Annotated in this window: 80 protein-coding genes (1 of these 80 running past the window's edge); 76 read left to right on the top strand and 4 right to left on the bottom strand. The window is 67.0% G+C overall.

Features of this window, described 5'->3' with window-relative positions; genetic code table 11:
* From ACSLTV_RS30715 to ACSLTV_RS30440, 56 genes are all read left to right on the top strand, one after another.
* On the top strand, positions 1-195 hold the end of the coding sequence (locus ACSLTV_RS30715; RefSeq protein WP_432158653.1) for a terminase. Its footprint begins 1,452 nt before the window's first position; the window shows 195 of its 1,647 coding nt (coding positions 1,453-1,647); the start codon falls outside the window, past its left edge; the stop codon is at positions 193-195.
* A gap of 13 nt (positions 196-208) precedes the next feature.
* On the top strand, positions 209-1,735 hold the full coding sequence (locus tag ACSLTV_RS30710) for a phage portal protein (protein WP_435613297.1): 1,527 nt from the start codon (positions 209-211) through the stop codon (positions 1,733-1,735).
* Positions 1,716-2,525: a hypothetical protein gene (locus ACSLTV_RS30705; protein WP_435613296.1), complete on the top strand. Its 810-nt coding sequence runs from the start codon at positions 1,716-1,718 to the stop codon at positions 2,523-2,525. The genes ACSLTV_RS30710 and ACSLTV_RS30705 overlap by 20 nt, the downstream gene beginning before the upstream one ends.
* Positions 2,526-2,567: 42 nt before the next feature.
* Positions 2,568-3,221 carry a hypothetical protein gene (locus tag ACSLTV_RS30700; protein WP_435613295.1) on the top strand — a complete coding sequence of 218 codons (654 nt, stop codon included), beginning with the start codon at positions 2,568-2,570 and terminating at the stop codon, positions 3,219-3,221.
* A 24-nt stretch (positions 3,222-3,245) separates the two neighbouring features.
* Complete coding sequence (locus ACSLTV_RS30695; protein ID WP_432158649.1) at positions 3,246-3,641, top strand: head decoration protein; 396 nt, start codon at positions 3,246-3,248, stop codon at positions 3,639-3,641.
* A gap of 13 nt (positions 3,642-3,654) precedes the next feature.
* Positions 3,655-4,677 carry a major capsid protein gene (locus tag ACSLTV_RS30690; RefSeq protein ID WP_432158648.1) on the top strand — a complete coding sequence of 341 codons (1,023 nt, stop codon included), beginning with the start codon at positions 3,655-3,657 and terminating at the stop codon, positions 4,675-4,677.
* A 237-nt stretch (positions 4,678-4,914) separates the two neighbouring features.
* The gene (locus ACSLTV_RS30685; RefSeq protein ID WP_432158647.1) at positions 4,915-5,295 is read left to right on the top strand and encodes a hypothetical protein; all 381 of its coding nucleotides are present in this window, start codon (positions 4,915-4,917) and stop codon (positions 5,293-5,295) included.
* Entirely contained in the window at positions 5,292-5,645 is a 354-nt protein-coding gene (locus tag ACSLTV_RS30680) for a hypothetical protein (protein ID WP_432158646.1), read from the top strand. The genes ACSLTV_RS30685 and ACSLTV_RS30680 overlap by 4 nt, the downstream gene beginning before the upstream one ends.
* Entirely contained in the window at positions 5,642-6,004 is a 363-nt protein-coding gene (locus tag ACSLTV_RS30675) for a hypothetical protein (RefSeq protein ID WP_435613294.1), read from the top strand. The genes ACSLTV_RS30680 and ACSLTV_RS30675 overlap by 4 nt, the downstream gene beginning before the upstream one ends.
* Positions 5,997-6,362: a hypothetical protein gene (locus tag ACSLTV_RS30670; protein ID WP_435613293.1), complete on the top strand. Its 366-nt coding sequence runs from the start codon at positions 5,997-5,999 to the stop codon at positions 6,360-6,362. The genes ACSLTV_RS30675 and ACSLTV_RS30670 overlap by 8 nt, the downstream gene beginning before the upstream one ends.
* A gap of 64 nt (positions 6,363-6,426) precedes the next feature.
* On the top strand, positions 6,427-7,020 hold the full coding sequence (locus tag ACSLTV_RS30665) for a phage tail protein (RefSeq protein WP_435613292.1): 594 nt from the start codon (positions 6,427-6,429) through the stop codon (positions 7,018-7,020).
* A gap of 102 nt (positions 7,021-7,122) precedes the next feature.
* Positions 7,123-7,446, top strand: coding sequence for a hypothetical protein (locus tag ACSLTV_RS30660; RefSeq protein ID WP_435613291.1), 324 nt, complete (start codon positions 7,123-7,125; stop codon positions 7,444-7,446).
* Positions 7,447-7,571: 125 nt separating this feature from the next.
* A complete protein-coding gene (locus ACSLTV_RS30655; protein WP_432158641.1) occupies positions 7,572-7,862 on the top strand; it encodes a hypothetical protein in 291 nt (96 codons plus the stop codon).
* Between the two features lie 4 nt (positions 7,863-7,866).
* Positions 7,867-12,534 (top strand): peptidoglycan DD-metalloendopeptidase family protein, encoded by a 4,668-nt coding sequence (locus tag ACSLTV_RS30650; protein ID WP_435613290.1) that lies wholly within the window; start codon positions 7,867-7,869, stop codon positions 12,532-12,534.
* Positions 12,534-12,665: a hypothetical protein gene (locus tag ACSLTV_RS30645; protein ID WP_432157764.1), complete on the top strand. Its 132-nt coding sequence runs from the start codon at positions 12,534-12,536 to the stop codon at positions 12,663-12,665. Before ACSLTV_RS30650 ends, ACSLTV_RS30645 begins: the two co-directional genes overlap by 1 nt.
* Positions 12,662-14,875, top strand: a complete 2,214-nt coding sequence (locus ACSLTV_RS30640) for a hypothetical protein (RefSeq protein WP_435613289.1) — start codon at positions 12,662-12,664, stop codon at positions 14,873-14,875. Before ACSLTV_RS30645 ends, ACSLTV_RS30640 begins: the two co-directional genes overlap by 4 nt.
* A 70-nt stretch (positions 14,876-14,945) precedes the next feature.
* Positions 14,946-15,992, top strand: a complete 1,047-nt coding sequence (locus tag ACSLTV_RS30635; protein ID WP_432157766.1) for a DUF5047 domain-containing protein — start codon at positions 14,946-14,948, stop codon at positions 15,990-15,992.
* On the top strand, positions 15,989-16,243 hold the full coding sequence (locus ACSLTV_RS30630) for a hypothetical protein (protein ID WP_435613288.1): 255 nt from the start codon (positions 15,989-15,991) through the stop codon (positions 16,241-16,243). The genes ACSLTV_RS30635 and ACSLTV_RS30630 overlap by 4 nt, the downstream gene beginning before the upstream one ends.
* Before the next feature lie 35 nt (positions 16,244-16,278).
* Complete coding sequence (locus ACSLTV_RS30625; protein ID WP_432157768.1) at positions 16,279-16,884, top strand: hypothetical protein; 606 nt, start codon at positions 16,279-16,281, stop codon at positions 16,882-16,884.
* 72 nt (positions 16,885-16,956) lie between these two features.
* Positions 16,957-18,150: a peptidoglycan-binding protein gene (locus tag ACSLTV_RS30620; protein WP_435613287.1), complete on the top strand. Its 1,194-nt coding sequence runs from the start codon at positions 16,957-16,959 to the stop codon at positions 18,148-18,150.
* Positions 18,147-18,461, top strand: a complete 315-nt coding sequence (locus tag ACSLTV_RS30615) for a hypothetical protein (RefSeq protein WP_432157770.1) — start codon at positions 18,147-18,149, stop codon at positions 18,459-18,461. Before ACSLTV_RS30620 ends, ACSLTV_RS30615 begins: the two co-directional genes overlap by 4 nt.
* Positions 18,461-19,723, top strand: a complete 1,263-nt coding sequence (locus tag ACSLTV_RS30610) for a hypothetical protein (protein WP_435613286.1) — start codon at positions 18,461-18,463, stop codon at positions 19,721-19,723. The genes ACSLTV_RS30615 and ACSLTV_RS30610 overlap by 1 nt, the downstream gene beginning before the upstream one ends.
* Positions 19,724-19,802: 79 nt before the next feature.
* Positions 19,803-20,390, top strand: coding sequence for a hypothetical protein (locus ACSLTV_RS30605; protein ID WP_435613285.1), 588 nt, complete (start codon positions 19,803-19,805; stop codon positions 20,388-20,390).
* Positions 20,391-20,402: 12 nt separating this feature from the next.
* Positions 20,403-20,648 (top strand): hypothetical protein, encoded by a 246-nt coding sequence (locus ACSLTV_RS30600; RefSeq protein ID WP_435613284.1) that lies wholly within the window; start codon positions 20,403-20,405, stop codon positions 20,646-20,648.
* A gap of 292 nt (positions 20,649-20,940) precedes the next feature.
* Positions 20,941-21,417, top strand: a complete 477-nt coding sequence (locus tag ACSLTV_RS30595; RefSeq protein ID WP_432157774.1) for a hypothetical protein — start codon at positions 20,941-20,943, stop codon at positions 21,415-21,417.
* 94 nt (positions 21,418-21,511) lie between these two features.
* Positions 21,512-22,276: a hypothetical protein gene (locus ACSLTV_RS30590; protein WP_435613283.1), complete on the top strand. Its 765-nt coding sequence runs from the start codon at positions 21,512-21,514 to the stop codon at positions 22,274-22,276.
* Between the two features lie 237 nt (positions 22,277-22,513).
* A complete protein-coding gene (locus tag ACSLTV_RS30585) occupies positions 22,514-23,317 on the top strand; it encodes a hypothetical protein (protein ID WP_435613282.1) in 804 nt (267 codons plus the stop codon).
* 11 nt (positions 23,318-23,328) lie between these two features.
* Complete coding sequence (locus ACSLTV_RS30580) at positions 23,329-23,853, top strand: hypothetical protein (RefSeq protein ID WP_432157777.1); 525 nt, start codon at positions 23,329-23,331, stop codon at positions 23,851-23,853.
* Complete coding sequence (locus ACSLTV_RS30575) at positions 23,850-24,167, top strand: hypothetical protein (protein WP_432157778.1); 318 nt, start codon at positions 23,850-23,852, stop codon at positions 24,165-24,167. Before ACSLTV_RS30580 ends, ACSLTV_RS30575 begins: the two co-directional genes overlap by 4 nt.
* Entirely contained in the window at positions 24,164-24,379 is a 216-nt protein-coding gene (locus ACSLTV_RS30570; protein WP_432157779.1) for a hypothetical protein, read from the top strand. The genes ACSLTV_RS30575 and ACSLTV_RS30570 overlap by 4 nt, the downstream gene beginning before the upstream one ends.
* A 64-nt stretch (positions 24,380-24,443) precedes the next feature.
* Positions 24,444-25,079, top strand: a complete 636-nt coding sequence (locus tag ACSLTV_RS30565) for an RNA ligase family protein (protein WP_435613281.1) — start codon at positions 24,444-24,446, stop codon at positions 25,077-25,079.
* Positions 25,080-25,360: 281 nt separating this feature from the next.
* Positions 25,361-25,957, top strand: a complete 597-nt coding sequence (locus tag ACSLTV_RS30560; RefSeq protein ID WP_435613280.1) for a hypothetical protein — start codon at positions 25,361-25,363, stop codon at positions 25,955-25,957.
* Positions 25,954-26,136, top strand: coding sequence for a hypothetical protein (locus tag ACSLTV_RS30555; RefSeq protein ID WP_435613279.1), 183 nt, complete (start codon positions 25,954-25,956; stop codon positions 26,134-26,136). The genes ACSLTV_RS30560 and ACSLTV_RS30555 overlap by 4 nt, the downstream gene beginning before the upstream one ends.
* Positions 26,133-26,315 (top strand): hypothetical protein, encoded by a 183-nt coding sequence (locus tag ACSLTV_RS30550; RefSeq protein ID WP_435613278.1) that lies wholly within the window; start codon positions 26,133-26,135, stop codon positions 26,313-26,315. Before ACSLTV_RS30555 ends, ACSLTV_RS30550 begins: the two co-directional genes overlap by 4 nt.
* Positions 26,309-26,614, top strand: a complete 306-nt coding sequence (locus tag ACSLTV_RS30545; RefSeq protein ID WP_435613277.1) for a hypothetical protein — start codon at positions 26,309-26,311, stop codon at positions 26,612-26,614. Before ACSLTV_RS30550 ends, ACSLTV_RS30545 begins: the two co-directional genes overlap by 7 nt.
* Positions 26,611-27,021 (top strand): hypothetical protein, encoded by a 411-nt coding sequence (locus ACSLTV_RS30540; RefSeq protein WP_435613276.1) that lies wholly within the window; start codon positions 26,611-26,613, stop codon positions 27,019-27,021. The genes ACSLTV_RS30545 and ACSLTV_RS30540 overlap by 4 nt, the downstream gene beginning before the upstream one ends.
* Positions 27,021-27,449, top strand: coding sequence for a hypothetical protein (locus ACSLTV_RS30535; RefSeq protein ID WP_435613275.1), 429 nt, complete (start codon positions 27,021-27,023; stop codon positions 27,447-27,449). The genes ACSLTV_RS30540 and ACSLTV_RS30535 overlap by 1 nt, the downstream gene beginning before the upstream one ends.
* A complete protein-coding gene (locus ACSLTV_RS30530) occupies positions 27,446-27,718 on the top strand; it encodes a hypothetical protein (protein WP_435613274.1) in 273 nt (90 codons plus the stop codon). The genes ACSLTV_RS30535 and ACSLTV_RS30530 overlap by 4 nt, the downstream gene beginning before the upstream one ends.
* Complete coding sequence (locus tag ACSLTV_RS30525) at positions 27,715-27,936, top strand: hypothetical protein (protein ID WP_435613273.1); 222 nt, start codon at positions 27,715-27,717, stop codon at positions 27,934-27,936. The genes ACSLTV_RS30530 and ACSLTV_RS30525 overlap by 4 nt, the downstream gene beginning before the upstream one ends.
* On the top strand, positions 27,933-28,478 hold the full coding sequence (locus tag ACSLTV_RS30520; RefSeq protein WP_435613272.1) for a hypothetical protein: 546 nt from the start codon (positions 27,933-27,935) through the stop codon (positions 28,476-28,478). Before ACSLTV_RS30525 ends, ACSLTV_RS30520 begins: the two co-directional genes overlap by 4 nt.
* Positions 28,471-28,893 (top strand): hypothetical protein, encoded by a 423-nt coding sequence (locus tag ACSLTV_RS30515; protein WP_435613271.1) that lies wholly within the window; start codon positions 28,471-28,473, stop codon positions 28,891-28,893. The genes ACSLTV_RS30520 and ACSLTV_RS30515 overlap by 8 nt, the downstream gene beginning before the upstream one ends.
* Before the next feature lie 112 nt (positions 28,894-29,005).
* Complete coding sequence (locus ACSLTV_RS30510; protein ID WP_435613270.1) at positions 29,006-29,782, top strand: hypothetical protein; 777 nt, start codon at positions 29,006-29,008, stop codon at positions 29,780-29,782.
* A gap of 89 nt (positions 29,783-29,871) precedes the next feature.
* The gene (locus tag ACSLTV_RS30505; protein ID WP_432157791.1) at positions 29,872-30,123 is read left to right on the top strand and encodes a hypothetical protein; all 252 of its coding nucleotides are present in this window, start codon (positions 29,872-29,874) and stop codon (positions 30,121-30,123) included.
* A 4-nt stretch (positions 30,124-30,127) separates the two neighbouring features.
* Entirely contained in the window at positions 30,128-30,637 is a 510-nt protein-coding gene (locus ACSLTV_RS30500) for a DNA cytosine methyltransferase (protein ID WP_435613269.1), read from the top strand.
* Positions 30,609-31,196: a DNA (cytosine-5-)-methyltransferase gene (locus ACSLTV_RS30495; RefSeq protein WP_435613268.1), complete on the top strand. Its 588-nt coding sequence runs from the start codon at positions 30,609-30,611 to the stop codon at positions 31,194-31,196. Before ACSLTV_RS30500 ends, ACSLTV_RS30495 begins: the two co-directional genes overlap by 29 nt.
* Position 31,197: 1 nt before the next feature.
* Positions 31,198-31,476 carry a hypothetical protein gene (locus ACSLTV_RS30490; protein WP_435613267.1) on the top strand — a complete coding sequence of 93 codons (279 nt, stop codon included), beginning with the start codon at positions 31,198-31,200 and terminating at the stop codon, positions 31,474-31,476.
* Entirely contained in the window at positions 31,473-32,237 is a 765-nt protein-coding gene (locus tag ACSLTV_RS30485; protein ID WP_435613266.1) for a phiSA1p31-related protein, read from the top strand. The genes ACSLTV_RS30490 and ACSLTV_RS30485 overlap by 4 nt, the downstream gene beginning before the upstream one ends.
* A 73-nt stretch (positions 32,238-32,310) precedes the next feature.
* Complete coding sequence (locus ACSLTV_RS30480; protein ID WP_435613265.1) at positions 32,311-33,051, top strand: phiSA1p31-related protein; 741 nt, start codon at positions 32,311-32,313, stop codon at positions 33,049-33,051.
* Positions 33,052-33,125: 74 nt separating this feature from the next.
* Positions 33,126-33,284 carry a hypothetical protein gene (locus ACSLTV_RS30475; protein ID WP_432157797.1) on the top strand — a complete coding sequence of 53 codons (159 nt, stop codon included), beginning with the start codon at positions 33,126-33,128 and terminating at the stop codon, positions 33,282-33,284.
* Positions 33,281-33,475 (top strand): hypothetical protein, encoded by a 195-nt coding sequence (locus ACSLTV_RS30470; RefSeq protein WP_432157798.1) that lies wholly within the window; start codon positions 33,281-33,283, stop codon positions 33,473-33,475. The genes ACSLTV_RS30475 and ACSLTV_RS30470 overlap by 4 nt, the downstream gene beginning before the upstream one ends.
* A complete protein-coding gene (locus ACSLTV_RS30465) occupies positions 33,475-33,735 on the top strand; it encodes a hypothetical protein (RefSeq protein ID WP_432157799.1) in 261 nt (86 codons plus the stop codon). The genes ACSLTV_RS30470 and ACSLTV_RS30465 overlap by 1 nt, the downstream gene beginning before the upstream one ends.
* Positions 33,735-33,953, top strand: a complete 219-nt coding sequence (locus ACSLTV_RS30460) for a hypothetical protein (RefSeq protein WP_432157800.1) — start codon at positions 33,735-33,737, stop codon at positions 33,951-33,953. The genes ACSLTV_RS30465 and ACSLTV_RS30460 overlap by 1 nt, the downstream gene beginning before the upstream one ends.
* A complete protein-coding gene (locus ACSLTV_RS30455) occupies positions 33,953-34,165 on the top strand; it encodes a hypothetical protein (protein ID WP_432157801.1) in 213 nt (70 codons plus the stop codon). The genes ACSLTV_RS30460 and ACSLTV_RS30455 overlap by 1 nt, the downstream gene beginning before the upstream one ends.
* Positions 34,162-34,299 carry a hypothetical protein gene (locus tag ACSLTV_RS30450; protein ID WP_432157802.1) on the top strand — a complete coding sequence of 46 codons (138 nt, stop codon included), beginning with the start codon at positions 34,162-34,164 and terminating at the stop codon, positions 34,297-34,299. The genes ACSLTV_RS30455 and ACSLTV_RS30450 overlap by 4 nt, the downstream gene beginning before the upstream one ends.
* Positions 34,296-34,475 (top strand): hypothetical protein, encoded by a 180-nt coding sequence (locus tag ACSLTV_RS30445; RefSeq protein WP_432157803.1) that lies wholly within the window; start codon positions 34,296-34,298, stop codon positions 34,473-34,475. Before ACSLTV_RS30450 ends, ACSLTV_RS30445 begins: the two co-directional genes overlap by 4 nt.
* A complete protein-coding gene (locus ACSLTV_RS30440; RefSeq protein WP_432157804.1) occupies positions 34,472-34,675 on the top strand; it encodes a hypothetical protein in 204 nt (67 codons plus the stop codon). Before ACSLTV_RS30445 ends, ACSLTV_RS30440 begins: the two co-directional genes overlap by 4 nt.
* 90 nt (positions 34,676-34,765) lie before the next feature.
* Here ACSLTV_RS30440 and ACSLTV_RS30435 read toward each other — a convergent pair whose 3' ends face one another.
* Complete coding sequence (locus ACSLTV_RS30435; RefSeq protein ID WP_432157805.1) at positions 34,766-34,948, bottom strand: hypothetical protein; 183 nt, start codon at positions 34,946-34,948, stop codon at positions 34,766-34,768.
* A gap of 207 nt (positions 34,949-35,155) precedes the next feature.
* On the opposite strand from ACSLTV_RS30435, the gene ACSLTV_RS30430 reads away from it, so the two are divergent.
* From ACSLTV_RS30430 to ACSLTV_RS30355, 16 genes are all read left to right on the top strand, one after another.
* Positions 35,156-35,485 carry a hypothetical protein gene (locus tag ACSLTV_RS30430; protein WP_432157806.1) on the top strand — a complete coding sequence of 110 codons (330 nt, stop codon included), beginning with the start codon at positions 35,156-35,158 and terminating at the stop codon, positions 35,483-35,485.
* A 163-nt stretch (positions 35,486-35,648) separates the two neighbouring features.
* Positions 35,649-35,813: a hypothetical protein gene (locus tag ACSLTV_RS30425; RefSeq protein ID WP_432157807.1), complete on the top strand. Its 165-nt coding sequence runs from the start codon at positions 35,649-35,651 to the stop codon at positions 35,811-35,813.
* Positions 35,788-36,204, top strand: a complete 417-nt coding sequence (locus tag ACSLTV_RS30420) for a hypothetical protein (RefSeq protein WP_435613264.1) — start codon at positions 35,788-35,790, stop codon at positions 36,202-36,204. Before ACSLTV_RS30425 ends, ACSLTV_RS30420 begins: the two co-directional genes overlap by 26 nt.
* Positions 36,205-36,356: 152 nt before the next feature.
* On the top strand, positions 36,357-38,834 hold the full coding sequence (locus ACSLTV_RS30415) for a phage/plasmid primase, P4 family (protein WP_435613263.1): 2,478 nt from the start codon (positions 36,357-36,359) through the stop codon (positions 38,832-38,834).
* The gene (locus ACSLTV_RS30410; protein ID WP_435613262.1) at positions 38,831-39,247 is read left to right on the top strand and encodes a hypothetical protein; all 417 of its coding nucleotides are present in this window, start codon (positions 38,831-38,833) and stop codon (positions 39,245-39,247) included. Before ACSLTV_RS30415 ends, ACSLTV_RS30410 begins: the two co-directional genes overlap by 4 nt.
* Positions 39,244-41,163: a DNA polymerase gene (locus tag ACSLTV_RS30405; protein ID WP_435613261.1), complete on the top strand. Its 1,920-nt coding sequence runs from the start codon at positions 39,244-39,246 to the stop codon at positions 41,161-41,163. The genes ACSLTV_RS30410 and ACSLTV_RS30405 overlap by 4 nt, the downstream gene beginning before the upstream one ends.
* 101 nt (positions 41,164-41,264) lie before the next feature.
* Positions 41,265-41,603, top strand: coding sequence for an HNH endonuclease (locus tag ACSLTV_RS30400; RefSeq protein ID WP_435613260.1), 339 nt, complete (start codon positions 41,265-41,267; stop codon positions 41,601-41,603).
* Positions 41,604-41,779: 176 nt separating this feature from the next.
* The gene (locus ACSLTV_RS30395; protein ID WP_435613303.1) at positions 41,780-42,169 is read left to right on the top strand and encodes a DUF7169 domain-containing protein; all 390 of its coding nucleotides are present in this window, start codon (positions 41,780-41,782) and stop codon (positions 42,167-42,169) included.
* The gene (locus tag ACSLTV_RS30390) at positions 42,166-42,387 is read left to right on the top strand and encodes a hypothetical protein (RefSeq protein WP_435613305.1); all 222 of its coding nucleotides are present in this window, start codon (positions 42,166-42,168) and stop codon (positions 42,385-42,387) included. The genes ACSLTV_RS30395 and ACSLTV_RS30390 overlap by 4 nt, the downstream gene beginning before the upstream one ends.
* 177 nt (positions 42,388-42,564) lie before the next feature.
* Positions 42,565-43,341 carry a hypothetical protein gene (locus ACSLTV_RS30385; RefSeq protein WP_435613259.1) on the top strand — a complete coding sequence of 259 codons (777 nt, stop codon included), beginning with the start codon at positions 42,565-42,567 and terminating at the stop codon, positions 43,339-43,341.
* A 34-nt stretch (positions 43,342-43,375) separates the two neighbouring features.
* Complete coding sequence (locus ACSLTV_RS30380; protein ID WP_432157815.1) at positions 43,376-43,522, top strand: hypothetical protein; 147 nt, start codon at positions 43,376-43,378, stop codon at positions 43,520-43,522.
* A 54-nt stretch (positions 43,523-43,576) separates the two neighbouring features.
* Complete coding sequence (locus ACSLTV_RS30375) at positions 43,577-44,056, top strand: hypothetical protein (protein ID WP_435613258.1); 480 nt, start codon at positions 43,577-43,579, stop codon at positions 44,054-44,056.
* A 127-nt stretch (positions 44,057-44,183) separates the two neighbouring features.
* Positions 44,184-44,486, top strand: coding sequence for a hypothetical protein (locus ACSLTV_RS30370; RefSeq protein ID WP_435613257.1), 303 nt, complete (start codon positions 44,184-44,186; stop codon positions 44,484-44,486).
* Between the two features lie 40 nt (positions 44,487-44,526).
* Positions 44,527-44,901, top strand: a complete 375-nt coding sequence (locus tag ACSLTV_RS30365; protein WP_435613256.1) for a hypothetical protein — start codon at positions 44,527-44,529, stop codon at positions 44,899-44,901.
* Between the two features lie 41 nt (positions 44,902-44,942).
* The gene (locus tag ACSLTV_RS30360) at positions 44,943-45,122 is read left to right on the top strand and encodes a hypothetical protein (protein ID WP_435613255.1); all 180 of its coding nucleotides are present in this window, start codon (positions 44,943-44,945) and stop codon (positions 45,120-45,122) included.
* Between the two features lie 113 nt (positions 45,123-45,235).
* Positions 45,236-46,084, top strand: coding sequence for a hypothetical protein (locus ACSLTV_RS30355; protein WP_432157820.1), 849 nt, complete (start codon positions 45,236-45,238; stop codon positions 46,082-46,084).
* A gap of 14 nt (positions 46,085-46,098) precedes the next feature.
* Here ACSLTV_RS30355 and ACSLTV_RS30350 read toward each other — a convergent pair whose 3' ends face one another.
* Positions 46,099-46,326 (bottom strand): hypothetical protein, encoded by a 228-nt coding sequence (locus ACSLTV_RS30350; RefSeq protein ID WP_432157821.1) that lies wholly within the window; start codon positions 46,324-46,326, stop codon positions 46,099-46,101.
* A gap of 619 nt (positions 46,327-46,945) precedes the next feature.
* On the opposite strand from ACSLTV_RS30350, the gene ACSLTV_RS30345 reads away from it, so the two are divergent.
* The 4 genes from ACSLTV_RS30345 (at position 46,946) to ACSLTV_RS30330 (ending at position 49,212) form a co-directional block, all read left to right on the top strand.
* On the top strand, positions 46,946-47,494 hold the full coding sequence (locus ACSLTV_RS30345) for a hypothetical protein (protein ID WP_435613254.1): 549 nt from the start codon (positions 46,946-46,948) through the stop codon (positions 47,492-47,494).
* Positions 47,495-47,566: 72 nt separating this feature from the next.
* Complete coding sequence (locus ACSLTV_RS30340) at positions 47,567-47,779, top strand: hypothetical protein (RefSeq protein ID WP_435613253.1); 213 nt, start codon at positions 47,567-47,569, stop codon at positions 47,777-47,779.
* Positions 47,780-48,233: 454 nt separating this feature from the next.
* Positions 48,234-48,476 (top strand): hypothetical protein, encoded by a 243-nt coding sequence (locus ACSLTV_RS30335; protein WP_435613252.1) that lies wholly within the window; start codon positions 48,234-48,236, stop codon positions 48,474-48,476.
* 88 nt (positions 48,477-48,564) lie between these two features.
* Positions 48,565-49,212: a DUF2637 domain-containing protein gene (locus ACSLTV_RS30330; protein WP_435613251.1), complete on the top strand. Its 648-nt coding sequence runs from the start codon at positions 48,565-48,567 to the stop codon at positions 49,210-49,212.
* Between the two features lie 64 nt (positions 49,213-49,276).
* Here ACSLTV_RS30330 and ACSLTV_RS30325 read toward each other — a convergent pair whose 3' ends face one another.
* Both ACSLTV_RS30325 and ACSLTV_RS30320 read right to left on the bottom strand, forming a co-directional pair.
* On the bottom strand, positions 49,277-49,492 hold the full coding sequence (locus ACSLTV_RS30325; protein ID WP_435613250.1) for a DUF397 domain-containing protein: 216 nt from the start codon (positions 49,490-49,492) through the stop codon (positions 49,277-49,279).
* Complete coding sequence (locus tag ACSLTV_RS30320) at positions 49,492-50,343, bottom strand: helix-turn-helix domain-containing protein (protein WP_435613249.1); 852 nt, start codon at positions 50,341-50,343, stop codon at positions 49,492-49,494. The genes ACSLTV_RS30325 and ACSLTV_RS30320 overlap by 1 nt, the downstream gene beginning before the upstream one ends.
* Between the last annotated feature and the right edge of the window lie 917 nt (positions 50,344-51,260).

The raw sequence follows: 51,260 nt of genomic DNA, 5'->3' as shown, positions 1-51,260 counted from the left end.
ACGCGCCACGTCCTCAACGCTCGTCGGCGCGAGATGGGCCGCAATCACATGGGTATTGCGAAGGAGCACGCGAAGTCGCCGAAGAAGATCGACGCCGCCATGAGTGCCGTACTCGCCTACGAGTGTCGCGCGGATGCCGTCGCCGCAGGAATCACGAAGCGTAAGAAGCGCTCCAACCGACTAGTTGCCTTCTGAGGGAGGTCCGCAAGTGCCTATCGACGCATCGAGGGTGGAGTCTCCCGGATGGTGGCTCCAGCGTCTCGGGAAGAAGCTCCTCGACGAGCGGGACGACCGTACGGACGAGGACGGCGAGACGGAGCCGGGACTCGACACCCTGAAGCGGTACGCCGAGAACCGAGCGCCCCTCCCTCGTGTCCCGGGCGTGGATCCGCGGGAGGCTGCGGAGTGGATGCGCGACGCTCGAACCAACTGGGCGTCGCTGGTCATCGACTCGCCCGCGGAGCGGCTGCACGTCGACGGCTTCCGCTTCGGCGAGCCGGACGATGACAGCGAAGACGCACGTAAGGCGGACACCGACGCAAACCGCATCTGGCAGGAGAACAGCCTCGACGCTGACGCGGACCTCGTCCACTATGGCGCGCTCTCGCAGCGACGGGCGTTCGTCCTCGTTGAGAAGGGCGACGACGGGCGACCGGTCCTGACGCACGAGACGCCACGGCAGGTGGCCGTGGAGTACGCGCAGGGGAGCCGACGCAAACTGGCGGCCGGCCTGAAGATGTGGCGCGACGACTGGAACAACACCACCAGGGCGACGCTGTGGCTGCCGAACCGGATCTACGACTTCACGACCAAGTCAGATCGCCCCGTCTTCACCGGTAGGGCTGCTGAACTCCGCGGCTGGGACGCCATGGCGCTCCCCAACGCACGCGACGGCGAGCGACCGAACGAGCTGCTGACCGTCCCATTCGGCGTCTTCACGAACCGACGGAACCGACGCTTCGACGGCTTCGCTGAGCACGAGGACGTTCTGAGCATTCAGAACCGGATCAACCTCTCACTGATCAACCTCATAGCGGCGATGAAGTACGGCGCCTTCCGTCAGCGGTGGGCATCTGGCCTGGAAGTCGATGAAGACCCACTGACGGGCGAGAAGCTCCAGCCGTACAAGCTGGACATCAAGAGCCTGTGGACGTCGGGCGATCCCGAGACGAAGTTCGGCGAGTTCGCGGCGACGGACCTGAAGCCGTACGTCTCAGCCGTTCAGGCTGCCGTCCAGGATCTCGCTGCCATCAGCCGCACGCCTCCGCACTACCTGATCGGCGCCGTGGTCAACGTCAGTGGCGACGCCCTGAAGGCCGCGGAGACCGGCCTCGTCAGTAAGGTCCGCGACCGGCAGCGCAACTACGGCGAGTCGTGGGAACAGACCATGCGCCTGGCTTTCCGCGTGCTGGGCGACGAGCGCCGTGCGACGGCGTGGTCCGCCGAGACCGTCTGGCGTGACCCGGAGTCTCGCAGCATCGCGGAACTTGCTGACGCTGCTGCGAAGAAGGCAACGGCCGGCGTCCCGTGGCGTCAGCGCATGGAAGACATGGGCTACACGCCGACGGAGATATCTCGTATGGAGGTCGACCGGGCCACCGATGCGATGAACGCGCAGACGGCGACCGACCCGACCGCTCCGCCTCCGGCCTCCCTCAACGACGCACGCACACGGCGCGACCAGCGGACCGTGATCGGGCGAGGGGCGGAGAACGATGACGCTAACGCGGCTTGACCGACGCTACGGTGCGTCGGTCCGGAGCGTGTGGGCGAGCGTGCTGGGCAGGGTGAACCGCTCATGGGCCGGACTCGGATCCTGGCGTGACGCCGACGCCGCGCGCTTCCGTCGCACGACGCTCCCGATCATCCTCGCTGGGGAGCGGCAGATAGCCAGTCTGACGACGTCGTATCTCGAACAGCTCTACCGGGACATGGGGGAGCGCGGACCACGCGTGAGTCTCGACCTGGACACGGTCACCGGCCAAGCCCTCCGCGGCGTGGACCCGGTCGACGTCTACGAGCGTCCGTTCGTCGAGGTCTATACGGCGCTGAGCAACGGTGAGCCCCTCGACGTCGCAACCGATCGGGGCGCTCGCCGCCTGGAGACGATCACGAAGACAGATCTTCAGCTAGCGCGGACCCACACCTTCAAGGCGGTCACCGCGCAGCAGGACGGCGTGGAGTACTACATCCGTGAACTGCGCGGTGAGTACGACTGCGCGCTCTGCTTGATCGCGTCGACGCAGCGCTACCACAAGAAAGATCTGATGCCGATCCACCCGGGCTGTGACTGCGAGCCGAAGACGGTGACTGCCGACTACGACCCCGGTCAGATCATCGACGAGGACCGCCTGAACCAGATTCACGACGCCGTTGAGGCGGCCCTCGGAACCTTCGACCGCGGAGGCCGCGCGGTCGACTACCGAAAGATCATCATCGCTCGGGATCACGGGGAGATTGGCCCCGTACTCGGCTTCCGGGGCCAGCGGTTCACCGGCCCTGACGACATCCCACTTCCGACCTGACGCCCGGCATGGGCCGACGACACCCGACAGGGGTTCTTCAGCATGTCTCGACGCACTCTCGCACGCCGTAACTCGCTCCTCACGTTCTCCGCGCAGCCCTGGAACCTCTTCGAGGACGACCCCAGCGCCGGCGGTGGTGGAGGCGGTGGTGGCGCTCCTGTCGTCAACGAGCACGGCTACCCAGACAGCACCCCCGTGGCCGACATGTCCGCAGAACACCAGGTCGCCTACTGGAAGCACCACGCACGCAAGCACGAACAGCGCGCCAACGCTGCTCCCGACGCCGCAGAGCTGGAACGACTGCGTCAAGCGGACGAGGAGCTGAAGAAGCGCCAGGCGGCCGACCTGAGCGAGACGGAGCGGCTCCAGAAGGAGCGCGACGATGCCGCTGCGGAGGCAGCTACCGCGAAGGCAGCCGCGGAGCAGGCGAGTCGCAAGGCGCTCGTCCTCGAAGTCGCCGCGGACAAGGGCCTCACGCCGGCGCAGGCTGCGCGCCTTCAGGGCTCTACGAAGGAGGAGCTGGAGGCCGACGCGGACGCGCTGAAGGCGCTGTTCGTATCCGGCTCCGGCGATGACGGCCAGGGCGGATCCGGCACTACCCGCTCCGGCGGCCCCCGCGGAGGCGACGTCGGCGCCACGAAGTCCGTGTCTGCGGGCGCGGAGCGCTACCGCCAGAAGCACGGCAAGCAGCAGTAACCACCCGACAACGGAGGGATCCGTATGGACCTCAGCCTGAAGACTGAGAGCTTCACGCAGGACCGTCGAGACTGGCTGGGGTCCCAGCACGGTACCGACGCGCCCGTGAGCGTGACTCTCGACGTCTCGACGTTCACCGCCGGCACCCACTACCCGGACGGCTACATCAAGAGCGGTATCCCGATCGGCAAGATCACCGCGTCCGGCCAGTACGGGCCGTACGACGACACGGCTGTTGACGGCCGTGAGACCTGCGTGGGCTTCCTCTTCACCGCACAGGACGTCGACGCCCGGCGCGTCGCTTCGACGAAGGTCGTCGGGTCGATGCTCCTGCACTGCTTCATCCGTGAGGCCAAGCTCCCCGTCCCCATCGACGCTGCCGGTAAGACCGATCTCGGCGCTCGCGTCATCTTCGTCTGAGAGGGCCTGATACATGCAGCTCTTCACTGAGTACGCGACCCCCGCGGAGCTGACGGGCTATGCCCGTGAAGCCCTGCGGGAGCGCGAGGAGAATCAGTTCAGTCTGAACCGGTGGCTCCCGAACGACACGGTCAACGATCTCGTCTACCGCTTCAACAAGGGCGGCGGAGGCCTCGTGGAGGCGGCCGTCTACCGGGCGTTCGACGCTGAGTCGGACATCGGCTCCCGGTCGGGTGCCGCGCGGGTGACCGGCGAACTGCCGCCCATCTCGCGGAAGATGCCCGTCGGCGAGTACGAGCAGATCCGTATGCGGAACGTCGACACGCAGGCGTCCGAACTGCGCGACGCGATGGAGGCCGACTCCATCAAGCTGGTCAGCGCCATCGCGGCCCGCGTCGAGCTGGCCCGTGGTGACGCAATCTTCAACGGGTCCGTGACCATCGCGGAGAACGGCGTGTCAGCCGGCGTCGACTTCGGCCGGTCCGCGGCGCACTCCGTCACGGCCGCGACCCTGTGGTCCAGCACGGAGACCGCCACGGCGTACGACGACCTTCAGGCGTGGCTCGACGTCTACAACGACACGAACGGCGACCTCCCCGCCTTCACGCTGATGTCCCGCAAGATCTACAACTTCCTGCGGCGCAACAAGCAGATCCGGGAACTCGCCTACCGTGGCGCGTCGACGGCCCCGACCGTTCTGACGCGCGACGACCTGAACAACATCCTCGGCGACTTCGACATCCCGCCTGTGCAGATCTACGACGCGAAGGTGTCCGTCGACGGCACCGCAACCCGCGTGACGCCGGAGGACAAGATCTGCTTCCTCCCCGCGCAGGGCGAGGCACTGGGCAAGACTCTGTGGGGCGTCCCCGTCGAGGCGAACGACCCCCGGTACGGCCTCCAGGGCGACGCGGCCGGCGTGGCGGTGGGCGGCTACAAGAGCGAGGACCCACAGACGCTGTGGACCCGTGCGACGTCCATCGTCCTCCCGGTCGCGGCTGCCCCTGACCTGACGTTCGTCGCTGACGTCCTCTGATCCGAAACGCGAGGCACTCACGCATGGCAACCCTGGCAGCGAACGTCCACGTGACGGACGAGAGCGGGACGAGCCACGTGTTCGGCCCCGCGGACAAGGTCCCCGACTGGGCGCAGGCTCTTATCACGAACCCGAGGGCGTGGGCCGACCCGCCTAGCGCGAGTCGACTCACGGACCCTGCACCATCGGCGAAGGCTCCGGCGAAGCGCGCGGCGCCACGACGGAAGGCGGCTGGCAGTGGCGCTGTTCGACGCGACTGAGCTGCGCACTCTGCTTAAGCGGCCTCTGTCCGACGCTGAGTGCGCCCTAGCCCACGACCTCACCGCGGACGCCTTCTACGGTGAGGTGGGTGACCGCCTGACCGACCCGCCTCAGCGGGGCGTCAAGAGCGTCGCCCTGGCCGTCGCTGCCCGCATCCTGACCAACCCCTCCGGGATCCGGTCGGAGCAAGCGGGCGGCATGCTGGTGAGCTACGCCGACTCAGAGACGGGCGTCATGCTCTCCGAGGACGAGCGGAAGCGGCTCCGACGGGCCGTCGGCATGGCGGCCAGCGCCTCATCCCTTGACATTGCACCAGAGGAGATCTGTCCTCCGGTGCGGGTCTGGAGGGCGACGTGAGCCTGATCGCAGACCTGATGTCCGAGACGCTCGTCGTCGAGCGTCCGGGTCCGGTGGTCCGCGACTCCACGGGATCTGAGATCCCCGGCCCGCCAGTACAGATCACCGTCGAGAACTGCGCGATCATGAGCCCTTACGGCGTCACGGTCGGCAGCTCGACGGAGACGCACGACGCATCGACAGTTGTTGAATCACGGCGCGTCTTCGTCGCTCCACTCGGAACTGACGTCCGCCCTGCGGACCGAATCCTCCGCGGCGGAGAAATCTGGCAGGCGGAGGGGGAGCCACTGATCTTTCCCCTGACGTCCCTTGCCCGTGTCGAGATTTTCGTGAAGCGGGTGACCGGATGACGAGCCACTCGAAGTACACGGGCAACTACCGGGGTATCGGAAAGCTCTTCACGCGCCCCGGGATCCAGCGCGCATGCCGCAACGCGGCCGTCGACATGAAGCACCTCGCGGAGAGCCTGGCCCCCCACGGCGATCCCGCGGACGGTGACCGTCACTCGGGCCTCTACGCGTCCTCCTTCGACGTCGTGCCCGTCTGGCGCAACATCAAGTGGAAGGGCCAGAGCAGGTGGCGCGCGTCTGTGCGGCTGATCAACACCGCCCCACATGCCTGGCGCGTAGAGCACGGCGACGGGCGGGTCCCACGCTACGCGGTCCTTCAGCGGACCATCGACGCGGCGAAGGCGGCTCACCGTGCCTGACATCGAAGCCGTCCTGAACCCGTGGGCGGAGGCGACGATGGGTGTCCTAGCTGGCGCTGAGACACCCGCAGACCTGGAAACAGCGCTCCCTCGGATCCGTATTGAGCGGATCGGAGGCGGAGCCGAGAGATTCTCCGATCATCCGCGCGTGGCCGTGGACGTTTTCGCCTCAACGGCCGACGAAGCACGGACCCTGGCCAACAGCCTCAGAGACGCGCTCCTCTTCCTGCGCGGTCCCGTGAACGGCGCGATCATCCGCGACGTCCGCTGTGATTCCGGACCCTCCCGGCAGCCGTGGGCGAACGAGGCGATCCACCGACGTGGCGCGTCGTACACCGTCAGCTTCCACCCCGCCTAACCACTGATCACTGACCCGCCCGTCGGCCACGGCGCGCGGGCATCTCGCATGCCTAGGAGGCAGAGTGGCCGACACTCGTAACGCCGATCTCACGTATGGCGCAACTGACTACCTCGTCTATCAGGCGCCCCTGAACACCGCGTCCCCGACCGACTTCGCCGACCCGGCGTCGCCCTGGCAGATGCTCGGCTGGGTGACCACCGACGGTGGCCTCTTCAAGATCGAGGAGGAGACGAAGGACATCACGGCGGCCGGCTCGCTGGAGCCGATCCGGACCCTGATGACCCGGTCCACGAAGTCGCTTCAGGTCACCTTCCTGGAGGGGCTGAACCCGCTCGTCCGCGCCCTGTACGACAACGTCCCGCTCACCAGCCTGAAGCCGGACGCGGTGTCTGGCCTGGCGGAGTACGACTTCCCGGAGAAGCCGTCCGACCTGCGGTACGCCTACGTCTTCGACTCGATGGACGGCACCAAGCGGATGCGCCTTTACATGCCGAACGGCAAGGTCATCGAGCGGGGCGACGAGCAGCCGCAGACCGAGGACGTCATGCCGGTCCAGATGACCTTCCGCTTCTACAAGGGCGCCACGTCCGCGGCCGTGACCCGCACCGTCGACTACGGCGACGTAGACGTCAGCACGTTCTTCCCAGTCATCTGACGTCACTGACTAGCGGTGCCCGTATCTGCGCGGGTCCGGGCACCGCTGCACTTCTTCAACTGACCCGCGCTGTTCTTCACCTCTGACTTAGGAGACCCGCGCATGTCCGAAACCACCGCCGCTGAGGCGCAGGAGGCCGAAGCGATGACGGACGAGTACAACTCTCACGACCTGACCGGCGTCCCGCTCCGGGTGAAGCCCGTCAGCCGGTGGCGACCGTCCTACCTGCGGGCGCTCCGTCAGGGCGACTTCGACGGGTGGGCGGCCGGTGCACTGCACCCCGACGACGCTGAGAAGTTCGTCGAGCTGGACGCGACCTTCGAGGAGATCGGCGCCTTCACCACGGCGATCATGGAGGCCAGCGGCGAGGCCCCGGGAAAGTCTTCGGCACGCTCGCGATCCTCACGGACCACGCGGAAGCGGTAGAGGCCGACGTCTGCCGCTACTACCCCGGGCTTGACCTCCTCGACGTCTACCGGGGCCGGCTCTCCATGCGGCGGCTGCGAGTGCTGATTCAGCACCTTCCGCCAGAGAGCGCGACAAAGACGGCGATGCGTAACGCGCTGCCGACAGAGGACATCGACCGGGCGAGCACCGACTACCGCCCGGACCGTGCGGCATGGAGTGGGACGGAGATGCTCCTCGCGGCGTTGAAGGACGAGGTCCGACTCCTCCGCATGGTCACCACAGCCGCGCACGGAGGAAAGCCGGGCGAATTCGAGCCAACCCCACGTCCCGGCATTCCGCCGAAGAGCGCACGCGCGGGACGTAATCCGCTCACAGACGAGCAGCGCCGCGCACTCGACCCGCGGCTGAGAGACCAGCCACAGCCGAAGGAGTAGACACATGGCCGGTGACCTGGACATTGTCGGCACTGCGGCTGTCGACGTCGTCCCAATCGCTCCCAACTTCCACACCAAGTTGCAGGCGATTGTCCTCCCCGCCGCAACCCGTGTCGGGGAGGAAGCCGGCCGACGTCTAGGCGACGCTATGTCGCACCACATCGTGGTGGCCATACCCGACGCCGTGACCAATGGTGGCAAGGCCGCGCAGGCTGCCGCCACCCGGCAGGGCGACAACACAGGCGGCTCTTTCGCCCGTTCCCTGCGCGCCAAGCTGGAGCGCGCTTTCAAGGCCATGCCGAAGCTTGACGTGCGGCTCGGGGACACGGGTGTGGACGCGGAGCTTGCGCGCATCCGGGCCAAACTGGAGCAGCTCTCGAACAAGCGCGTCGGCATCGACATCGACGCTGCCACGGCGCGCGCGCAGGTGGAGCGGCTGGAGGCGGAACTCCTCCGTCTCGGAGCCGCGCACCCCAACGTCGCCGTCCGGGTCGACACGGCCGCCGCTCGCGCCGCCCTGGTGGAGATAAAGGAAGAGATCGACGCCGCGACTGCGGGTCCGCATCGCATCCGCATCGAGACGGACGGCTCCCTAGGGGCCCGCCTGCGTGCTGCGGTGCGTGAGGCGGAGGCGTCGCTCCCCAACGTCAATATCGACGCCGACACCACGCCTGCGCAGGTGGAGGTCGCACGTCTGCGTGCGCAGCTCACCGCCATGCGGGACGTACGCATCGGCATCGACATGGACGCCGCCACGGCGCTGGCCCGTGTCGAGCAGATCAGCGCGCGTCTTCAGGCACTTCAGACGCGAAACACCGACGTGGACGTCCGCGTCGACAGCGCTGCGGCGCTGGCTCAGCTCGCAGCGGTTCGTGCGGCCGTGGACGCGGTCGACGACCGGCACGTAGACCTGGATACGAGCAGCGCGACGTCGGGCGCACTGGGGCTGGCCGTGGCGCTAGGAGGTGTCATTGCGCTGCCGGCGATACCTCCGATCGTCGCAGGGATCGGGGCGCTCGCTGCCGCCCTGACGGCTGCCTCTGCTGCCGCAGGCGCTTTCGCTCTCGCCGCAATCCCGGCAATCAAGGGCGTGGCGACTGTCATTCAAGCGAAGAGCGCCGCGGAGAAGGAGGCTGCTGCCTCGTCCGCCGGTGCTGCTGCGGCCGACAACAAGGCTGCGTCGTCAGCGCTCCAGATGGCCTCAGCGCAACAGGCACTAACGGCCGCCCGCCGCAACGCTGCCCGCTCCATCGCGCAGGCCAACCGCCGCATCGAGGACGCGGAGCGCGCTCTTGGTCAGGCTGCCGCACGGGCGATGGACGAGCGGCGCCAGGCCGCGGAAGCAGTCGAGCGCGCGGAGCGCTCCCTAGCCGACGCGAAGAAGCAGTCTCGCGACGCTGAGCAGTCTCTGACTCAGGCCCGGCGTGACGCCGCACAGCAGCTCGCCGACCTGAACGACAAGCTGACTCAGAGCAAGCTCGACGAGCGCGACGCCGCCCTCCGCGTGCAGGAAGCCGAGCAGGATCTCAACAAGACGCGCGCCGACTACAACGCCGGCCGTGCCACGGAGCTTCAGCTCCAGCGTGCGCAGCTCGCCTACGATCAGGCGGTTGAGGCTGCGAAGCAGCAGAAGAAGGACTTCGCACAGCTCCAGAAGGACGCGGAGGCCGCGAAGAAGGCCGGCGTCGACGGTAACGAGGACGTCAAGCGCGCAGCCGATCAGCTCGCCGACGCTCAGCAGAACGTCCGCGATCAGGTCGCGGCCGTAGCAGAAGCTCATCGGAGCGCAGCCCGCGCGGAGGTCCAGGCCGCTCAATCGGTCGCGGATGCTCAGCGCGCTGTCTCCGACGCCGTGGAGAACGCTGCCAACACCCAGGTCCAGGCCGCGGAGTCCATTGCGTCCGCGGAGCGGGGCGTTGAGTCGGCCCGCCTGTCGGCAGCAAGGGCGACGGCCACCGGAACGACAAAAGCCGACGAGTACCGACAGGCACTCGCGAAACTGACACCGGAACAGCGAGCGCTGTACGACGCACTCGCGGGACCTACGGGGCTGACGGCCGCCTTCAAGGCATGGTCTAAGGAGCTACAGCCTGACGTCCTCCCTCTCTTCACGAGGGGCGTAAACGGCGCGAAGTCCAGCCTGCCGACTCTGACGCCGCTCGTCCTGGCAGCCGCCGACGCGATCGGCACGCTCATGGACCGCGCGAGCGCTGACCTGAAGCGTCCGTTCTGGCAGGGCTTCAAGGCGGACATCCGGGAGAACGCGGAGCCCGCAATCGTCGGACTCGGCGTGGCTTTCGGAAATGTCTTGAAGGGCATGGCGGGCATTGTCGACGCCTTCCTCCCGCACATGGATGGCATATCCAGCCGGATGCAGACCATAACCGGGCGGTTCGCTAATTGGGGCGCAAACCTCAAAGGCTCGCCTGAGTTTGAAAGCTTCCTGGCGTACGTCAAGGAGACGGCGCCTGGAGTCGCAGAGTTCCTCGGGGACCTGTTCGGGTCGATATTCGACCTGGCGAAGGCGCTGGAGCCTATGAGCCAGGTATCCATGGCGGTCCTCTCACCGCTCCTCGACGGCCTGTCGTGGATCTCGGAAAACGTGCCTGAGGTAGTCCAGATCCTGTGGGGGCTGTATGCCGTAAACAAGGCGATCGAGATCGGTATGAAAGCCTTCGGCATCGCCATGGGGATCTACAATACGGTTGTGGCGCTGGCCACCATCGAGACATGGAGTTGGGCCGCAGCGATCCAGGCGACGGGAATTGTCCCGCTCATTGAGCTGATCGTCGTCGCCGTTGCGGCCCTGGCACTCGGCGTCATCTGGGCATACAAGAACGTCGGCTGGTTCCGCACTGCCGTCGATGCCTCATGGAAGGCGATCCGCGTAGCAACAGACTGGCTGTGGACGCGAGCGCTGAAGCCGTTCTTCGGCTGGTTCAGCGACATTGTCGTCTGGCTCTGGGAGAAGGTCATCAAGCCGTACGTCGGCTTTATGATTGATTACTGGAAGCTCGTCGGCGACGTCATTCTGTGGCTGTGGCGAGTGATCATCAAGCCCACCATTGACGTAGTGGTCGGCTACTTCAAGTTCCTGGCTGACGTGGTCGTCTGGCTCTGGAAGGGCATTTTCAGCCCCATCTTCGGCTTCATCGGCGCTCTTATTGCGTGGTGGTACAAGAACATCGTCCTACGGTATTTCACTTCGGTCATCGAAGGGGCACGCGACGTCGGTGACGGCTTCGTGTGGCTGCACCGAAAGGCGGTCAAGCCGGCGATAGAGGCCGTCGTCGCTGTGGCGAAGTGGGCGTGGGAGAAGGGCATCAAGCCAGCCTTCGACAATATCCGGAGCGCGGCAAAGCTCGTCGGTGACGCTTTCGGCAGCGCCCGGGATGCGGTGAAGAAGCACTGGTACCAGGTGGCGAAGATCGCCGCTAAGCCGGTGAATTTCGTGATCGAGTGGGTCTACAACAAGGGCATCAAGGCTGTCTTCGACAAGGTGGCCGGTTTCGTCGGAATGGACCCGCTCCCCAAGGGCCCGAAGCTGCTCGACACCAACCCCAAGTTCCTCGCTGCCGGCGGTACGGTCGGCGACGGATGGGGCGTCGCACGGCCGATGAAGACGAACAAGCCGACGGCTATCGTCGGCGAGGGTGACCCTCGCTACCCCGAGTACGTCATTCCCACCGACCCCAAGTACCGGGGTCGGGCCAAGTCGCTCTGGCAGGCGGCCGGCGTCCAGCTTCTCGAAGACGGAGGGGTGCTCGGCGCGCTCGGCGGCGCGTGGGACTGGACGAAGGATCAGGTGTCCAGCGTCGCAAAGGGTGCCGTCGACTGGGCAAAGACCGGCGTCGACCTGATGACGAATCCGGGCAAGGTCTGGGACGCCCTGATAAAGCCGATCCTGGCCAAGGTCGCTGGCGGAGTCGGCTCCTCGACGCTCGGAAAGGCCGTCGGGAAGTACCCCGTGAAGATGGCAGCCGGCATCAAGGACAAGATCGTTGATGCTGTGTCCGGTCTCTTCTCCGTCGGTGGAGGCGGAGGCGGAAACGGCCCATGGGCGCGCCCCGTCAACGCACCGTTCGGCACCCTCTTCGGCGTGGCCGGCAAGATGTGGTCGTCAGGCCATCACACGGGCCTCGACTTCCCCGCTCCGACGGGCACGCCGATCTTCTCCGTCGCTCCCGGCAAGGTGGCGCAGGCGACGAGCGGCGGCCCGTACGGCAATCACGTCCTGATCAATCACGGTGGCGGACTGGCGTCCCTGTACGCGCACATGTCCCGCATGGCTGTCTCTGTCGGCCAGATCGTGACGCGCGCGCAGCAGATCGGCGCCGTCGGTGCGACGGGCAACGTCACCGGTCCGCATCTTCACCTGGAGGCGCGCCGCAACGGCGTGGCCATCGACCCCATGCCGTTCCTCTACGACGACGGAGGCTTCCTCCAGCCCGGCATGAACCTCGTCGCCAACGGCACGGGACACCCGGAGCCGGTCCTGACGTCGCAGCAGTGGGCGGACATCCGGGCGTCCAAGACGAGCGGTCCGACGGCGATTCACGCCGACGTCCGTGTCTTCGTCGGAGACCAGGAGATCACGGACATAGTCCGCACCGAGATCAACACCTATGACCAGCATGCCGCTACGGCACTCAACAACGGAAGGTGGCCCTGATGCCCGACACCACACCGACTGACCCGGTAGTGGTCCCGCCCATCGTGGACTATCCGACGGTGCCGGCCGACGAGCCTCCGCCCCCGGAGCCGGAGCCGACCGTCGGCGAGCAGGGTGGCGACGGCGGATGAGCGTATCCACCAACCTCCTCAGCGCCAACGTGGAGTCGGTGGAGACGGACGTCAGCGGGTGGACTGCGGGGGCGAACACGTCGCTCTTCCAGTCCACCCGCTATTACACGGGGACGAAGAGCCTCGGTATGACGGCGACGGCCGCCGGGTCCGTCACGGCCACCACGGCAACACGAGTCGCCGTGACCGTAGGTGAGGAGTACCAGGGGTACGCGTTCTTCGCGGGAATCACCGCAGTTGCCGACCGCACCACATACGTCACGGTCGACTGGTGGGCGGATGCGGTGGGAGGCACTCCGATCGCGTCCTCCACGGGTGCCGCCACCACCATGGCGAACAGCACGTCGTGGAACACCCCGCCACCGCAGGTCACGGCTGTGGCGCCGGAAGGCGCGCAGTACGCCTCCCTGACAGTGACAGTCACCGGCCTACCGGCGGGCGGTCAGGTCGCGGGGGACCTGTTCAAGCTGGGGCTCCCGTCGAACTCGTCACTCAACTTGTACCCGTACACCGCGACGTCGGTGGAGACGGACGCCACGGAATGGACCGGCCTGACGAACACGTCGGTGGGCCGACTGGCGATGGTGTCCCGTGAGGGCTGGTACTCCCTGTCGCTCACGTCCGTAGCTGCCGGGCCGATGGACGTCGTCGGTGTCCCGATAGCTTCGTCACCAGGAACGGAGCTGATGGGGCAGGTCAGCGCGCGAAGCGCTGCCGGGCCGATCCGCGTCGACCTGCGATGGTACGACGTGTCGGATGCGCTGATCGCGACGACGACCGGTATCGACTGGGCGCTGACTGACTCCGACTGGACGACGTGCCAGGTAGTCGGGACGGCTCCGGCCGGCACGGCGTTCGTCCGTCTCGCCCTCTGTCCGACGGCTACCGACGCTGGCCAGCTATGGACCTGCGACCTGATGCGGATTTTCGACTGCGCGACGGTCGGAGCCGCCGGGAATCTGCTGACGTACGAGGTCAGTGAATTCGAGGGTGGACTGAGCGACTGGCAGGTGTCAGGCGCAACGGCCTCACTGAGTAGCGACTACTACTACGGTGGTAGCTACTCCATGAAGGTCGTGGCGACCGGCGGAGACATGACCATCTCCCTGGAGACGACACCGACACAGCCCATCGTCCCCGGCCAGAGCTACCAGATGCGCGTTCCAGTGCGTATGCCGACGGTAACTCCCGCCCTGCGCACACGTCTTGAGTGGTTGGACAGCACCGGGAGCGCGCTGCGGACGAGGTGGCAGAGCTGGACGTCGGAGGGTGCGTCCGGATGGGTGTGGGGTCCCATGGGGGACATCGCTCCGGACGGTGCCGAGTCCATCCGCATCTCACTGGAGTACTCCGACCTGACGGCCGGGGACACGCTGTACGTCGATCGCGCGCAGTTCCTCGTAGGTGGTCTCACCGTATCCGCGGTGCCTGCGGGAGGCGGAGGCGCGCTGATCACCATGAACGGCCTGTCCTCGCGTGACCCGTCGTGGCTGTGGACCCTCGTCCGCCTCGACGCTGCGGGTACGAGCTACCCGGTCCGCGGGTGGTCGGGTGACCTGACGTCGCAGACGATCACTGGTGACGTCGCAGCCGTCACCGACTATGAGACGCCACTCGGCGTACCGATGCAGTGGCGCGTGTCGGTCAAGAACCCGTCCGGGTCTGGGTATCAGGACTACCTCTCCGACCCCCTGACGCTGGACTCCAGCCCTACAGAGGTCTGGCTGAAGGACCCCGGACTCCCGCAGAAGAATGTCCGGCTCGTCGTCCAGCCGCCGGTACCGACGTGGACGCGCTCCGCGCGCCAGGGGGTAGCCGTCGTCCGTGGACGCTCGCTGCCTGTCGTCATCTCAGATGTGCGTGGCGGAAGGGTCGGTGACCTGACCGTCGTCACGGAGACGGACGCCGACCGGCGAGCCCTTGACTGGGTTCTAGACGCCGGCGGACCGCTCCTCCTTCAGTGGCCTCCCGGGTGGGGCGAGGACGACATGTTCGTGTCCATCGGCGATGTCACGGCCGCGCCGGTCGCTGACTTCGCGGAGTTCCACGACCGGACATGGGTCCTGCCCTTGACGCAGGTGGACCGCCCGATCGGCGGTGTCACCGGAGACGCGGACCGCACGTGGCAGACCGTCAAGGACGGCGGCGCTACGTGGGCCGATGTCCTCGACGGAGTGACGTCCTGGCTCACCATACGCATCGGAGCGTGAGGCACCCGTGTACCCAGTCAGCGCACAGTTCCTCCAGGCCCTCGCCACGTCGCACACGATGCTGTCGAGGGTGGACGCCTACTACGGAGGCGTTCTCACGGCCGCCTCCCTGCCGATCGTCTCGGGCACGGTCACCGTCGACCGCGGAAGCAAAACGCGGAGGACCCTGTCCCTGACGGTGGCCGACCCCACATACATCCCGTGGGACGCCACAGACCCGCTCGCCGCCTATGGGCAACAGCTCGTCGTATCCCGCGGGATCCGGTTCTCCAACGGATCGGAGGAGTGGGTCCCGCTCGGAACATTCCGGATCAACGAGCCCGGCGGTGACGTTCATCTCGGCCCCGTGACGGTTACGGGCGCCTCAATGGAATGTGCGGTGATCGACGATGCATTCCAAGTGCCGTCCACAACGCGCGGTCTCGGAGGATGTGTCGACGCGATAACCGCACTCATCCGGGAATCGCTCCCCGACGCGACGGTAGTGAACTCCACGGCGGACTCTCGTAATCCATTGGTCGCCGTTGCCAACTGGGACGCGGGGAACGACCGCTGGGACGCCGTCGTTCAGATCGCAACGGCCATGCAAGCGGAAATATACGTTGACGCGCAGAACCGATTCGTAATCGCCGACCTACCCGACCTTATAAACGGCCCCGTTGCGTGGGATGTAGCGGAGGGAGAAGGCGGAACGCTGGTGTCTGCCGCGCGTTCCATGCCGAGATCGGGCGTTTACAACGCCGTTGTGGCATCAGGCGAAAACACGGCGCTCGGCACTGCGCCGGTAAGTGCAACGGCGAAAGACACTGACCCACTCAGTCCCACTAGATGGGGCGGCCCATTCGGTAAGGTCACGAAGTTCATTTCGTCATCCCTGTGGACGACGACGGGCGCGTGCCAGGCCGCAGCCGAGTACGAGCTATTCGACGCAGTGGCGCCTAGCGTGCGGGAGTCCGTGGACAGTTTGCCGAATCCGGCACTCGAAGGAAATGACATCGTCCGCCTTATCCGGGCGGGGCGGAAAACACGTGCCCTTGTCCAGTCGCTGACCATCCCACTCACACCCACGGAAGACTTCGCCCTGACCCTCCGAGGAAGTAAGGAGGACGCCTCGTGAAGACTCCTCGCCACCTCGTCGACGCAGTTCAGCGCCTCGTGGTGGTCACCGTAGACCAACGCGCAGCCTCGTGGGGGCTGGCCACCGTGACGGCCGTGAATGCGGACGGGACGGTCGACATTTCAACGCCGCGTGGACCTGTTGCGAGCGTCCGACGCCTCAAGTCCTATTCCTCGCCGGCCGTCAACGACGTCGTCAAGATTTCCAGGAACGCCGACGGCAACTGGATTGTGGACGGCGCGCTTGCATAAACCAAATTCCTCGACGCATTGGAGGCGTCCTCGCTATGCCACGTAACGACGGATGGGGCCAGAACATCCCCTACCCGGTGCTTGGTGATGCGCCGGATATCGAGGTCGCCACGCAGGAAATCGTAAACGGCATCGTTCCCCGCACGATCATGCGTTTCGCTGACGCCAACGCCCGCTCCGCAGCGTTGTCCGGTGAGGTGGCTCCCGCTCCGGGAATGATCACCTATCTGATAGCGGAGGACAGGTGGGATCGGCGGGACGGCGACGGTGTTTGGCGGCCGTTGAGCCCCGGACCGTGGAAGCCGTTGTCTCTGCTGGCCGGCTACAGCGCGAATTCCGGAACGCCCGGATATCGAATCGTGAACGGCGACGTTCATCTACGCGGGACCATTTCCAAAACGAATGGCAGTGCGCTCACAACGAACGATGTCACTCAGTTCGCAACGCTGCCAACGGAGGCGCGGCCGGTCGGTGGATCCCGGTTCTTCGTTGGGCCGACGCAGTGGACGACTAACGCCGGCGTGAGCTACATGCACGCACGGCTTGAGGCGTGGGCGGACGGCACGCTGCATTACCTTCTGCCGCTCGGGTCCCGAAGCGCCTGGGTGGGTCTCGACGGTATGCGCTACTCCATCGAGTGACCGCGTCCAGCACACGACTTCACACACGCCCCGCAGCGACGGGGCCTTTTTCATGCCTCAGGGAGGGCGACCATGGGTGAAATCTGGATCAAGGAAGCTGAGCGGATCGGAAGCGGCAACATCGGCGGTGCGATGGACACGCCGTCGGCTCCGCCCCGCGTCGTCTGGCACACCACGGAGAGCGGGGGAGGAGACGCCGCCTTCAGCGCGGTCGGCTCGTACCTGAGCCGGGTGTCGTCGGAGCCGCACATCCTCTACGACCCGACGACTGACCGTCTGGGGCAGTACGGTCCGCTGAGCGAGAGTGCGCGGGCGCTGAAGAACGACGGGTCGACGCGGACGAACCGCACCGGGCGCGTCTGCATTCAGATCGAGGTACTGGCCCACGCCGGCAAGCCGTTCACGGCGTACTGGAAGCCCGGACCCAACTTCCGCGCCCTCATGCGGGCCATACGGTCATGGGGCGTCCCGGATGTCTGGCCCGCCGGCTCCCTCGCCTCGTCCTACAGCGACAACGCGAGCCGCTCCCGCACCACGTGGGCCACGCAGGGCGGGCACTACGGGCACTGCCACGTTCCGGGCAACGACCACTGGGACCCGGGCAACATCGACCGTGCGGCGCTCCTCGCGGCCGGGGGCGAAGGCGGGACCACGCCTCAGGGCGGCACGTCCGGCCCCATCAGTGACTCCGTCGCCCGCTACCAGGTCACCATCAACGGCCTGACCTACGGCTACAACGCGTACGGTGACCACGTCACGTCCGTCGGACGCGCCCTCGTCGCGCGTGGCTTCGGGCGTCACTACGAGGTCGGTCCCGGCCCCCGGTGGTCGGACGCTGACACCCTGAACTACGCCGACTATCAGCGCTCCCTCGGATACTCCGGGTCGGACGCTGACGGCGTCCCGGGTGAGACCTCTCTCCGCGCGCTGCTGGGCACGCTGCCCGGCTCCTCGATGTCGGCCGCGAAGCCGTCGAAGCCCGTCGTCTCCCTGGCCCACCTGCTGACGGCCCGGCGCAAGGACATCCCAGCCCGCACCGGCCACACGACCTACAAGGCCGAAGTCCTCGTCGTTGAGCGCGCGCTCCAGGCGGAGGGACTCCTCGCCGCGAAGTGGGTCGACGGATCATGGGGGACGAAGACGGACGCGGCTTACGCGGCGTGGCAGCGTCGCTGCGGGTACCACGGGTCTGCGGCTGACGGCGTCCCTGGCATCGCGTCCCTGAGGCGGCTCGCCTCGAAGCGAGGGTTCACGGCGACCCCATGAGCCCTGAGATCACCGTCGCCATGATCACGGCAGCGTCAGTCATCGTCGCTGCCGTGGTCGCGGCTGTCCCCGCATTCCTGTCGCTCCAGCGTCGCACTGCCGGTGCTGTGGCGACGGAGGGAGTGGCGACCCGCGACGCAGTGGCCACGGCCATGGCGTCGCTCGGGTCCCGGCTCGACGCACGCATTGACGACGTGCGCGACGACATTGACGGCGTCCGAGAGGACGTCGCCCGGGTGCGTGAGTGGCAGGCGGGCCACGACGCGGAGCATCTGCTGATCGGCCGCCAGGAACCGAGAGGAGACGCATAGTGCCTGCGGTACCCGACGGCATCTCGACTGTCGTCCTGAGCGGCCGATTCGTCCGGCCGGACGGAACCCCGCTCGCAGGGACGATCACCTTCGAGCCGCCCGCAGCGCTCACCTACTCCAGCGCGGACGTCATTAGCGTCGGCTCGGCGGTGGCTGAGCTGGACGCGGACGGTGCCTTCGCAATCGTGCTGATGGCCACCGACGATCCGGGAGTAGATCCCACGGGGTGGACGTACACCGTCGTAGAGCGGCTGGCCCGCGCCACGGGGCGGACGTACCACCTTGCGCTCCCGGCGGCGACTCCGGCCGTCGACCTCGCGGACATCGCCCCGACGGACCCGGCCGGCGGAGAGTACGTCGTCGTCACCGGCCCTGCCGGGGCGGACGGATCCCAGATCATCTCGGGGACCGGTGCGCCAGACTCCGCCACGGGCGCGGACGGGGACTACTACATCGACACCACGCCCGGCGCTGTGACGTGGTACGGCCCGAAGGCGGGCGGCGCCTGGCCGGCGGGGACAGTGCTGACGGGATCCGGCAGCGCCCCTGTGACGTCAGTGAACAGCCAGACAGGGGACGTCGTCCTCGCTGCTGCCGACGTCGGAGCTGCGGCAACGGACGACACGAGGCTGAGCGACGCCAGGACTCCGACCGGCGCCGCAGGCGGCGACCTGGGAGGCACCTACCCGAACCCGCAGGTGACAGCAACAAACCTCTCCGCCCCTCTCCCCGTCGCACAGGGCGGCACCGGAGCGTCATCTGCCTCCGCGGCGCTGACAGCGCTGGGAGGTGTGGCCTCAACGGAGAAGGGCGTTGCGTCCGGCGTAGCCACACTGGGCACTGACGGCCGCCTTACCATCGGACAGTCCCCGACGCGGTCCGTCGTGAAGCCGAGTGACACCCCCCGAGACACGACCACGACACCCGCGGCGGATCCGGCCCTGACGCTCACGGTCGTGGCCAACGCGACCTACGACGTCGAGCTACTCGGCGTCTGGACAAGCGGCGGAGGCGGGCTGAAGGCGACGTGGTCCGTTCCGTCCGGGGCCACCATGGTGTGGACGGACAACGACGGCGTTGGCGTGGCATCGGCGAGCGGCTCCGTGACGTTCAACGCCACAACGGGAACGATGTTCAAGGGAACGCTCGTTGTCGGCGCCAACGCGGGATCGATCACATTCCTGTGGTCACAGAACTCCTCCAACGCGTCCCCGACCACGCTGAAGGCGGGCAGCTCCCTCAAGCTGACCCGGCTGTCCTGACAAAAGATCTTCCACCCTCGCGTCACATTCTCCGATCTGCGCCCCATTACCTCTGTGAGACCACACGGAGGAGGAGCGGATGAACGTTGGCATCATCGGCCGCGCACGGTCCGGCAAGGACACCGCGGGGCGGTACTTCGTCGACGGCCACGGTTACCGCAGGGTGGCCCTGGCCGACCCGCTGAAGGAGGCGGCGCTCCGGCTGGACCCGATCGTTGACCTGGCGGAGCACGGAGACTACAGCGTCGACCTGTCCACTGTCGTGGCGGACCTCGGCTGGGAGGGGGCCAAGGATGCACACCCCGAAGTACGCCGCATCCTCCAGGAGTTCGGCGCCGCGATCCGAGCCCTCGACGAGGACTTCTGGCTGCGCGCGGCTCTGAAGAAGACGCAGGAGATCAACGACTATGGCGTCCCCGTCGTGATCACCGACGTCCGGTACCACAACGAAGCCGCCTCCCTCGTCCGCGCCGGCTTCCACCTGATCCACATCGACCGCCCCGGCGTTCCGCAGCTCGACCACGAGTCGGAGCGATCCCTCGGCCCGGAGGACGCCCGCTACCTCGTCCGCAACGACGAGGACCTCCCGGAGCTGTATGCCCAGCTCGGGCGAGTCTGGGACGAGATCTACGCCCTGGAGTCCGCCCGGTCGCTCCACGTCCACTAACGAAAGGCACTCATGCGCGCGCTCTTCGACTACGTCCACCGCCTCACCCTCCGCGCCTACGTGGCGCTCCAGATCTTCGCCGCACAGGAGCCCGTCCGGCTGCGTGCCGGCCTCGTCGCCGCACTGACGGCCGCAGCGCTCTACGTCCCGGCCCTGAGTGGCCCCGGCATCGTGGAGAAGGCGGCGACGGTCGGCGTCGTCCTGCTGCCGATCCTCGTCGGCGAGTCGGCGAGGAAGCGAGTCACACCGACGGAGTGATGCATCGCACACCATAGGTCTACACCTCAAGCCCCCGTGTCCCACCTGGGATGCGGGGGCTTTTTTGCGTTTGGGGGACCATGAGTCGACTCACGCAGCCCTGCCTGAAACTGACTGGGGCGGCCGACATACCCCCTACACTGCGCGCATGCCGACCTCACCCGGCCCGCTACTCGCCACCCTGACCGCCCTATGGGAGCGGCTACGGAGCGACGTACCGGAGCTACCACCCGTACGACTGATCATCTCTCCGACCTCGCGAAGAAAGGACCATGGCCCGGAGCGATGGGCCGTGGACAACGACGGCACCGTCACGGGCTTCGTCATCAATGTGGACATCCTCCAGGCGGGGCCAGACGCCACGCTGACCATGATCCTGCACGACGCCGCGCACCTGTTGGCGTGGCGTCGTGAGATCGCGGACACCACCATGCGCGGGGCTTATCACAACCGGGAATTCCTGACCGTCGCTGACGAGGTCGGGCTTCGATGGCCCCCTCACGCACCCCGGGGTGCAGGCGTCGGGTATGCCGACGTGGAGCTGACGGAGGAGGCCCGGACGAGATATGCGGACGGCCTCGCCGCACTGACAGAGGCCATCCCCCTCACCCTTCCGCATCTGGAGCTGCCCAAGACGACGACAGGGCGCGTCGACCGGTTGACGCTGAAGTGCCAGTGCGACCCGCCGCGGAGCTTCCGCATGTCACAGACTGTTGCCGCACAGGGGCCCGTCATCTGCGGTGTTTGCGGTAAGGAATTCACGTCGTGATGATCGCGTCCTCCTACTGTGCGGTAGGGTCTACTCAATGTCAGTGGTTCACGGTACTGTGCTCCGGGCAGCCGTGCGTCGTGGAGAGGCCGTGATGAGTCCGAAGGACGTAGCACGTCGGGAGACGTCGACTGCGCTCACGTGGGGGTCGGCGAAGGATCTGCCGCAACTTGAGCTGGACGACCTGAAGGACGAGACAGAGGAATCCCTCGTCGCGCGTGGCGCGACCTACGTGCGGGAGATCGTCCGCATTGAGAACGCAACGACGATCCTCTACAAGAACGTGGCCGTCACCCTGCTCGCCCTGCGCCGGCAGATGGGTGACTGGCGCGGCGAGGGATACGAGTACCGCCAGAAGGTCAACGAGATGTACCGGCAGGCGGGCATCGACGACGACCCTGACAGTAAGCGAATCAAAGGCAACGTCCGATGGCACGTCGGGAACGCGCTGCGACGCTACCTCACGCCACGTGAGCTGAAGCGTGCCGGCCTCCTCCCGGAATCTCCCCTGGAGCGGGGCCAGGACAACCGCGCCACGCAGTCAGCGATCGTCCGGGCTACTCGGGCAATCGCAGCAGCGGAGCAGCCCAAGCCGGCGAAGTCGTCGGAGAAGGCGCCGCGCGGCGAGGTGAAGGCCGACGCAGTTCCGTCAACTCTGACGGGGGCGGAGGTCAAGGCGACGGCCGATCAACTACGCCTCGCACAGGTTGCGAGCGGCATCCTGGCGCAAATGTCAGAGGGCGCCATCGCTGACGACATGACGCGCGGGCAGCGCACGACGCTGGACAAGCAGCTAGCAGCAATGGAGGAGCGCATCCGCGCCCTCCGGGAGCTGACGCAGGCCAAATCGCGCTCCTGACCGTCGGCCGGCGTCCTCCTCCCTCTCCGGACAGACTGAGTGCCAAAGTGTCGAACTAACCCCTACTTTCTACTTCTCTTAACGCGCGTTAGAGAGAAAGAAAAAGACGGGTTAGTTCGACACTTTGGCATGCGGTCTGGCCACGGCGGAGGAGGCGGAAGTTCTTCGACGGCCAGCGTCACATCTGGCCATCTGCGCCCCATAACCCTGGTGTAGGCAACGACACTGGGAGGCCGGATGGCCGGAGTATCGACGATCAAGCGCGGCGGGAGCCGCTTCTACATCGATCCTGACGACGGGGGCGTCAAGGTTCCGGGCGTGACGAGCGTCGGCAACATGCTGCCGAAGGACTACCTCACGTTCTGGGCTGCGAAGGAGTCCGCGGAGGCGGCTGTCACCAACTGGGATGTCGTCTCGGAGCTGTGCAAGCGCGACCCGGCCGGCGCAGTCGACTACCTCAAGAACGCGCACAGGCGGAAGAGCAAGGCGGCGACGGACCTGGGCAGCGCGGCGCACGACTACTTCGAGCGCCTGGCCCGAGGGGAGGTCGTCCACGACCGGCACGTCCACATGGACGTCAAGCCGCACGTGCGCTGGTTCCGCGAGTTCCTCGCGGAGATCCAGCCTCGCTTCCTCCACCTCGAAGAGACGGTCTGGAGCGACGAGCACCGCTACGCGGGATCCTTCGACGCCATCGCGGAGGTGGACGGGGAGACGGTCATTCTCGACTGGAAGACGTCCGCCCGGGTCTACGACTCCGTGGCGCTCCAGCTCTCCGCTTACCGCTACGCCGACCGCATCATCCTGGCAGGGTCCGGGGATAGCATCCCCGTCCCGGAGATGGCTGGCGGAGCCGTCCTCCACGTCCGCCCGGAGGGCTGGAGCCTCGTCCCGGTCAAGTGTGACCGGGAGATCTTCGACCACTTCCTGTCCCTGCGGCACACGTTCGACTGGGAGACGGTGACGAAGAAGCGGGTCGTCGGCAAGCCCATCGCGAGCGGTGGAGAATTTGTCACCGGCACTCAGCGGAGGGCGGCGTGATCGTCGGCGAGATGATGTCTGCGTTCGAGCGAGCAAAGCGACGCTACGCGTCCGGCCCCGGCTCCTACAGCCCCTTGGAGGCGGAGGCGCTGGGAGTTGTGGCGGGGCTGGAGAAGGTGGCCCTCGAAGCCGTCTACGCAGAGAACGAGTCCGGTGGCCACGCCCGCAAGGTCGTCGCTGACGTCGCCCACGTGCTGGGTGTCGACATCGACGAGGGCGACGGGCACCGCTGGGACCCGGACCACATGGCGCGAGTTGTCGCCGTGGCCGACAAAATCCGCGACGAGCGCGACGAGGCCAGGGAACAGGCGGAGTTGTGGCGCAAACTTGCTGAGCGCCAGGACGACACCGCCCCTATCCGCCGCGAACTGCGCATCGCCGAGCGCGAGCGCGAGGAGCTGAAGCGCCGCCTGGAGTACGCGCAGTACCAAGTACGCGCGCTCTCAGAGAGCGACACGGACAACGCCGACGAGCTGAAGGCCGTCATCATCAGCCAGGCGCGGGAGATCACGCGACTGAAGGGGGAGAGCGAGTGAGCATCGTCGACCTGTGGGACCGCGTGAACTACGGCGGACACATCGACCATGGCGATGAGGCGCAGATTCCGCCGGCTGTAGCACATCTCCTGGAGGGCCTCGTCGGCGATGTCCAGGCACTCATGGAGGCTGCGAAGCAGCAGCAGACCACCGAGACCGCCCCCATGTCCCGCGCCGACGCCCTGAAGCTCGCCCGTGAGCACGTGGAGGCCATGAGCACCAACGCCCGTGGCTACCAGGACGGTGTGAAGCTGTCCGACAAGGTGAGCGCGATGAACGCGTTCGCGCGGTTCCTGATGGGAGAGAACGAGTGACGCGGGAGAGCAACCCGGCCACGATGCTGGGCGCGTGCCTGGCCGTCCTACTGATCCTTCCGTTTCAGGCGTGGCTCCTCATGCTCGTACTGGGCGCCGTGCACTCCGTGGCGGCCGTCGTGCCGGCGGTCGGCTTCGGGACGGCAGTCCTGTTCGTCATCGGCCTGAACATGCTGACCGGGTACGCCCGGAGGATCCTCGGCCGCAAGTAACGCCAGTCACACACGCGGGGCGTCCACGCCGGGCGCCCCGCTTCGCATGCATGGAGGAGAGAGAATGCACGAGTTTCGCGAGTGGCCCAAGACGAAGCGGCTCTTCCGGGACATCGTCGTGACGGAGAAGATCGACGGGACGAACAGCGCGATCCATCTGACGACTGTCGCTGACTGGGAGGCGGAGCTGATCCGGTCCATCCCTGGTGACGGCAGCCTCCACGTGGTGGAGGTCGACGGCGTGAAGTGGGCCGTCTCCGCGCAGTCCCGGCGCCGCATCATCACCCCCGGCAAGACGACGGACAACTACGGTTTCGCCGGCTGGGTGTACGACAACGCGGAGGCGCTCGTCCGGCTCCTCGGCGAGGGCCTCCACTTCGGCGAATGGTGGGGGAGGGGGATTCAGCGGGGGTACGGGCTGAACGAGCGGCGGTTCAGCCTCTTCAACACGGAGCGGCACGGATGCGTGGACGCCTCTGTCGGGAGCGTCCACGTCCGGCCGGTGCCGAAGACGTACGAGGGTGTCTTCAGCGAGGAGGCCATCACGAACGAGCTGACGAACCTCCGTCACCACGGCTCCGTTGCCGCCCCCGGCTTCCCCAACCCTGAAGGCATCTGCGTCTACCACTCCCAGTCCCGCAACGTCTACAAGGTCACGCTCGACAACAACGACGCCGGCAAGTGGGAGGCAGCAGCGTAAGCGGATCCGCCGGGGGAGCGGGGGTCGTCGTCCTCGTCGTGCTCCTGCTGCTACTCGCGTCGAGCAGGGACAGCGGGGGCGGGGAGTGATCGAAGAAGGCCCGACCGAAGTCTCCGGCGTCCGCGGGGAGACCGAATGCCCGCGCTCCCACGACGACATGGAGGAGTACCCGTGCCACGTCTGTGGCGCTGACGTCTAGCGCCAGCCACACACGACCCACCTCGCCCCCGGTTGCCACGGCGCCGGGGGCTGAGTGCGTAGGAGCACTGAGAGGAGAAAGCGTGTACCTGTTCAGCCGCATGCACACACTCAACGAACACATGACGCACGCAGGGCGCAGCGCGATCACGGTCGGAGCCACACACAAGACGCCGGTGAGTGACACCGTCCTCGTCAACGTCTTCCATCCGACGACAGGCGGAGGCCGCACGTTCCTGCTCACCCGCGACGAGGTGGAGGAGCTTCACGGAGTGCTGGGCCGCTGGATAGCCGAAGGCTGGGCCGGCTTCGTCGACGGCGCTCCCGGACCGGGGCAGGGCTACAGCACGCCGACAGGGACCGTGGGTGACGGCGGCTCGGTCTGGGACGACCTGGAGCGCGCCCGGGTGGATCGCTTGGAGCGCGAGCGCAAGCAGCGGGAGGCGTTTGCCAGCACCTATGCGTCATGGACGCACGAAGAGTTGGTCGCGGAGATCAAACTCCTGAAGTGGAACCGGGAAGCCGCGGAGTCGCGCGAGCGAGGGTGGAAAGCGTCTCTCGACGCCGAGCGTGACCGGTTCCGTGCCCTGATCGGCCGGCTCCGAGAGGCACTGGACGGCAAGCGCACGGCGTCCATCGACGACCTGAACGCAGCCCTGAAGGAGCCGGACGAGGCATGAGTGCCACGTGTCGTTGCTGCATTCGAAACGGCAAGCACCGGGTCTACAAGACGGCCCCGGGCGAGGTGTGGCCCGACGCCAGATGGGTGGCCATCCGCGCCGACGGCCGCACGGTTTACCACGGGGCCGTCTGGGAGTCGGCCATTCGGTCAGTTACCGAGTACGAGGAGTGCAAGTGATCAACGGCGGAACCACCATCCACACGGCCGACGGCTCGTCGGTCACCATCACCCCCATTGGCATCGAGTACGACCTCCACACGCGTAACGCTCGCGGAGAGACGATCTCCACGGTGCGCATGAACGGCGACGACCTGTCGGCGCTGATCGCGGAGGCGGAGGAGGTGCAGGGGTGTTGAGGAGCGTCTGCGAGAACGACACCAACGGAGACGGCGACTGCCCCGCCTGCGCGCGGAACCCGGAGGCGCCCTGCCGGCTCCCGCTGCCGCCCGCGGAGTGGCCGGAGGAACTCCGCGGAGCGTTCTGGAGCGCGGTCAACGCGCCGACGTACGCAGAGAGCGCCGGCCTGACGCTGAAGTTCGTACACGCGCTGGCGGAGAGGCAGCGAGAGAAGAGAACTGACCTGACGGACAGCGTCGTCGGGTGGTTCGCCGTCGACGCAGCCGCAGACCTGATCGACCCGGAGGCGGCTTCATGAACGATCCGCAGCTCTGCGACACCGTCATAGACGGCGACCGGCAGTACCGCATCGTCGCCTTCAGTGAGGACGACGGAGCGAAGCTGAACGACGGCCGATGGGTCTGCGCGAGCAAGTTCGTTCCTGTCACTCGTGCGTGCTGGCGTTACGAGCCGGGCGGAACGACGGCGACGTCCGCTCGCGGAACCCTCGTCACCACCCTGACGAACCTCCTCGCCGTCAGCCGGCGGGGCCGCATGGACGCGCACCGCGCGGAGGCGGAGCGGCTGGTCGACGAGGTGCTGAAGGAGTACGCGCACGCTCTGGCGGACAAGCTCCGCGACGAGGCGTGGCCGCACGAGCGCGACGAGCGGGAGAACGAACTCATATACAAGCTCGCCGACCTTATCGACCCGGAGGCGACCTGATGCACATCGGACGATCCTTCGACGGCCCCGGCCACATCGAAGCCACGTGCCCGTGCGCGCTGGCTCTCTGCGGACTCGTCGACACGGACAACGTGAGCGACGAGTGCGACCAGCACCCACCGGCCGCATGCAAGACGATGCGCACGGGCCACCCCGCGGAGGACTGCCCGGAGATTGGGCGGGACGTAGTCGTCGCTTTGGCGAGGGTGCTGGGCGCCCGTCAGGCCATCATCGACGCCGCGTGTGAGGAGCCGGAGGGCTTTCACAACCTCGCGCTCCTCGACGCCATCGACGTCCACCACGCGGCCGTGTCGCATCTGAACGCGGAGCGGATCCGCAATTCGAAGCGGCTCCGCGACTACACAGACGACCACATGGGCGACTGCAACATGGCGGCCGACGTGATCGACCCGGAGGTGAGTGCATGACGACCCACCTCAAGTGCGTTCGCTGCTACTTCCGAAAGCCACGCACCGACTTCCGCGAAACCCCCTGGCACGGCCGCGCGGCAGCGTGTGAGAGCTGCGAGCGCTTCACCTACTGGGACAGGCTCCTCGCCCGTACGCAATGGGAGCTGGAGCAGTCGCGGGAGAGGACGCGCGGGCTGCGACGTGGCCTGCGGCTCGTTCGCACGACGCCTTTCCGCCTGTTCCGGCAGAGGTACGCGCTCGGCATGAGCGAGGAGGCGGTCCGATGACCCCTGGCGGCTGGGCTGAAGGGGAGGTCCGCGACCTCGCCCTTGATGTGCTGGGGGAGTGGATCAAGGGTTACACCACTCCCGACGAGGGGCCGCAGCTCCGGTTCACACCCCTGCGCTTCGAAGACAACGCCCTTCACGTGCGCGTGGAGGAGTGCGACCCGTTCCCCGGCAACGAACGCGAGTTCCGCATATCACTCAACGTGGAGGCTGTATGACCACCTACCCCCAGCCCGGCGACTTCGCCCTGACGAAGATCCGCGGCTTCACCGGAGCCTTCGTCTCCGCCGGTCAGTACCTCGTGGGCGACGGTGCGCCTGTCCAGCACGCCTACGTCTACGTCGGCAACGGGCAGATCGTCCAGGCCATGCCTGGCGGGGCGGAGCTGATCCCACTGGAGGACGCGAACGAACCCGTCGTCTGGTCGACGGGGCGGATCCCGTTGACGGCTGCGGAGCGCATGTCGGTCTGCGGTGCTGCGCGTGGCCTCGTCGGGACGCCGTACAGCTTCCTCGACTACGCCTCCATCGCACTCGCGCACTACCGCATCCGGCCCCGCTGGGTGCGTGACTTCGTGGCCGACACGGGCCATCTCATCTGCTCTCAGCTCGTCGACGAGGCGTACCTCCGTGCGGGGGTCCACCTCTTCGACGACGGTCGGCTCCCGGGTGACGTCACACCGGGGGACCTGTGGCGGCTGCTGGGGACGAAGCGCGTGTCGTCGACGGACCGGGACCTGTGGAGGCTGGCGCATGGCTGAGCAGTGCTTGACGCCCGACTACGACGAGGGTCCATGTCACTGCGACCACTGCGACCCGGGACGTCTGCGGGCTGAGGTCGAGCGGCTGAGCCGAGACCTTCGTGTCTCGGAGGCCAAGGTGAGCGGGGCCGCCCTCTACGTTGACCAGGTGAATACCAGGGCCTCCATGCTGGAGAACGCCGTGACCGCGTACGACGGCATCCACGGCGAACGCGACCGTTACCGCCTCGCCTGGCTCTCCGCCCGGCGTCGCGCGGCCGACGAAGCCAACTTCGGCATGGAGGCACTGGAGCTGAAGCAGCGGGAGATCACCCGTCTCCGCGCCCTCCTCGACGAGCGCGAGTCGACTCACGTTCCTCGCCTTGAGTTCGCCGGCTTCGACGAGGATGGCGAAGTCTGGCGCGCAGCTCACTGAAATTCGCGGTCCGCCTCGCGTCACATCCGGTCATCTGCGCCCCATAACAAGGGTGTAGGGCCGAGAGGCCGCACACAGCCACGCACACGACACCTACGAGAGGTACTCACGCATGGCCAACAACCTCCGCAACATCTGGGACGCCGACCCCGACGCCGCTCCGAAGGAGCGTTCGTCCTTCTCCGACGACTTCGCCGGGCGCTTCCGGTCCGGCCGCCTCGTCAAGATCGGCGGCAAGGAGCAGCCGGAGTCCCTGAACGAGTGGCGGGTGACGACCGGTGACCCCACCGTCGCCGCGAAGATCGCCGAGCTCCTCGGCGGTGAGGTCGAGGAGTGGGAGACGGACAACGAGGACAACCTCCAGATCCTCACCGACGCGAAGACCGTCAGCATCATCATCGAGCCGGACGGCGTCGACGCGTCCTTCAAGCTCTTCATGCCGGGCGCCGGCCTGACGCACCACTGCGACGGCTTCGCCTACCTCAGCCCGGAGGAGGACCGGGGCAAGTCGTGCGGCTGCCCGAAGCTGATCGCGGAGCGCAAGCTCGAAGCGACGAAGATGCGCGGGCCGAAGCCGTCAGTCGACGTGCAGTTCCGGCTCGCCGACGCCCCGGACCTGGGCAAGTTCCGCTTCAACTCCGGTAGCTGGAAGCTCGTCGAGGCACTCGGCCCGCTGTTCGCCGACTTGGACAAGCACGGCAACGCCGGCGACAAGGAGAACGACGTCGAGGGCACGCCGGTCCTGGCGACGCTGACCATCGAGAACGTCACTTACACCCCGCAGAAGGGCCCGCGCGCCGGCCAGACGGTGAGCTACAACAAGCCGGTCATCAAGGTCCGCGGCGCCTACGAGGCCGCTGAGCCGGCTGACCTCCCTGCGGCTGCCTGAGCGACGCCGCATGACGCCCGCTCCTTCACGATTCCGGCGCGAAGGAGCGGGCGTCTCTCACGATTCTACGCACACTGAGGAGAGAACGCATGGCCCTGTTCCTGGTGTCCCGGACGGACCACACCGACTACGACGAGTACGAAGCGATCGTTGTCCGGGCGGGCGACGAGGCGACCGCACTGAAGATCGCGACGAACGGTGCGGAAGAGTTCTACGACGACTACGCGTTCTGGGACCCGGACTTCCGCGGCTTCAAGCGCGACGGCTCCAACCTCACCGTCGAGCGGCTGGAGAACGACGGCCCGGCGGGCGTCGTCATCAAGTCCTTCCGAGCGGGGTGACCGCATGCCGATCCTCGAACTCTGCGCCGGGTACGGCGGACTGGGTATCGCGGTGGAGGCGCTGACGGGCGACAAGGTGACGGTCGTCGCTGAAGTTCACGGCGCCGCTTGCCGAGTCATGGCGCACCGCTTCCCCGACGCCCCGAACATCGGCGACGTCCGGTACCAGAACTGGGGCGTCCTCCTCGACGAGGACATCACGACCATTACGGCGGGGTTCCCCTGCCAGGACATCTCCAACGCCGGTCGACGGGAGGGAATCAAGGGTGAGCGCTCCGGCATCTGGTTCAACATCGCCGAAGGCATACGGATTCTTCGACCCCGACACGTCTACCTGGAGAACGTGGGAGCACTCCGAAATCGGGGACAAGCAGCAGTGCTCACATCGCTTCACGAGATCGGGTATGACGCGGCGTGGACAGCTCTTCGAGCTTCCGACATCGGGGCTCCGCACCATCGGGACCGCTGGTTCTGCGTTGCCACACTTGCCGACGCCGATGGAGTCGGACGGTAAGCGCGGCCCCGACCTGGCCAAGCGGACCCGTGAAGGGTCGGGCGGTGACGACCTCGTGACCGCCCTCGCCCGCCTCTTCCCTAGGGAGAAGGCGGAGAAGATCTTCAAGACGCCGACCGCCAACCTTGCCAACAACGGATCCGCGCAGCATCCCGAAAAGCGCAAGGCCGGCGGTCACGGGCCGACGCTGGAGGACGAAGTGGTATTCCTCCTCAACGTCGACCCGGACGACGTTGCGGATGACGGACCGCACACTCCTGCGGAGTGGTGGGGGCCGTTCGCGAAGTGCGTGTACCGGTGGGAGATGTTCATGGGGCGGCAGGCCCCCGTCCCCCTCATGCGCGGGCCGCGCGGTGGGCTGAAGCTCGCGCCGAAGTTCGCGGAATGGATGATGGGCCTACCCGACGGGTGGGTCACTGACGTTCCGGACCTCACGCGTGAGGAGCAGATCGGCCGTATCGGTAACGGGGTCTGTCCTCAGCAAGCGCACGAGGCGTTCCGCTTCCTCCGGGAGCGGCTGCACGAGGAACTCACAGAAGGACACACGGAGGAGAGCTGACATGGGCAAAGCCCGTCTCACCGACTTCACGGGGGCGGAGATCCGCCCCGGCGTGGTCATCGCGTACCCGACGCGCCAGGGAAACCGGGTCCGCAACTCGGAGGCCATCGTCTTGGAGACGCAGACCAACCGGCGGACCGGGCGCGTTGTCCCGATGCTGAAGGTCCGCCCGACGGGCCGGGACTCCGGCTTCATCGCGCGCAAGACGACGTCCGTCCGGACCGTCAGCGCTGAGCACGTCGTCGTGATCGCCGACACCAACGAGGGGGAGAGCAAGTGACGGAGACGTTCAAGGTAGGGCAGAAGGTCAAGCACGACGTCCGCGGAGAGGTGGAGGTGACCTACGGGCCGTACACCGGCCTGTTCGGAGACACCCGGTACCTCGTCCGTCAGGACAACGGGCGAGAGGTCGTGGTCACCCCTGACGTGCTCTCCGAGATCCCGACCACCCCGGCGTTCGCCGTCGGCGACGTCGTCGCTCTGACGACCCGCGCTGGCGCGAAGGCCACCGTCGAGTACGGCCCCTTCGACGACCGAGACGTCTACGTCGTCAAGCTCGTCGACGAGCCGGCCGACCCGGACGACGTCCGCACCTTCACGGCGCTTGCGAGCGTGATGCGGAAGGCTGAGGCGGAGCGACCGATCGAGGTCGGCGACCGGGTGCGAGTGACGGATGACGACGGGGGCGGGGCGCATCGCTTCAACGGTCGGGTGGGCACCGTTGTGGAGGTGTGCGCGCCGGACAACTACTTCGCCTTCAAAGTCGAGTTCGGCGACGGTCGGGGCAGGCACGGTGATCTGAACGGCCGCTGGAACTGCGTTGCCGTCGAGCGAGTCACCGACGAGGACGTCTACGAGTACGACGGCGTGCCGTACGACCTGTCGGCAAAGTACCGCGACCGGGACGGCGACGTGTGGGAGTTCGCGCGGTTCGGAGACAAGGTCGTCGGCCTGATCGGCAGCAAGCCGCGGGACGAGTACGACGGCGATTCCTTCAGCGTCGCGGCGGGATACGGTCCCCTCACCCGCGTCACCGCCTGACCACCCCACCGCACGGCCCCCGGACACCGACGATCCGGGGGCCTTCACATGAGCCACTCACGGAGGAGAGAAGATGACGTTCAAGGTCGGCGACAAGGTGGTCAACTCCGTCTTCGGTCGCGGTGAGATCGTGTACGGCCCGTACGACACCCCCGGCGGCTGCGGGTACTTCTTCAAAGGGGACGACGGCCACCACCGGACGGTGTCCGGCTCCCTGCTGACCCCGGCCGCGACGTTCGCCGTCGGCGACAAGGTCAAGGGCCGGTACTCCGGCGCCACCTACACCATCGAAGCGGGCCCGTTCCGGGACGGCGACTACGAGTGGTACGCCACGAAGGAGGAGGACGGCCGCGTCGGCCACAACGGCGCTGACTCGTTGACGGCCGTCGAGCCGGAGGCCGCGGACGAGCCGGTCAAGGTCGGCGACGTGGTCAGGATCCTGGAGGACTACGCCTACCACGCCGACGTCAAGGCGGGCGATCTGTTCGAGGTGAAGTCGGCGTGCACCGACGACTTCTGGGACGAGTTCCGCATCAAGGTCAACGCTGGCCCCGGCGCACGCATGAGCGAGTGGACGTTCCGCCCGCAGGACTTCGAGAAGGTTCCGGCCGACACCGTGGCCGTCCACGACGGCGTGGTCTACGACCTGTCGGCCCGGTACCGCGACCAGGACGGCGACTACTGGGCACTCCGCCGCAACCCGGAGGACTCGTCGGTTGTGCAGGCGCAGTGCACGCCGACCGTGCCCTACGGGTGGTGCGGCTTCACCCTTCCGGAGGCCATCGAGAAGTACGGCCCTCTCACCCGCGTCTGACCCACATTCCTCAGCCCCCGGTGCCCACGTGGCCCGGGGGCTTTGGGCGTAGGAGGACAGAGAGGAGACGGAACATGGCGAAGGTACGTGAGCCGGAGACCGTGGTCATCGAGCTGAGCCGGCGGGAGTTCAACCTCGTTCGCGCGGGACTGCGACTGATCGACAACTTCGGGGACGTCGAAGACATCGACGACGCGCGCAAGCTGTCCGCTGATCTGAGCGGCATCGAGTGAGCGCCTTCCACGTCATCGACGACGCGAACGCCCCCGCTCTGGGCGACGTCCGTGACGCCGGCCCGGGAGACCTGGTCTACATCCGCCCCGCAGCGACGAGCCGGAAGGACTTCCCGAAGTACTGGGAGGCAGCCGGGGTGGCGCTGGCACGGGGTGCGCAGGTGGTTGTGATGAGACGAGAGGAGAGGTAATGGTCATCTCAGGAGACGAAGAGGAGCGGCGCATAACGCCGGCCGTCTGGGAGAAGTTCGCCGACTGGTGGGGCGACAAGGCATACCGACAAGCGGGGTTCGTCGAGGAGCTTGAGGCGCTCGTCCGCTCTCTCGCAGCGAACGATGTTGCGCACCTTCAGACGGAGTTGCGGGAGTGCGCCTACGGCGAGGAGCTGAGCAGCCGGGACGTGCGCGACGCCATGGACCTGGCGTACAGCGCAGCGAAGGGGGACCTCTGATGGGCGTCTTCGACGGCGGAACCTATCACGTCTCTATCCGCTGGAAGAGCGGCAACGAGGACGACATCTACCCGGACGACGTGGTGAAGACCGTTGCTGACCTTCGCGCCGACCCGGACGTCAAGGCCGTGGAGACCCGGTGGGTTCACTACGTGTTCGGCGAGGTCGACAGCGAACTGTCGTTCGGCGACTACTGGGGCGACGAGGAGGAGGACTGATGGCCCGCCAGATGGTTGGCGACGATGACGACGTCTACCGGTTGAAGGTGACGCGCCACACCCCTGACCACAGAGGTCAGACCGTCCGCTTCTTTGGCCCGTTCAACAGCATCGGAGCGGCCCGCGGGCAGCGAACCGCGTACGCGAAACAGGAGTGGGTGCAGTCGGCGCAGATCCAGTCCGCCTACACGGAGTGGAGCGACGTCCAGTGATCCGCGAACCGGACACCGTCATCGTCCGCCCCGTCCCCGATGCGGAGCCCGTGGAATTCACCTTCGCGCGCAGCGTCTACGCCTCGTGGCCGTGGCTGACGGAGGAGTTCATGAGGGAGCTGGAGGCAGAGTGAGGGCTTACTTCAAGCGCCGGAAGGTGCACCCGATCTGCCTCTATCTCACTGCCGCGGAGGCTGAGCAACTGCTGTGGCTTGCGAAGGATCCGGGGCTGACGAAGCGCAACAAGCTGCGCGACCTGATTCCGCGCGTCGTCGGCCGTGCGGTCGAGGAGATGAAGGAGTCCGAGTGAGCCGCATCAACGTGCACAAGGTCACGACAGAGCGCCGTGACGGCGAGCGGGAGGAGTTCGTCATCCCGCCCGTACACGAGGGGACCAAACTTCACAGCCTGCGGGAGGGCGAAGAGCTGATGGCAGCCTCCGCCATCATCGACGCCGTAGACGAGCTGGACAACGGCGAGGCGATCGTGATCATTCGGGAGATCTGGTGAGGAGCGTTGGCGACTTCCTGACGATCCTGACCTACCTTCCGGTTCTGATCCCCGCGCTGGCCCTCGTCGTCGCCGTGGTGTGGCTGGGGCTCACCGCCTCTTCCAGAACGCCATCAGGTCAGCAAGCGCCCTGATGATCTCGGGCCGCTCCGATGCCTCCGCTTTGCGGAGGGCTATGACGAGCGACAGAAGGATCATGAGGACGAACGACACGATGACGCAGAGGAAGATCTGCGGAGCAGCCAGGGCCACTTGCTCCAGAACGGCCCACATCCCGCCTCCCGGACGGTGTCAGCCGCCGCTTCCGAGAGACTCCGCAGAACGCGAAGATCTCAACGAAGGCAGGCGGATGCCTGTCAAGCGCAGCGCCCGCCGACTGCGCCCCCGGTGTACGCGGGGTGTCTTCGTTGAGATCGGAAACCATAGTTGGTCTACGTACGGGCTAGCTGAAACTACGCGCAAGACCGAACAACTAGTCAGGTGAAAGTCCTGAGCTGGCGCGTGCTTGCGGCGCCCTCTCCGGTCTGGATCCTACGACAGCCGTTAGGCCGCGAACAAACAGTCGCCAACGGAGGCGACGACGAGGAGGACGCAGTGTTCCGAGTAGTCCAGACCGTGAGCGCCTTCCGCTACCCGGAGGGCAAGATCTGGGGTCCGTACGCCGACCGCATCGACGCGTCCGACCGCGTGGCCTTACTCCGTGAGTTCGGCGGGGACGGCGTCATCGAGTCGGGAGAGTTCGGCGCACCCTGTGGACTCCGCCTCGTCGACGCCGGCGGAGGGGGCGGGGGTTTGCTCGTCGCGGCGTGACCGTTCGGCCACTTCCCGGTCACATCTGTGCAGGTACCGTGCATGCCCGTGCCCCGCACACCTGTTCTCTCGTTAGGTGTCTCAAACACCATCCTCCCGGGTAAGCCGGATGGATACATGCACGGTGACAGCGTCGTCGCCGGGGCGGGGAAGAGGTGGAGACATGGCGGACAGCACGCAGGGCCGTGCCCGCAAGAGCGACGGCCGACTGACGTACGGCGGGCGTGCCTGGCGCGTCGAGTCGGAGCCCGAAATCGTCGACACCGACGGCGAGCTGAAGCTTGTCGAAGTCTGGGTGAGAGGTGAGGACATCGAGCAATCCGAGTAAGCAGAAGGGCACCGCGTGGGAGTCGGCACTCGTCGCCTACCTGCGTGAGCACCACGACCCGGGCGTCCATCGCAACGTGCAGATGGGCGCCCGTGACATTGGCGACCTGGCCGGCTACTACCTCCACGCCGTCGAGGCGAAGGCGGAGAAGACGATCACTCTCGCCGACTACATCGCGCAGGCCAACCGGGAGGCCATCCACGCCGGTCAACCGTTCGGCTGCGCGGTCGTCAAACGACGCATGAAGGGCGTGGCGGACGGCTACGTCGTGCGCGACGTGCGAACGGACGTGCGACTGATCAACCGACTGAAGATCATGGAGGAGGCGCTCCAGGACGCCGACTTCGACAGGTGGCACGACATCGACGAGGAGCTACGGGAGGCAGCGTGAGGGCTGCTGAGTAGCAGGTAACGCGAGTCACCGATGCTACGGCATTCATATGCGCTCGCCTAACAGCTTTGGGCCGACGCACTATCGCAGCACAACGCCGGGGACGTCCCTCTGGGGGCGTCCCCTTCCGCATGCACGAGAGGGGAGAGACCTTGCGACTGTCCGAGATCCTGGGGCGACTGGACGGCGTGGAGGAGGAGCACGACGGCTACCTTGCGCTCTGCCCCGCGCACAACGACCGGACTCCGTCCCTCAAGCTCACGCTTAAAAACGACGGGAAGCTCCTCCTCGTCTGCCGCGCAGGGTGCGAGAAGCTGTCCATCCTCGACGAGGCACGGCTTCGTGAGGCGGACCTCTTCGACGTCGTCAACGACTTGGGAGCGTCGACCGTCAGCGCGAAGCCGGCGGAGGCCGTGGGCGTCGCGGAGATCGCCGGACTCCGCGCGTTCGTCGACGAGACGTCATCCGCCCTGGCGGGTGACGACGCGGAGGCAGCACGCGCCTACATCCTCGATCGCTTCGGCATCTCGGCGGACGTGGCCGGTGACCTTGACGTCGGGTACTGCGCACCGGGTGCCCGGTCTCAGCCGTGGCTGTCCCGCTCCTTCACCCGCTACCCCCGCATCACCGTCCCGCTCGTTGGCTTCGACGGCGTGGTTCGGGGACTCCAGGGCCGGGACATCTCGAAGAAGTGTCCTGCCCGGTGGATGTCCCTGACGAACGTGGAAGGTCGGACGTGGTCGAAGTACGGAGTACTGCGGGCCGGTACGGGCTACGACACGATCCTGATCACCGAAGGTCCGGGCGACGGTCTGACGTCCGTGGGCGTCGGCTACGACGCGCTTGTCATCCGCGGCGCTGCGCTGGCCAGTAACGCGGCCCTTCTCGCGGAACTCGTCAAGCACCTCGCCGGGCGTGACGTCGTCCTGGCCTTCGACCCGGACAGCGCGGGCGAGCGGGGGACGAGGGCGCTCGCGAAGGCGCTCGTCGAGTCGGACGGCACCATCGTGAGGCGACTCGCGTTCCCCAACCCGGGCGAGGATCTGACCGCGTGGAGGGAGCGGGCCCCAGACGCGTTCCCCGCGGAGCTGCACCGTGCCGTGCGTGCGGCGGCCGTCGTAGAGCTGGAGGCTCCCGTCTCCGCCCCTGCACCCTCGACGGACGTCGACACACAGGACACGGACACAGCCCTTCAGGCGATGTCCGCCTCCGCGCGAGAGATGTTCGACAGCACAGACGTCGGCCTGGCCGTGCGGCTGCGCGACTACATGCGACGCGCCGGCGGGGGAGTGCGCTACGCCCGTGGGCTGGGCTTTCTCGTCTGGGACGGAACGATCTGGACACCGGCCCCGCACGCCGTACGCGAGGCGCTTCACCGGATGGGCGCCGAGATGATTGCGGAGGGCAGCGACTTCGAGCGGAAGCTTGCGCTGAAGGCGCTCACCAACAAGCACATCGACGGAATCCTGAAGGAACTCCCGAGCGTCCCCGGCGTCCCTGCGTCGGCCGACGAGTTCGACGCCCGTCCGGAGTTGCTGTCCGTGGCGAACGGGACGGTCGACCTCCGCACGGGGCGGATCCACCCGCACACCCCAGTGGACATGATCACGAAGCGGCTCGACGTTGCGTACCACCCGGACGCACGGGCTCCACGCTGGGAGCAGTTCCTCACGGAGATATTCCCCCATCATCCGGAGTTGCCCGGGTACATGCGGCGCCTCGTCGGCTACGGCATCACCGGGTCGACGTGCGAGCAGTGCTTCGCCTTTCTCCACGGGGGCGGAGCGAACGGGAAGAGCGCGTTCCTGGACGCGACTCTGTACGTCTTCCGCGGCATCACGAAGTCGACGGAGTTCAGCACGTTCGAGCAGCGCACGGCCGTTGGCCAGGCGTCACCGGAGCTTGCCTCTCTCCGAGGGGCACGACTCGTGACGGCGAGCGAGACTGAGAAGTACAGCCGCCTTGCGGAGGCACTCGTCAAGCAGCTCACGGGCGGGGACCCGGTGACGGCACGGTTCCTGAATCAGAACCCTTTCACCTACGTGCCGTCGTTCCTGTTGCTCGTCGCCGGCAACTACAAGCCCGCCATCCTGTCTCAGGATTTGGGGATCTGGCGCAGGGTCAAACTCGTTCCGTTCGAGGCCACCTTCCGCGGCTCGAAGGCGGACCCGTCTCTCCCCGCCAAACTCCGGGAGGAGGCGGAGGGCATCCTCGCGTGGGCCGTGCGCGGCGCTATGGAGTGGTACGCACACGGCCTCCAGGAACCCGCCTCCGTCCAGGCGGCGACACAGGACTACCGCGAGTCGGAAGACCGACTGGAGGAGTTCCTCGTCGCCCGGTGTGTGAAGGAGGAGGGCGCACGCGTCGCCCCCATGGCCATCCGCCGCGCCTACGCGGAGTGGGCGCAGGACGCGGGGCTGAGCCGGAAGGAAGTGCTCTCCGGGTGGGCGCTGGGCGTCGAGCTAGAGAGCCGTGGCTTCCCGAAGGCGAAGAAGGGCGGGCGCTGGGGCTTCGAGGGGCTCCGGCTGAAGACGGACATGGAGCTTCAGGTGGAGAGCGCAGAGCCGGCGGACGACGAGCCCGCCACGGACACGGACATCTTCGGGCAGACGAAGGAGAACGCAGCATGAGTGACCAGCAGACTGCCTACGTCGTGACGTCGGGCGAGTACAGCGACTACCGGATCCGCGGCGTCTTCCTTGATGAGTTGGCGGCGCGACGGTACGCGGACACGGTGGGTGGTGAGGTGGAGCCGCACCCGGCGCGCGGGCCGGAGTTCATTCCGGGTCACGACCTGAAGCTCTGGACCCGCATCGACGCGACGACTGGAGACGTAGAGCGTGAGTGGTCGTCGGTATCCGTGCGTGATGCGTCGGAGTACGACGGACAGTGCTCGACACACGTCTACACGACCGGCATGTCTGTGGGGCGCCCGCTGAACTTCACCGTGGCGACCGTCGCGGACCTGTCGCAGGAAGAGCGCGCCCGTAAGTCCCACGCGGAGCGCGTCGCAAAGAAGCGGGCGGAGGTGATGGGGCTGTGAAGTATTTCCCCTACACCATCGCGGGCGAAGAGACGATGACCCGCGTCCCAGAGACGGCCGCGGACCTCGACGAGTTCCGTCGGTGGGCAGAGCGTCAGGCGCACGCCGGCGTCATGATCGGGGCGGACACGGAAACCACGGGCCTGGACACCTTCAGCCCGACGTACCGCCTCCGAACCGCGCAGTTCGGCGACGCGCGGGACGCATGGGTCCTTCAGACAGAAGTTAGTGACCGCACCGCGGACACCGCCCGGTGGGCGTTCGATGCCTTGCCCCGTCTCGTCTTCCACAACGCCACCTTCGATCTCCTCGTCCTGGACCGTCACCTTGGGGTGCCGCTGGCGACGCTGGCTCCCAAGGTGACGGACTCGAAGATTATCGCGCATCTGTTCGATTCGCGACCCCGACACGAGGGCGGATACGGACTCAAGCTGAAGGAGTTGTGCGCGAGGGACGTCGACCCGTCGGCGCCGGACACGCAGGAAGACCTGACCGCAGTCTTCCGTTCCATCGGCGAGACGAAGGCGACGGGGTGGCGGAAGATCGACATCAACCACCCGACCTACCTCCAGTACGCCGGCCTTGACGCGATCCTCGTTTCCCGGTGGCTTCCCATCGGCGTCGAACGGCTTCGCAGGGTCGGTGTCCGTCAGGCACTCGTGGACTTTGAGCACCGCGTCATGTACGTCTGCGCGCTCATGGAGCGCCGCGGGATGCTGGTCGATCAGGACTACGTCCGCGGCCTCGTCGAGCGGCTGGACGAGGAGGCGCAGCTCCACGCGGCGAAGGCTGCGAAGTACGGCGTGACGTCGGTCAATGCCCCGAAGCAGGTCGCGGAGGCACTCGTCGGCATGGGGGAGCGGCTGACGGAGAAGACGGCGAGCGGCGCCCTGAAGGTGGACAAGTCCGTTCTCCTCGACCTGGCCGACCTGGATCAGCAGTGGCAGCCGCGCGGGACGCGGACACCGAACCCGCTCGCCGACGCTGTGCTGCACAGCAAGCGAGCGGGGAAGTGGCGGACGTCGTACGCCCTGCCCATGCGCGATGGGCTCGACGTCAACGGCCGCATCCACCCGAAGATCAACAGTCTCCAGGCCCGGACCGCGCGCATGTCCATCTCCGGTCCGCCCTTCCAGCAACTCCCGTCGGGAGACTGGACGATTCGCCGCGCGTTGCTCGCTGACCCTGGGCACCGGATCTTCTCCGTCGACTACAGCGCTGTGGAGATGCGTGTCTTGGCGGCCCTGGCGGACGAGAAGACCATGAAGCGGGCCATCGCGGAGGGGCGCGACCTGCACGACTTCACGGCCGAACTCATCTGGGGTCCCGACTTCACGAAGGCGCACCGCAAGATGGGCAAGGGCGTGGGCTTCGGCAAGGTGTATGGAGGCGGATCGACGACACTGTCCCGGCAGACCGGCGCCCCGATCGCTGAGGTTAAGACGGCTATTGCAGCCTACGACCGCGTGTACCCCGGCATTCGCCGGTACGCGAACCGGATCCAGCGTGAGGCACGGGCGAACGGGTACGTCGTCCTCACCCCGACTGGCCGGCGCGTGCCGCTGGACCGGGACCGGGTCTACGCAGCGACGAACTACGCCGTTCAGAGCACTGCGCGCGACGTCCTGTGCCAGGCCCTGTTGAACATGCACGACCGGGGTCTGACGGAGTACCTCCTCCTCCCGATCCATGACGAATGCCTCGGATCGGCACCGGCCGACGTGGCGGACGACGTCGCGCGGGAGGTCGGGGAGGCCATGCGGATGGACTTCTTCGGCGTCCCTCTGGACACGGACCCGGAGGTCGGTGGCCGGTCGTGGGGCTCCCTGTACATGAAGGGCCCTGACGGTAAGTACGACGAGGCGCTCCGCGCACGTGAAGACGAGTGGTACGAACGCGTTGGGCTGGCAGCGTGACGTCCGCCCGGTCTGCGGTCCCAACGCTCGGACGGAAGACCGCAGTTGCCCGCACGGTGGCGGGATTCCGTCCCTCCGCCGTGCGGTCCGTACCACGTCCCATGCGCACCTTGCCCCTTCTGCGCCCTCCGGAGCCACCGCTTCACCCGTCACGCCGTGACGTTCTGCGACGGTGGGAGGACACCGACGAGTGGTCCTGTGCCTACTGTGACGCCTCGTTTGGCCGGATGGTTGTAGCAGAGGTGGACCACGTTCGTCCGCTTGCGGCCGGCGGTGTTCACGAGTGGTTCAACTTGACCGCCGCGTGCGACGAGTGCAATAGGTCGAAAGGCTCTACTGAGGTGGCTGACTGGCTGTCACAAACCGCTGGTCAATGCCTCACTGACGACGACCAGGCGGTCACGGAGCGGGTCCGTCAGGCGCCACACGAGCCTCCATGACTCCTTCACGAGGTAACGACTTCGTAACAACGGAACCAGCCACTCCGGGGTGTGTCGACCGACATAACCGCAGGTGAAATTGGTCGACCGACATAAACGGGGTGGACGCCCTGAAGTTGGAAACCGGACTATCCCCAACAAAGCGTACCTATGAGGGGGTTGGATCCGGCCGCACGATGATTGCCTGTGGAGGTTGTGTGACTTACAGTCCTGACCACGCCGAAAATGCAGCACGGATGGTCTGTTTCCTCGACGCTCTTGAGCGAGCAGTGACCGAAATTCGACAGTTCGTCACCGCGTACGGCGACGCAGTAACCATGCCGGGTCGCCGACGGCCCGGAGTGGATGCGGACGGAACGGGCCGGCAGGCGACGCACGGACCTAACCGCCCGACGGAGGACACGGCGATCTGCGAACGCCGTGGGGCTCTTCAAGCAGAACTGAAGAACGGCGCTGACCAACTGCCGTACGCAATAGCGGTGGTTCGCGGCGTCTCCGCATCCATGGATCGCGCCCTGGCCCACTGGGAAGGGGAGGACGCGTCCTCCACCCAGGGGGAAAGTTGATCATTGTAACAGGGCCGCAGAGCACTGACGACGAGGTGGGCGCAATCGCCGAAGCGGCAGGGCTCCTCGGAGGTGTCCCCGCCTACGCGGCCGTACTTCAGTGGGCCACCGCGACGGCCCTGTACTGCCTGGCCGGCTGGGAGAAGTGCCCGGTCGCCGTGGCTGACGTGACCATCGCGGAGTCGGCCGGACTCCCGGTACATCCTTTCACCACCTGACAAGCGCTAGTCGACTCACACTCCTCACGGCCCCCGTTCCCACGCGGGACGGGGGCTTTCTCATACCTCCATCACTGTGTGACTCAGGTCACATGCATTACTCACACCCTCGCGTCACATCCGGCCGTCTGCGCCCCATAACCCAAGTACGCAAGGCACTCACAGAGGAGAGAACGAATGGCCCGCATCGAGGTTACGGACGAGCAGATCACGGCCGCGCAGGCGGGCGACTCCGACGCCATGTGGGCCATCGTCGAAGCGTTCGACCCCATGTTCACCGGCATGATCCGGTCCGCTGCCCCGGGAGCGAGCCGCGAGGACGCGGAGGACCTCCTCCAGGAAGCGCGAGCCGTTCTCATTCAGCACGTGCGGGACTACCGGACGGATGCCTCCTCCGCCAAGCTCTCCTCCTTCGTCTTCCAGGCGGCCCGTCGCCGGATCATGGAGGAAGCCGTCCGGTCCTCGGCGGCCCTGACCGTCGACCCGACGTCCGTCCTGCGCGTCAAGCGGGCGCTGTGGAGCGCGAAGGGCGACGTCGAGGAGGCGTGGCAGACGCTCTCCACATGCAGCAACCCGAAGAACCGCATGGAGCGCGAGCGGTTCGTGTCCGTGGTGGAGGCACTGGCCGACGCCGAAAGTCTCGACCGGCCGCTTTCGGGGCCGGGCACGTCGACCGGAGACGACGAGATGACCCTCGCCGACGTCATCCCGGACACCTCCTATGAGGCGGCCGACGCCGGGCGCCGCTGTGACCTGGCCCGCTGGCTCATGACGCAGATCCCGGCGCGCCAGTCCTTCGCGTTGCGTGCGTTCTACGGCGTTGGGATGACGCAGCAGGACGAGCGGGAAACGTGCGCCGACCTGAGCGTCCGCCCGGCCGCCCTGCGTCGCCTCAGGTCCCGTGGCGTCGAGTCCGCCCGACGCGTGGCTGCCGATCACGGCATCTGTGCGTGAGTCACACACCTACAACAGAACTGGAGCACCGACCATGACCCGACTTCCTTCCCTCGACGACTATGACCTCTCCGGCGTGCGCCCCGATGAGGCCGCCCTCTGGGGCGACGACGTGATGTACGCGGTGGAGTCCCGTTCCGACTCAACGCCGGCCGACGGAATCTCCGTCGAACAGCTCTGATCCGAGGAGCGTGAGTCGACTCACGCTCCATCAGCTACCCACAGAGGAGAGAACATGGCCGAGTACACCCTCACCTGCCGCGTCTCGGGCGACGAGACCCTCACAGGCATCGTCGACGCCGACGGGGACGTACGTCTGGAGATGCGCTCCGACATCTCGAACCACATCTACGTACGCCCCGACGACTTCGCCGAGTTCGCCCGCAACCTCCTCGCCGACGCCGGCGCGGACGCGGAGAGCGGCCTCGTCAAGGTCGGTGACCTCGTCGAGATCGTGAAGTACCGGTCGTACAGCAGCGAGTACGAGGGGCTGACGGGCCGTGTCACGGCCATCGACGAAGACGATCTCCCGTACCTCGTCGACACGAACGACGCGGGCGAGGTGTGGGCCGTGGAGGTCCGCAAGGTGTCGGAACCGGCGCCGGCCTGCCCGGGGCGTGAGGCCCTCGTCTCGAAGGCGAAGTCCCTCCTCGCCGACACCCCGCACACGGCCGCGGACCTCCTCCGCCTGGCGGAGTTCCTGGCCGGCGAGTAGGAGCGCAAGTCGACTCACGCTTCCTTGCCTAAGGGGGTTGTGGTGGCCGACATATCTGTGCCATAGTCGAGTCACGCAAGGAACTGACGGGGCGCCTCGCACGGGGCGCCCCAGGGGAGGGGACGAAATGGCCACGGTTACCGACATCTACGGCAACGAGTTCATCGGTGCACTCCGAGCCGTTCCTGACTCGTGGAGTGCGGTGAACGCCGACGAGAACGCGTTCATGCACTACAAGGTGGGCTCTGGTGACGTGTACGCCATCGTGGAGCCGAACCCACGGGGTAGCGGCTGGGTGTGGCGACTCCACGCTTGGAGCGCGACCCCTGTCGCGGACAACGAGTTCGGAACTCCCTGCAAGACCGCTCTTCAGGGCGTGCGTGCGGTCGAGCGTGCTGCCGCGCGTCACAGCGTGAGCCACTTGCTCTAGCCGAAACGCCCTCCGGGGCTAGCCAAAAGGAGGAGCCGAGATGCGCAGCGACCAGACGGCAGAGTTCGTGGCCATGCGGCTGTACCGCAGCAAGCGTGAACTGGAGCGGGCTGTTTACGAGCACAACCGCCGTGTTGCCCGCGCACGGTACGACCGGACGGACGCCGCCATGGCTGCCGAACCCGCGCTCTCGTTGTCCGGCACGACGGTGTTCCGGCGGAGCGAGTACGAGTGCCAAGCGTGCTGCCGCGACGTTGGCATGGCGTTCGCCGCCGACTCAGAGACCCACCGCATCGTGAACCGCTCGGGAGAGCCGACCCGACGCACTGTCGGACTCTGCGCCCCCTGCTGGAGCCGCACCGTGCGCTACGAGGGCGACGACAAGCGCCCCGTCGTCGAGGTCCGTTACGCCTAGCCAAAACGCCCACACAGGGGCGTACACACAAGGGCCTGCCCGTGTTGAGCGGCCAGGCCGTAGGAGGAGCGATGGACACGGACGAGCTGGAGCAGTTGCGCCAGCGCTACAAGGAGATCGTTGACGAGATGGGAGCGGACCCGTCGCGCGCCGCGTACTACTTCGGCCGGCTGGAGATCGTCACGAAGCAACTGTTCCGACTGATCGACCGCAGCGCCTGAGTAACCCGCCCCGTCTAGGTATCGCCCACTCACCCGGCACCCCCAGTGCCGGCGGGCGCGCGGTTCGAATCCGCGGCGGGGCACTCGAAGCGACCTAACCACCTGGAGGGACAGTGGCATTCCCGGTCTACAAGAGCCGAGACGCCGACAACATCCGCGTCTACGCCGAAGAGATCCGACCCGACGTCTGGCGGTTTACGCACCGCCAGGGCGTCACGGCCACGAAGGTGTACGAGCTGTTGGGCGACGAAGCTCAGCGTCAGTTGGCCACATACAGGGCGGCTGACTCCCTCAGCTTCATGCGGTACTACGCGGGTCCGAGGCCGCAGCTCGCCCACACGGGCCGACCCTCCCGGCTCCCCTTCCGCGCGGCCGTTGTCGCCGCATCCGTCACCACGGTCGCGGCCGTGGCCGTGGCCATCGCCCCCGACGCGCAGACGCCGACTCCTCGGCTCTCTGACGTCGTCTCCGCGCCCGTCGTGACGCCGTCGCCGGCCTCCCCGCACCCCTACCGTCCGGAGCCTCGACCGGCGCCGCACACGTCGAGAAGCGGGAAGCGCGAGTCTCTGACGCCTTCGCCCTCCGCATCGCTCGCGGCCCCGTCCCCGACGTCCCGGACCGAACGACCGCGCACCACGCAGCCGCCGGCAGACATCCGCATCAGCTTCTACCAGGTCTGCGAGAAAGCTCCGCAGCCGTGCATCGACGCGGGCGCGCTGACGATGTACGCGGGGCGGATCCTGGCCGGCCACAACTACATGGGTTACCAGTGGCTCGCGACGGTACCCGTCGGCCGCACGGTGCGCGTCATATCCGGCCCGCTCGCCGGAACGTACCGCGCGTACACGCACATGCACGTCAACCGGCAGGGCGGAGCGATCCCCGACTTCGGGAGCGCTGACCTCGTCCTCCAGACCTGCGTAGGAAGCGGGACGGGGTTCACGCTGCTGCACCGGACGTGAAGCACTGGCGCCCTTCACTTGCGACGCCCGAAGAGGGCGCGGAGGAAGTCCCCCAGTGCGCGGAACAGGTCGCCAAGAGCGTGGATGATCACGGGCCGTGCGGCCTCCGTCGTCCCGTGAAGCACGACGACGAGACCGACGAGTCCGCCGGTAACGACGATCAGAATGACGGCCACGATGATGGCCGCAAGCACCCACGGCGCAGTCATCGCAAGCTCCTGCGCCACGCTGCCGAACGACATGCCTCTCCCTCTCAAAGCTCGTCCTTCGAGAGGGCACCGCCCGTACGGCGGCACGACAAACCTCAACGAAGGACAGTCACCTGTCGACGTGGCGCCCGCTGAACCACGCTCCGCCGGAGCGGACCTTTCGTTGAGGTCGGGTGATGGCTCGACACTCAATACTTCGTACCTTCGATGCGGGCGAACGGTTGTTTGGCACAACAACCGCCCTCATGAGGCATTCAGAAGCCTCGCAGCGTCGACGGGGAAACGACCCGTCGACGGGAAATAGGGGTCTCACGCAGCGCCCTGGCGGGAACGCCGCAGCTTTCTCGCCGGAGAAGGTACACCAAGCCAACGTCAGCGCCCAACTTCGCAGCTCAGCGCCAACTTTGGAGGTCACATGCGCATGCTCGGACGCTTCTGCCCCGACGGTCCCGGGGGCCGTGACTGCTCCTGCTGCGGACAGCCGCCGGGGAAGTGGAGGGCGCTCGCCCGACGTGCTCAGCGCCGGCGGGAGCGGCAGTCGTGGCGGAGGAGCGCCAATCGGCTCACGTTCGCCTAGCTAACTGGGTTGTGGTGGCCGACATATGTGTGTCACTATGAAGTCACATCAAGAGCTACTGGCGAGGGAGACACCATGAACTGCGAGGCCACTCACCGACTGATCACCCGATCGTGGGGCACCGCCACGGAGTTCGGCCACAAGCCGTGCGGTGCTCCGGCGACGCGGGTCCGCCACGTCAAGCAGACGCACGGCGACTACTCGTGGCCGGTCTACTCCTGCGACGAGCACGCCCGCCCCACGGACGAGGTGATCGCCGAGGAGTCGTCGGAGATCATCGAGGAGCCGACGGAGGAGCTGGAGCCCGTCACCGTCGACGTCCCCGCCACCACGTGCCCCGCCCTGGCGGAGCCGGGCAACATGCACTTCATGACGGTCCACTGCGTCGAGTGCAACGCCTACCGCATGTCCAAGATGACCCCGGACACCGTCGAACAGTGGTACCGCTCCGGCTACTTCAGCCAGGACGAGTACGAGGCGTACATGCACGCGTGGGCGACCAGCGCCGTCCGCCACTCCGCCGGGAGCTGGGCGCAGGAGCCGACGGACCCGAAGGTCGTCGTGATCGTCGCCGCGATCCGTCGCCTGGCCGGCATCCCCGGGCGTCCGGTGCTCGCTGCCTGACACCCCTGGAGCCCCCGTCAATTCCGGTGACGGGGGCTCCTTCTGTAGTGCGAGTCACTCGTAGGAGGCACCATGACCACCACCGAACTTCACATCACCGCCCGGGAGATCCGCGAGGGCGACGTCTTCGTCCTCCACGGCCACGTGCGGACGGCTGCCGAGAGCACGTGGCCCACGGCCCTTCGGGGCCACGTCCACGTCACGTTCGCCGAAGGGGGAGACGCCGTCATCCCCGCGAACCGCCCCATCACCGTCAGGCGCGCCGTACCGTGCGCTACCGCCTGACGTTCGAGGACGGCCCCTCCGTCCTCGTCGACGACACGGCACACCGTCACTTCCTCCGCCAGGCCGTGAGGCGCGGAGAGGAGACGACGAGGGTCCGCGGCGGGTACGTGGTCACGCTGGCCGGCAGGCGGGGGAGACGGGTGGCGCTGATTGCGGAGGGAGTGTGAGTCGACTCTCGTTTGTCTGGCTAATGGAGTTGTGGTGGTCGACATAGGTGTGTCATAGTTGAGTCAACGCAAGGCACTCGCTGAAGCCGAGCGGGACAACTCCACAGAGAGCAGACCTTCTGTACGTGCTGGCTGTGCAGGCGAAACCACGGGACTGACGATGCCGAAGAGGACGCGGAGAGCACCCGCGAGACTGGGCAGACCTCCTCAAGGATCACGTTTCACCCGCCGTGGCAGCTCTGCTCTCTGTGGAGCGGTCAACCCACTACCAACGCGCGGGAGTTGCAATGGACCGTCACAACCCGAACGGCACACGGCTGGACGCATCGTGCGTCGTCATCACCGCCCGTCAGGCGGTACCCGGAACCGTCGTCCTCGTAGAGGGCTGGGCGAGCTTCGCGCGGGTCACTGTGGGCCGGTGGGAGCCGGCGGGGGACGGATACGCCACCCTCTACGGTGCGGACGGCGTCGCCCGGGGCAAGTTCCGTGAGGGTGATTTCCTGGAGGCCGACCCGAAGTCGATCAGTTGATCCTCTCCTCATCCGGGCCCCCGTCAATTCCGGTGACGGGGGCTCCGGTTCACCAACCACTCACACCACATGCACACGAAGAGGAGCCATGAACGCCGCCAGACTGCGCGACCCCTTGCTGATTCAGGCCGTCATCGCCGCCGCACTGTCCTTCGCGCACATCCACGACGTGGCGGAGGCCGCCGGCCAGGGCGGGTGGAAGGCGTGGGCGTACCCGGTGAGCGTCGACCTGCTGTTGGTCATGGCGTGGGCGCAGATCCGGGAGAAGGACGGGCGTTCGAAGCGTGCGCCGTGGACGTGGTTCCTGTTGTCCATGGGTGCGTCCATGGGCGCCAACATCGCGACGTCCGGCGTCCTCGACCTCGCACACCCCCCGACGGCCCTCCGTGTCCTCGTCGCCGGCTGGCCGGTGCTCGCGTTCTTCGGCGGCTCCCTCCTCGTCCACAGCCGCAAGGCACACGCGGAGGAGCCCGCCACGGAGCCGCACACGACCGCTGAGGCGCCTGCCACGGAGCCGTTGGAGGAAGAGGCCATGGAGCCCGTTCCGGCCGTTCCTGCGCCCGTTCTCGTCACCTACAAGGAGGCTGCGGACGTCGTCGGCGTTGCCGTCGAGACGGTCCGGGGTGCCGCCAACGGCGGACGGCCGCGACTCGTGAAGTTCCAGACCCCCGACGGACCGCGCGTCGACCTCGACGAGGTCCGTACGCTGTACGCCCTGCGCCCCGTGGCGCCGTGAAGGCGGCTCAACCACACAACAGCCCCCGCCAGGGTCACCCGGCGGGGGCTTTCTGCGTTGTGCGTCAGGCCACGTCGCCACGCTTCAGCGCGTCGACGAACACGCCCCACGTGGCGTCGGCGAAGACCACCGCCGGCCCACTGGGGCGCTTGCTGTCACGCACGGGGAGAGCTGCGGGGACGGCGCCGTGAGCGACCTCCACGCAGTCGCCCTGATTGCCGCTGTACGACGACTTGGTCCAGTCGAAGCCGGATGCGGTGGCGTCGGGAATGATGTTCATCAGATCGAGTCCTTCACTTGAGCTACGAGGTCGGCCGATTCGTCGAAGGGGAGGGCCGCCGCGCGAAGACGCTCGAAGGCCGACCCGTATCGACTCACTTCCGCAGGATCCTCGACGTACAGGGCTGACGTGAAGTTCTCCAGATAGACAACGTCGAGATCGGCTGTCTCCGGGAACCCCACGACGGCGAAGCTCCCGCTCAGCCCCACGTGGGGAGGTGCGCTGAGCGGCAGTACCTGTATCGAGACGTGCGGAAGTCTTTGCTTGTCGAGCAGCACCTGAAGCTGGTCGCGCATCATCTGGGGGTCACCCTTGACCCTCGGGCGCAGTGCCGCCTCATGGATGACGGCCCACAGCTCCAGCGGCTCCCGGCGGGAAAGCACCGCCTGACGCGCCATGCGGACGTCAACGAGTGCGTCAACCTCCGCCGACGTAGCTGTCATGCTGAGCGCGTCCAGCGTGGCGCGGGCATAGGCAGCAGTCTGGAGGAGCCCGGGGATGAGCGACGTCTGGTACGTCCGAAGACTCTTGGCCTCCGCCTCCAGGCTGATCAGGTCTGCGTACGCGGGTGAGATGACGTCGCGATAGGTCTGCCACCACCCGCGGACCCCGCCGTGACGCGCGATGGAGTGGAGGACGTCACGCTTCCCGGCGTCCTCAACGTCGTAGATGTCGAGCAGCGCGTCAAGGTCGGCCGGCTTGATGCCCAGGCGTGCGGACTCGATGCGCGACAGCTTCGATCCGGGCATGCCGACGCTGTTCGCTACATCGTCGATCTTGGGGCCCTTCGCGGTGCGCAGACGGCGCAGCTCGCCGCCGAGTTGGCGCTTCCGCACAGTCGGCTCAGCCATACCTCACCCCCTGGCATCCGGTGTTCGTCGCTGGTGCGCACACAGCTTTCCACAGTGAGTGAACCAATGGGTGATCGAAGTGCAATTCTGCATTCTTTCGCGGTTGGGTTGCACTCGTGTCTGCTCAGTGGTCACACTGGTCGTGCCATTCCGCGTACGGCGAGTGACGAAATGCACAGCCGTGCGCCCGAATCCAGGGAGGTGCGGGGATGGCGTTACGGATGTCTGACACCGGGTACACGGAAGTACCCGGCCCGGTATTCACTCGCCCCGCTCCGTGGCCCGGGTGCGGCGCGTGCAGGGGTATGGAGCGGGAGTGGGTGGCGGCGACGACGCCCGGCCATCCGTCGCACAATCCGGTTCAGGCCGGCGCGATCGTCGGCGTCATGCGGGCGCACCACAAGGCGATCCACGGGCAGGCGTCATGACGGGCCGGCTGAGGGTGTGCGACGCCAGCACGAAGCTGCCGGCCGACACGGTCGCATTCCAGAAAGCCACCCGCAGGCGGGACCTTTCCGGCGTCGTAGTGACGTGCGCCAACTCGCCGCACGACGGCCGGGAGAATCACCGGGGGCCGGTGTACTTCAACGGCCAGCGGATTGGCGTATACACCTGGGCGGTCTCCCCGCCCCCATAGACCCGCGTGCGGCGCCCGTGCGTCGCGCGTGGAGGGCGCAGCGGGGGCCGCAGTGCCGGTGAGGTCGGCCCACTGCACCCCCGCTGGCGTCCCAGCTCCTCCCCGACGTCGAAGACGGGGAGGCGCCCGCCGAGACGGTTGCGTCCTTCTCCCCCGTGGAGGGCGGCCGGCGGGCGGTGAAGCCCCGTTCACTGGATCCCCGCCGGTCCGGTGAGCGGGGCTTTCGTATTCCCGCAGGTCGGTCGGTGGTACGCTAAGGTAGCAATCACACCGGATCTTC

The organism is Streptomyces sp. bgisy159 (genome assembly GCF_965341775.1).
GTDB lineage: Bacteria > Actinomycetota > Actinomycetes > Streptomycetales > Streptomycetaceae > Streptomyces.
This window is presented reverse-complemented; position numbering and strand designations above follow the sequence as displayed.

Excerpts from the sequence above, each read along its gene's own strand:
- ACSLTV_RS30705 (WP_435613296.1), top strand. The coding sequence starts at position 1,716 with ATGACGCTAACGCGGCTTGACCGACGCTACGGTGCGTCGGTCCGGAGC.
- ACSLTV_RS30700 (WP_435613295.1), top strand. The coding sequence starts at position 2,568 with ATGTCTCGACGCACTCTCGCACGCCGTAACTCGCTCCTCACGTTCTCC.
- ACSLTV_RS30695 (WP_432158649.1), top strand. The coding sequence starts at position 3,246 with ATGGACCTCAGCCTGAAGACTGAGAGCTTCACGCAGGACCGTCGAGAC.
- ACSLTV_RS30690 (WP_432158648.1), top strand. The coding sequence starts at position 3,655 with ATGCAGCTCTTCACTGAGTACGCGACCCCCGCGGAGCTGACGGGCTAT.
- ACSLTV_RS30675 (WP_435613294.1), top strand. The coding sequence starts at position 5,642 with ATGACGAGCCACTCGAAGTACACGGGCAACTACCGGGGTATCGGAAAG.
- ACSLTV_RS30660 (WP_435613291.1), top strand. The coding sequence starts at position 7,123 with ATGTCCGAAACCACCGCCGCTGAGGCGCAGGAGGCCGAAGCGATGACG.
- ACSLTV_RS30655 (WP_432158641.1), top strand. The coding sequence starts at position 7,572 with ATGCGTAACGCGCTGCCGACAGAGGACATCGACCGGGCGAGCACCGAC.
- ACSLTV_RS30650 (WP_435613290.1), top strand. The coding sequence starts at position 7,867 with ATGGCCGGTGACCTGGACATTGTCGGCACTGCGGCTGTCGACGTCGTC.
- ACSLTV_RS30645 (WP_432157764.1), top strand. The coding sequence starts at position 12,534 with ATGCCCGACACCACACCGACTGACCCGGTAGTGGTCCCGCCCATCGTG.
- ACSLTV_RS30640 (WP_435613289.1), top strand. The coding sequence starts at position 12,662 with ATGAGCGTATCCACCAACCTCCTCAGCGCCAACGTGGAGTCGGTGGAG.
- ACSLTV_RS30625 (WP_432157768.1), top strand. The coding sequence starts at position 16,279 with ATGCCACGTAACGACGGATGGGGCCAGAACATCCCCTACCCGGTGCTT.
- ACSLTV_RS30620 (WP_435613287.1), top strand. The coding sequence starts at position 16,957 with ATGGGTGAAATCTGGATCAAGGAAGCTGAGCGGATCGGAAGCGGCAAC.
- ACSLTV_RS30615 (WP_432157770.1), top strand. The coding sequence starts at position 18,147 with ATGAGCCCTGAGATCACCGTCGCCATGATCACGGCAGCGTCAGTCATC.
- ACSLTV_RS30605 (WP_435613285.1), top strand. The coding sequence starts at position 19,803 with ATGAACGTTGGCATCATCGGCCGCGCACGGTCCGGCAAGGACACCGCG.
- ACSLTV_RS30600 (WP_435613284.1), top strand. The coding sequence starts at position 20,403 with ATGCGCGCGCTCTTCGACTACGTCCACCGCCTCACCCTCCGCGCCTAC.
- ACSLTV_RS30590 (WP_435613283.1), top strand. The coding sequence starts at position 21,512 with ATGAGTCCGAAGGACGTAGCACGTCGGGAGACGTCGACTGCGCTCACG.
- ACSLTV_RS30585 (WP_435613282.1), top strand. The coding sequence starts at position 22,514 with ATGGCCGGAGTATCGACGATCAAGCGCGGCGGGAGCCGCTTCTACATC.
- ACSLTV_RS30580 (WP_432157777.1), top strand. The coding sequence starts at position 23,329 with ATGATGTCTGCGTTCGAGCGAGCAAAGCGACGCTACGCGTCCGGCCCC.
- ACSLTV_RS30565 (WP_435613281.1), top strand. The coding sequence starts at position 24,444 with ATGCACGAGTTTCGCGAGTGGCCCAAGACGAAGCGGCTCTTCCGGGAC.
- ACSLTV_RS30555 (WP_435613279.1), top strand. The coding sequence starts at position 25,954 with ATGAGTGCCACGTGTCGTTGCTGCATTCGAAACGGCAAGCACCGGGTC.
- ACSLTV_RS30540 (WP_435613276.1), top strand. The coding sequence starts at position 26,611 with ATGAACGATCCGCAGCTCTGCGACACCGTCATAGACGGCGACCGGCAG.
- ACSLTV_RS30535 (WP_435613275.1), top strand. The coding sequence starts at position 27,021 with ATGCACATCGGACGATCCTTCGACGGCCCCGGCCACATCGAAGCCACG.
- ACSLTV_RS30530 (WP_435613274.1), top strand. The coding sequence starts at position 27,446 with ATGACGACCCACCTCAAGTGCGTTCGCTGCTACTTCCGAAAGCCACGC.
- ACSLTV_RS30525 (WP_435613273.1), top strand. The coding sequence starts at position 27,715 with ATGACCCCTGGCGGCTGGGCTGAAGGGGAGGTCCGCGACCTCGCCCTT.
- ACSLTV_RS30520 (WP_435613272.1), top strand. The coding sequence starts at position 27,933 with ATGACCACCTACCCCCAGCCCGGCGACTTCGCCCTGACGAAGATCCGC.
- ACSLTV_RS30515 (WP_435613271.1), top strand. The coding sequence starts at position 28,471 with ATGGCTGAGCAGTGCTTGACGCCCGACTACGACGAGGGTCCATGTCAC.
- ACSLTV_RS30510 (WP_435613270.1), top strand. The coding sequence starts at position 29,006 with ATGGCCAACAACCTCCGCAACATCTGGGACGCCGACCCCGACGCCGCT.
- ACSLTV_RS30505 (WP_432157791.1), top strand. The coding sequence starts at position 29,872 with ATGGCCCTGTTCCTGGTGTCCCGGACGGACCACACCGACTACGACGAG.
- ACSLTV_RS30500 (WP_435613269.1), top strand. The coding sequence starts at position 30,128 with ATGCCGATCCTCGAACTCTGCGCCGGGTACGGCGGACTGGGTATCGCG.
- ACSLTV_RS30490 (WP_435613267.1), top strand. The coding sequence starts at position 31,198 with ATGGGCAAAGCCCGTCTCACCGACTTCACGGGGGCGGAGATCCGCCCC.
- ACSLTV_RS30480 (WP_435613265.1), top strand. The coding sequence starts at position 32,311 with ATGACGTTCAAGGTCGGCGACAAGGTGGTCAACTCCGTCTTCGGTCGC.
- ACSLTV_RS30475 (WP_432157797.1), top strand. The coding sequence starts at position 33,126 with ATGGCGAAGGTACGTGAGCCGGAGACCGTGGTCATCGAGCTGAGCCGG.
- ACSLTV_RS30465 (WP_432157799.1), top strand. The coding sequence starts at position 33,475 with ATGGTCATCTCAGGAGACGAAGAGGAGCGGCGCATAACGCCGGCCGTC.
- ACSLTV_RS30460 (WP_432157800.1), top strand. The coding sequence starts at position 33,735 with ATGGGCGTCTTCGACGGCGGAACCTATCACGTCTCTATCCGCTGGAAG.
- ACSLTV_RS30455 (WP_432157801.1), top strand. The coding sequence starts at position 33,953 with ATGGCCCGCCAGATGGTTGGCGACGATGACGACGTCTACCGGTTGAAG.
- ACSLTV_RS30435 (WP_432157805.1), bottom strand. The coding sequence starts at position 34,948 with ATGTGGGCCGTTCTGGAGCAAGTGGCCCTGGCTGCTCCGCAGATCTTC.
- ACSLTV_RS30425 (WP_432157807.1), top strand. The coding sequence starts at position 35,649 with ATGGCGGACAGCACGCAGGGCCGTGCCCGCAAGAGCGACGGCCGACTG.
- ACSLTV_RS30410 (WP_435613262.1), top strand. The coding sequence starts at position 38,831 with ATGAGTGACCAGCAGACTGCCTACGTCGTGACGTCGGGCGAGTACAGC.
- ACSLTV_RS30400 (WP_435613260.1), top strand. The coding sequence starts at position 41,265 with ATGCGCACCTTGCCCCTTCTGCGCCCTCCGGAGCCACCGCTTCACCCG.
- ACSLTV_RS30395 (WP_435613303.1), top strand. The coding sequence starts at position 41,780 with ATGATTGCCTGTGGAGGTTGTGTGACTTACAGTCCTGACCACGCCGAA.
- ACSLTV_RS30385 (WP_435613259.1), top strand. The coding sequence starts at position 42,565 with ATGGCCCGCATCGAGGTTACGGACGAGCAGATCACGGCCGCGCAGGCG.
- ACSLTV_RS30380 (WP_432157815.1), top strand. The coding sequence starts at position 43,376 with ATGACCCGACTTCCTTCCCTCGACGACTATGACCTCTCCGGCGTGCGC.
- ACSLTV_RS30375 (WP_435613258.1), top strand. The coding sequence starts at position 43,577 with ATGGCCGAGTACACCCTCACCTGCCGCGTCTCGGGCGACGAGACCCTC.
- ACSLTV_RS30370 (WP_435613257.1), top strand. The coding sequence starts at position 44,184 with ATGGCCACGGTTACCGACATCTACGGCAACGAGTTCATCGGTGCACTC.
- ACSLTV_RS30365 (WP_435613256.1), top strand. The coding sequence starts at position 44,527 with ATGCGCAGCGACCAGACGGCAGAGTTCGTGGCCATGCGGCTGTACCGC.
- ACSLTV_RS30350 (WP_432157821.1), bottom strand. The coding sequence starts at position 46,326 with ATGTCGTTCGGCAGCGTGGCGCAGGAGCTTGCGATGACTGCGCCGTGG.
- ACSLTV_RS30345 (WP_435613254.1), top strand. The coding sequence starts at position 46,946 with ATGAACTGCGAGGCCACTCACCGACTGATCACCCGATCGTGGGGCACC.
- ACSLTV_RS30340 (WP_435613253.1), top strand. The coding sequence starts at position 47,567 with ATGACCACCACCGAACTTCACATCACCGCCCGGGAGATCCGCGAGGGC.
- ACSLTV_RS30335 (WP_435613252.1), top strand. The coding sequence starts at position 48,234 with ATGGACCGTCACAACCCGAACGGCACACGGCTGGACGCATCGTGCGTC.
- ACSLTV_RS30330 (WP_435613251.1), top strand. The coding sequence starts at position 48,565 with ATGAACGCCGCCAGACTGCGCGACCCCTTGCTGATTCAGGCCGTCATC.
- ACSLTV_RS30325 (WP_435613250.1), bottom strand. The coding sequence starts at position 49,492 with ATGAACATCATTCCCGACGCCACCGCATCCGGCTTCGACTGGACCAAG.
- ACSLTV_RS30320 (WP_435613249.1), bottom strand. The coding sequence starts at position 50,343 with ATGGCTGAGCCGACTGTGCGGAAGCGCCAACTCGGCGGCGAGCTGCGC.